Source organism: Streptomyces zaehneri (genome assembly GCF_032248645.1).
GTDB lineage: Bacteria > Actinomycetota > Actinomycetes > Streptomycetales > Streptomycetaceae > Streptomyces > Streptomyces coriariae.
This window is the reverse complement of record NZ_JASTTJ010000028.1, coordinates 1-56,690: the sequence shown is the minus strand read 5'-3', so window position 1 is coordinate 56,690 and position 56,690 is coordinate 1. Positions and strand designations below refer to the sequence as shown.

Below are 56,690 nucleotides of genomic sequence, written 5' to 3'. Positions count from 1 at the left end.
GCCTCCGTGTCGATCATCAGCGACGCGGGCCCCCGTGACCTGCTCAAGCTGGTCGGCCGGGACGGCGAGGTGCTGGAGGCGCTCCAGGAACTCACGCGCCTGGCCGTCCACCGGGAGACCGGCGACCGCAGCCGGCTGATGCTGGACATCGCGGGCTACCGCGCCCAGAAGCGTGCCGAGCTCTCCGAGCTGGGTGCCAAGGCCGCGGCCGACGCGAAGAACAGCGGTGAGCCGGTCAAGCTGAAGCCGATGACGCCCTTCGAGCGCAAGGTCGTCCACGACGCGGTCAAGGTCGCCGGCCTGCGCAGCGAGTCCGAGGGCGAGGAGCCGCAGCGCTTCGTCGTCGTCCTGCCCAACTGATTCGGTACGTACGTGTCTCCGGCCCCGTCTGTTGCGCAGACGGGGCCGAACTTTGTCAGCCCGGTAGTTCTGGTGGTCGGCGCTCGCAGCGCTGATGCGGTACGGAAGGACGGTCCCCGTGACGGAGGCAGCGGAGCTTCCCCCTGCGCCTGAGGTGGCACGAGAGGTGTTCGGCGATCGCTTCGGTGATGCGGTCCGATACGCCGAGCTGCTGGCCGAGGCAGGCGTGCAGCGTGGGCTCATCGGCCCACGAGAGGTACCCCGCCTCTGGGAGAGGCATATCTTGAACTGCGCGGTGCTGTCCGAGGTCGTGCCCGAGGGCGTGACCGTCTGCGACGTCGGTTCGGGTGCCGGACTGCCCGGCATTCCCCTGGCGCTGGTGCGGGAGGATCTGAAGATCACCCTGCTCGAGCCGCTTCTGCGACGGACCAACTTCCTCACCGAAGTCGTCGAGCTTCTCGGCCTCGATCATGTGACGGTCGCGCGAGGTCGTGCCGAGGAGGTCATGGGCACGATGCCGCCGGTGCATGTGGTGACCGCCCGTGCGGTGGCGCCGCTGGACCGCCTGGCCACCTGGGGCATCCCGCTGCTGCGCCCCTACGGCGAGATGCTCGCCCTCAAGGGCGACACCGCCGAGGAGGAGCTGAAGAGCGCGTCCACCGCGCTGAGCAAGCTCGGAGCCGTGGGCACCTCGATCCTGCATGTCGGTGAGGGCGTGGTGGATCCGCTGTCCACGGTGGTGCGGGTCGAGGTCGGGGAGAGTCCGGGTGGTGTGAGGTTCGCCGCCAAGCGGGCCAAGGCGGCCCGTACCAGTCGCACGCGCCGACGCCGCTGAGACGTAACCCACGTAAAGCCGCCAAACCTACGCATCACGGAGTGTCGCGAGGGACCGGGCTGCCGAGGCTGTGCATCGTGTTTCACGTGAAACGTCGCTCTCTGCTCCACGGCATCATCAGCCGCGGCCGCGCCGCAGCCGAACCCCGCGACCGTAATAAGCCTCTCGGTTCACTCGATGAGGGACGGAGGTTGTCCACAGAGGTGGATTTCTCCACAGAACACCAGGCCTCACTGGTTCACGACCCCGAAGCCATGGGAGGCTCTGTTCATTGCGAGCCAGAAGTCGAGGAGAGTGAATCCTTGCGGTCCGACGCCAACATCGCGGGACCGATGACCGATCCGGTCCCCGGTCCCCGTACCGAGTCTTTTGGGGAGGATGTTTCACGTGAAACACCGCCCCCGATGGACGACACCCCGATCGGTCGTGCTGCCCAACTCGCGGTGGAGGCTCTGGGCCGCGCCGGCGAGGGCCTGCCACGTCCTGAGCAGACCCGTGTGATTGTCGTCGCCAACCAGAAGGGCGGGGTGGGTAAGACGACGACGACCGTCAACCTTGCCGCCTCCCTGGCCCTGCACGGTGGCCGGGTCCTGGTGGTCGACCTCGACCCCCAGGGCAATGCGTCCACCGCCCTGGGAATCGACCACCACGCCGAGGTTCCGTCCATCTATGACGTGCTGGTCGACAGTCGCCCGCTCGCGGAAGTCGTCCAGCCCGTTCCTGATGTAGAAGGCCTCTTCTGTGCTCCCGCCACGATCGATCTCGCCGGCGCGGAGATCGAGTTGGTGTCCCTGGTGGCACGCGAGAGCCGCCTCCAGCGAGCGATCCAGGCTTACGAGCAGCCGCTGGACTACATTCTCATCGACTGCCCGCCGTCGCTCGGCCTGCTGACGGTCAACGCGATGGTGGCAGGCGCCGAGGTCCTCATCCCGATCCAGTGCGAGTACTACGCGTTGGAAGGTCTGGGGCAGTTGCTGCGCAACGTCGACCTGGTGCGGGGACATCTCAATCCCACCCTGCATGTGTCGACCATTCTGCTCACCATGTACGACGGCCGGACGCGCCTCGCGTCGCAGGTTGCGGAGGAGGTGCGCACCCACTTCGTGGAGGAGGTGCTGCGTACGAGCATTCCCCGCTCGGTCCGCATCTCCGAGGCGCCGAGCTATGGACAGACGGTGCTGACCTACGATCCGGGATCGAGCGGTGCTCTCTCCTACCTCGAGGCAGCACGAGAGTTGGCGCTGAGGGGTGTCGGGGTCAGCTACGACGCGACACACGCCCATATCGGCGCCCAGGACAACGCGAACATGGTGGAGGGCATTCAGTGAGTGAGCGACGGAGGGGGCTGGGCCGCGGTCTTGGTGCACTGATCCCTGCTGCCCCGACGGAGAAGACACCGGCGCAGGCCGCGGTGGGAGGCGGAGGATCAATGGCTCCCGCAGCCCTGCCGGTTCTGACGAACGACCGCGGGGTGGCAGCGGCGAAGGTGGCCGCGCTGCTGCCTGTTTCACGTGAAACACAGGAGCTGTCGGCGAACGGCTCCGTGGAGATGCCCGCGCCGCCCGTCGGCGCGCACTTCGCCGAGATTCCGCTCGACCACATTGCGCCGAACCCGCGTCAGCCCCGTGAGGTCTTCGACGAGGACGCGCTGCACGAGCTCATCACCTCCATCAAGGAGGTCGGTCTGCTCCAGCCCGTCGTCGTTCGCCAGCTGGGCCCCGCGCGCTATGAGCTGATCATGGGTGAGCGGCGTTTCCGGGCCTGCCGTGAGGCCGGCCTGGAGGCGATCCCGGCGATCGTGCGGGCCACGGATGACGAGAAGCTCCTCCTGGACGCACTTCTGGAGAACCTTCACCGGGCCCAGCTGAACCCGCTGGAAGAGGCAGCCGCCTACGACCAGTTGCTGAAGGACTTCAACTGCACGCACGACCAGCTGGCGGACCGCATCGGTCGATCCCGCCCGCAGGTCTCCAACACGCTGCGTCTGCTGAAGCTCTCGCCGGCGGTTCAGCGTCGGGTCGCGGCCGGAGTGCTCTCTGCCGGTCACGCCCGGGCCCTTCTCTCGGTCGATGACTCGGAGGAGCAGGACCGGCTGGCCCACCGCATCGTGGCCGAGGGTCTTTCGGTTCGGGCCGTCGAGGAGATCGTGACCCTCATGGGTTCGCGTCCGCAGACGGCCCAGCGTGCCAAGGGGCCGAGGGCCGGCGGCCGGGTCTCTCCGGCACTGACCGACCTCGCGACCCGGCTATCGGACCGCTTCGAAACCCGGGTGAAGGTCGACCTGGGGCAGAAGAAGGGCAAGATCACCGTCGAGTTCGCCTCCATGGAGGACCTGGAGCGCATCCTCGACTCGCTCGCGCCCGGCGAAGGTCCGGTCCTGCAGAAGGGCCTCGTGGACGGCGACGCCGAGGAGTCGGAAGACTGAGCCGCGGCTCGTCCGCGCGCGTGTCGGCCGTGGGACCTGTGAGCGGGCCGTGTCCGGTGTGTACCGGAACACGGCTCGCTCTTTGCTTTCAGGCGGTATCGATGGAATCGCATCGTGGATACGATGCGATGGGGTTGTGGCGCATCCACCTGGCAGTACCTCGGAGCGGGAGGCGGGGGCCATGCGAACGATGAGCCGGACCGGACTGGTGAGCGCCGGGCTGGGCCTGGGCGCGGTCGGCGGCTTCGTCGGCAGCCTGCTCAGGGAACGGAGCGCTCTGACAGCCGCTCGCGACGCTGCGAGCGAAGGAAGCGAGGAACAGCCTTCATGGGGCGTCGGCTCGTACCGCTCACGCTGGACAACCTTCAAGACCTACCCAAGCGCTGCCGGGCGTGTGTCTTCTGGGAGCTGGACCCCGTCACGAGTGCGGCCGCGGTAAGAGCGGGCACGCCCGCTCTGGAGAAGGAGTCCTGGATCTCCGCTGTCTTGCTGGACTGGGGGTCGTGCGGCCGGGTCGTCTATGTGGACGACGTCCCCGTGGGGTTTGTGCTCTACGCGCCGCCCGCCTATGTTCCCCGCTCGACGGCGTTCCCCACGAGCCCTGTGTCGCCGGACGCCGTGCAGCTGATGACCGCGTTCATCATGCCGGGGTACCAGGGGCAGGGGCTTGGCCGTGTGATGGTCCAGACGGTCGCCAAGGATCTGCTGCGACGTGGCTTCAAAGCGATCGAGGCGTTCGGCGACGCACGCTGGAAGGAGCCGGCCTGTGTCCTCCCGGCCGACCATCTGCTGGCGGTGGGCTTCAAGACGGTGCGTTCTCATCCGGCTCATCCTCGGATGAGGCTGGAGCTGCGGACCACGCTCTCCTGGAAGGAAGACGTGGAGATGGCGCTCGACCGGTTGCTGGGCGCGGTCCAGAAGGAGCCGGCGTTGCGCCCGCTCTAAGGAGTTCGGTAACGCAATGGGCCAGCCCCTCAAGGCTGGCCCATTCGTGTTTCACGTGAAACATCAGCCGTCTGCGGGACGGCTCAGCGTGTCACTCGGAGATGAAGCTCTCCAGGTCGCGGACGAGCGCGGCCTTCGGCTTGGCACCGACGATGGTCTTGGCGACCTCGCCGTCCTGGTACACGTTCAGCGTCGGGATCGACATGACGCCGTACTTGGCGGCGGTACCCGGGTTCTCGTCGATGTTGAGCTTGACGATCTCGATCTTGTCGCCGTGCTCGGCGGCGATGGCCTCGAGCGAGGGGGCGATCTGGCGGCACGGGCCGCACCACGCGGCCCAGAAGTCCACCAGGACGGGCTTGTCGCTCTTGAGGACGACCTCGTCGAAGTCGGCGTCGGTCACATTCTTCAGGGTGCCGGCCACAGGGGGCTCCTTAATTCTCTGTGCAGGGGGGAGAGGGTCAGACTGCGGTCTTCTCGGGCTCGGCCTGCTCCTCGTCCGCGAGGGCGGCGAGGTAGCGCTCGGCGTCGAGAGCGGAGGAGCAGCCGGTGCCGGCCGCGGTGATCGCCTGGCGGTAGGTGTGGTCGACCACGTCGCCGGCGGCGAAGACACCAGTCAGGTTCGTCCGGGTGAAGGGCGCGGCGACCTTCAGGTAGCCCTCGTCGTCCAGGTCGAGCTGACCCTTGAAGAGCTCGGTGCGCGGGTCGTGGCCGATCGCGATGAAGAGGCCGGTCACCGGGAGGTCCGAGAGCTCACCCGTCTTGAGGTTGCGCAGCTTCAGCCCGGCCAGCTTCGGGTCGCCCTGGATCTCGGCGACTTCGCTGTCCCAGACGAACTTGATCTTCGGGTCGGCGAAGGCGCGTTCCTGCATCGCCTTGGAGGCGCGCAGGGTCTCCCGGCGATGGACGATCGTCACGGACCTGGCGAAGCGGGAGAGGAAGGTGGCCTCCTCCATCGCGGTGTCGCCGCCGCCGATCACGGCGATGTCCTGGTCCTTGAAGAAGAAGCCGTCACAGGTGGCACACCAGGAGACGCCGCGGCCGGAGAGGGCGTCCTCGTTCGGCAGGCCGAGCTTGCGGTGCTGGGAGCCGGTGGTCACGATGACGGCCTTGGCCCGGTGGATCGTGCCCGCGGTGTCCGTGACGGTCTTGATCTCACCCGTGAGGTCGACGGAGACGATGTCGTCGGGGATCAGCTCGGCACCGAAGCGCTCGGCCTGGGCGCGCATGTTGTCCATGAGCTCAGGGCCCATGATGCCGTCCTGGAAGCCGGGGAAGTTCTCCACCTCGGTGGTGTTCATCAGAGCGCCGCCCGCGGTGACGGCGCCTTCGAACACGAGCGGCTTCAGCGACGCGCGCGCGGTGTACAGCGCCGCGGTGTAGCCGGCGGGCCCGGAGCCGATGATGATCACGTTACGGACGTCGCTCACGGCTTGTTTCCTCGTCTCTGGACTGCATCGGTTGAGCGGTGGGAGTTACTTGGACTCTCACCCCACCCAACGGATCCTAAGGGGCGTGCATTCCCGGTGTGTCCGGGCACACGGAGGGACCGCACCACGGGGGATGACGGGGGGACACGGCGCAGCGGAGAGACGGGGCGTCGGTCGTCAGCGACGCGTGTAGGAGTTCGTCAGCAGAACCTTCGCCGGACTCGACGCCGGATGCTCCACACAGGTCTTGTCCATGATGTAGGCGTCGATCCGCGTGCTGTCGGAGGTGTCCGGCAGCACGACGAGGAGGGCGTCCTTCCCCTGGTACGTGCCTTCCTCGACGGCGAGTGCCGTGTCGCTGCGGCCGATGCCCTGTTGAACGCAGGCAGGCACCACGGGCTGCCGGAGGATCTTGGTCGACTGGTCACCGGGTGATGCGGCGTCGGATTCTCCTGCGATGCCCAGGCTGTGCGCGCCACGGGAGTCCGCGGCCTCGGCGAGGAGATCGGTGACCTGGCCCTCCAGCCCGCTCGCGGAGAAGGTGTCCGGTCCGCTCGACTGATGAGTCGAAGTGCCGGCCCCTCCGCCGTCCGTGAGTGACGACACCAGGACGGAACCGAGTCCCAGCGCCGCGACGGTGAGGACCGTCCCGAGGACAGCGATCCTGCGGCGGCCGCCCCGCTTGCGGTCCTTGCGGCCCGGGCCGGTGGCGGCGTGCGCGCGCCCGGCAGGTCGGTCCGCTGCCGTTGCTGTTTCACGTGAAACATGGAGCGCGTCGGTGTCGGTCGTGACCGCATCGGCCGACGGCGAGGTGTCCGCGTTCTCCGGCGCCGTGGAGTTCAGCAGCGCCTCGGCGGCGAGTGCGGCATCGATGCGGTGGGCGACATCGTCCGGCATGCGCGGTGGGCCGGGGAGGGTGCCCAGTAGGCCACGGATCTCCTCGAGGGACGCGTGGACGTCCGCGCAGAGCTCGCAGGTGTCCAGATGCCGCCGCACGTCGGCGCTCCGGGAGGGAGCGAGCAGGCCCTCGGTGAGGTCGGAGATCTCCGCGACGTCCGGGTGCCCGGTCGTGTCCTTCGTCGAGGTCACGCTCGCCCACCTCCGCCCTTCACAGCAGCTGAATCGCCTGTCCCGGCGTTGCCCGGCCCCTCGTCCCGAGGTTCCGCTGCCGGTGGGACGGATGTCCCCTGCGCCCGGTTCCGTCCTGTGCCGTTTTCTCTCTCGCCTCCGGTGCCGGCCGGCCGCAGATGAGTGAGGAGCGGCAGGAGTCTGGCTCTGCCCCGGGCGCAGCGGCTTTTCACCGTCCCGGTCGGGACGTCGAGCACGCGGGCGGCCTCGGCGACCGGGTAGCCCTGCATGTCCACGAGGACGAGGGCGGCTCGCTGGTCGGGAGGGAGGGTGCCGAGCGCTTCGAGGAGCTGGCGGTGCAGGTCGTTGCGCTCGGCGGGCGCGGACGCCGACTCGTGCGGTTCGAGCAGCTGCTCCAGTCGCTCGGTGTCGTCGACCGGTGAGGTCTTGCGGGAGGCTGCCTTGCGGGCGCGGTCCAGACAGGCGTTCACCGTGATGCGGTGCAGCCAGGTCGTGACGGCGGACTGGCCGCGGAAGGTGTGGGCGGCCCGGTAGGCGGACACGAGGGCGTCCTGGACGGCGTCAGCGGCCTCCTCGCGGTCTCCCAGCGTCCGCAGGGCCACCGCCCAGAGCCGGTCGCGGTGACGCCGTACGAGCTCACCGAAGGCGTCGGGGTCGCCCTCTACGTGGCGGGTGAGGAGGTCCTGGTCGCTCGCTCCGTCATATCCGGCGCCTTCCGCCATCGGACCCCCTCCCCTCGTTTCAGCTGGTCACTTTGATGTCCGTCACGCGGCCACGATAGGTGCCGTCGTCGGTCAGCGGCAGCTTGGTCAGCCAGACCAGGAGGTAGCGGGTCTTGACGGACTTGGTCGGCTGGAGCGTCACGCTCGTACCGGAGTCCTCGGCAACCTTGGTGTAGGCGTCCAGGGACGTGGGTTCGGAGCCCGCCTCGCTGGAGGCGGCGCGGAGTTCGACGGAGGTATTACCCACGAAGGTAACGGTCGCCTTCCCGACCTGCTGCACTTTGCCGAGATCAAGGATGATGCCGAGGCCTGGCTTCAGGTTTCCGAAGTCGGCACCCTTGTAGAAGTCCGTCTGCCAGTACGTCGAGGCGCTGTTGTCGTATGCCTTGCCTATGTCGGCGGGCTTCTCGGACCCGTCTCCGTCGGGGTCGAAGTCCCGGCCGCCGGTGATGGTGATCGGAAGGCTGGCGGGCTTCGTCGGTGCCTTGTCGCCGTCGTTCGTCGTCTGCGTCTGGTTGGGGTCCTCGGACTGCCCCTGGTCCATCAGGGCGTCCGCCAGCTGCCAGCTGCCCAGGCCGAGGGCGGCGATGAGGAGGGCGGAGACCGCCCACTTCAGTGCCTTGCCGGTGCGGCTCTGGAGCGGGGGTGGCGGGGTCGCCACCTGCTGGGTGACGCCTGGATGCGGCGAGGGGCGGCCGTAGGTGCCCTGCTGGTACGTCGTGCGCTGGTACTCGGGCGGGGCGGTGAAGGCGGGCTCCGGCGGGCGGATGCGGGGCATCTCACCGATCGCCTTCACCAGCTCCTCCGGCGTCGTGCAGGCGGCCTCGTGCCGGGAGGCGGTCGCGCCGTCGTTGACGAGGGCGCGCATCGACAGCTCCGACAGGCCCCGGTGGACGCCGGCGCGCACCTGGTCGGGGGCGATCAGGCCGATGTCCTTGGGCAGCCCCGAGAGCCCGTAGGCGTCGTTCTCGTAGGGCCAGCGCTGGGTCAGCGCCGCGTACAGCAGGGCGCCGATCGCCTCGGTGTCGGTGCGCTGAGGGGTGTCGGTGGTGACGCCGCGCAGGGCGGCGTTCACCGCGAGGCCGCGGATGCGCCACTGGCCCGAGGAGGTGCGCAGTACGGCGTTGGGGTTCAGACGCAGATGCGCCAGGCCTTCGCGGTGGGCGGCGGCCATGGCCGAGGCGATCTGACTCACCATCTGGTAGGCGTCGTGCGGTTCCAGGGGGCCGGCCGCGAGCAACGCGGTCAGCTCGGTGGCGTCGGGCAGCCACTCATGGACCACGTAGACGAGGTCGTTCTCCTCGACGGCGTCCAGTACTTGGACGAACCGGGGATCTCCGAGCAGGGCGGATGAGCGGGCCGCTGCCAGCACCGAACGGGCCCGGGTGTGCTCCGCGGGCAGGATGTGGACGCCCACGGCACGACGGAGTTTCTCGTCGACCGCACGCCAACTGCTGAAACCGTCCAGACGGGTGACGCACTCTTCGAGGCGATAGCGCCTGGCGAGCTTGTGACCACTGTGCAGTTCCGGCGGTGAGGCCTTCCCGGGACGCTCCGCCCCGCCGCTCCCCTGTGCCTCGTCGCTGTCCGTGTCCTGCTCCCGGTTCTTGACCACCCCGTCGGCCGTGGCCTGGTCCGCTTGTGCGGTCAGCGGCTTGTCACCGCTGTTGTCTGCCACGTCGACGGCAGCTGTGCTCCGTTCCGCCACCGTCGTTCCTGCCTCCCCATTCAGTGCGCGCCGTCCGGCCTCGTGCGCGCCGTGCGACGCCGAACCCAATTGTGCCCACAGTCCGCCGCTATGCACGACACGCGGCGGCGGACGATGGTTGTGCGCCTACCCCCTGACTCAGCGGCCCAGGCGTCCGCGAACCATGCCGACGAGCGAATTGAGCTCCTCGATGCGCATGCGGCGGGCGGCGACGAAGAAGATGCCGAGCAACAGGACCCCGCCGGCCAGCAGCGCGGCGAAGGAACCCAGGACACCCTGGCCCAGGCTGTGGCCGATGCCGTAGCAGGCCGCGCCGCTGATCAGGGCGGCCGGAACGGAGGCGATGCACAGCCGGGCGTAGGTCCGCAGGACATGCGAGCCGTCGAGGTCGCCGCCGAGCCGCTTGCGCAGCCGGTTCCAGGCGACGCCGACGCCGATCGCGTACGCCAGGCCGTACGAGGCCGCCATGCCGACCACGGCCCAGCGGGCGGGCAGGACGAAGTAACAGAGTGCCGAGGCGCTCGCGTTGACCGCGGCCACGATGACCGTGTTGTAGAAGGGGGTCCGGGTGTCCTCGTAGGCGTAGAAGGCGCGCAGGACGACGTACTGCACGGAGTAGGGGATCAGGCCGAGGCCGAAGGCCATCAGCATGAAGCCCATGTTCGTGGCCTCGCTGGTGCCGGAGGAACCGAAGATCAGTGTGCACATCGGGATGCCGAGTGCGAGGAAGCCGAAGGCGATCGGGACGATCGCGACGGCCGTGGTGCGCAGGCCCTGGGAGATGTCGTCGCGGACCGCGCCGGCGTCGCCCTCGGCCGCCGAGCGGGAGATCCGGGGCAGCAGGGCGGCCATCAGGGAGACGGTGATGATGGCCTGCGGCAGTCCCCAGATCAGCTGGGCGTTGGCGTAGGCGGCAAAGCCGGTGCCGTCGACCGGTGAGCCCTTGCCCGCCGACGTGGACAGCTGGGTGACGACGAGCGCGCCGGCCTGGTTGGCCAGGACGAACAGCACGGTCCACTTGGCGAGGGTCGCCGCCTTGCCGAGACCGTGGCCCTTCCAGTCGAAGCGCAGCCGAAGGCGGAAACCGGTCTCGCGCAGGTACGGGATCATGGCGAGGGCCTGTACGACGAGGCCGAGCAGGATCCCGATGCCGAGGAGTCGCTCCCCCTCCGGCGGGATGGTCGTGACCTTCATGCCGGAGTCGGCGGAGGTGCCGTAGACCCAGATGAACATGCCCAGGGTCACGATGATGACGATGTTGTTCAGGACCGGCGTCCACATCATCGCGCCGAACTTGCCGCGTGCGTTGAGGATCTGTCCCATCACCACGTGGACGCCCATGAAGAAGATCGAGGGCAGGAAGTAACGGACGAACGTGACGCCGACCTCGTTGGCCGCCGGGTTGCTGGCGACCGAGTCGGACAGCAGCCGGATCAGGACGGGCGCCGCGGCGATCGCGGCGACCGTGAGCAGGCCGAGCGCCACCATGACCAGCGTGAGCAGGCGGTTGGCGTACGCCTCGCCGCCGTCCTCGTCCTCCTTCATGGCCCGCACGAGCTGCGGCACGAAGACCGAGTTGAGGCCGCCGCCGACGGTCAGGATGTAGATCATCGTGGGCAGCTGGTAGGCGACCTGGAAGGTGTCACCGAGCAGACCGACGCCCAGTGCAGAGACGATCAGCGCGGAGCGGACGAAGCCGGTGAGGCGGGACACCATCGTGCCCGCCGCCATGACGGCGCTGGACTTCAGCAGGCCACCGGCGCGTCCGCCCTTCTTGGCGGCGGCGGGAGCGGGAGCGGTGGGGGGCGCGGGCGGCGTGGCGGTGAGATTCATGGTCTGGTCCGCCGCGGACGACGCCGTCACCGGAGCCTGGTACGCCGGTACCGCTGCCTGGCCGCCCGGAGCGTGCGCCGGGGCGGGTACCGACGGGGACTCCGTGGAGCGGGCGCCGCCCTGCTGCTGGTCCCGGAAGAGGTGGGCGAAGGCGTCGGGCTGGTGCTGCTCCTCGCTGGAGTGCGTGACCAGGTCGTCCACGCCCACGAACTGCGTCGTCCGCGGGTCGTCGCCGTACGGCAGGTACTGGGTGGGGCCCTCCGGCTCGGGTGCCGGGGTCTGGGCCCACATCCGCGGATCGGGGGCGTACGGGGACTGCGGGGGCCGCCCGTACAGCGGCTGCTGCGGCTGCTGCATGCCCGGTGGCGGCGGGGGGTGCGCGGCACTGTCGTAGAGCGCCTCGGCGACCGGGTCCTGCGCGGTGAGGTCCTGGGCCCGGTAGGGGTCCTGGTCGTAGGCGTCCTGGAGGTACATGTCCGCCGGGTGCTGCGGCGGCACCTGGCCGTGCTCGGGCGGCGGGCCCTCGGGGTTGCCCGAGCCGCCCGCGGCCTGGCCGCGGTCACCGTCGTACGGCGCGTTCATGGTTACCCCACCTCATCGTCCCGGGCCCACCGGCCACGACTTCCTCAACGGTCCACTCTCTCACCCGTGCCGGACGGGTCGGCGCTTTCCACTGCGGTGTCCGGTGTCTCGTCACTCGGCTGCTCCGGGTCGGCTGCCCCTGCTCGGCCGCCGGACTCCTTCTCGTTCTCGGGACGATTCTCACGGTCCCCGGCGTTCTCCGGGCCGTCGGCGGGTTCGCCCGCCTCGCCGGCACCGTTCTCGCCGTCCTCTTCGGTCGCGTCGGTCTCTTCCGCTTCCCGGGCCGCGGCGCGCTTGCGCTGGGTGTACATCCGGAAGCCGGCCAGCACGAGCAGCAGGACTCCGCCGCCGATGACCAGCATCACCGTGGCCGTGATCTCGGTGACCCGCACGTCGAAGGCGACCTCTTCGCCGTACTTCTGGCCGTCCTCGGTGTACAGCTGGGCGACCACCGTCGTCTGGCCGTTGACCTTGGCGGACGTGGTGAACTTCACCGTCGTGGTATGCCCGCCGGAGACCGTCACCCGCTGCTCGGTGTACGCCTCGTCGGAGATTTCGAGGCGGGTCGGGTTCTTGGAGGTGAGCCGCAGGACCAGGTGGTCGACGCCTTGCACCAGGTTGTTCTGCACGGTCACCGGGATCGTGGCGCTTCGTCCGGAGAGCTTGGTCTCGGACTTGTCGATCAGCTTGACCTGGCCGGTGAGGGTGTCGAGATAGGCCTGCACGCCCTGACGGAACGAGCTCGCGGCGGTGCTCCGGCCCCGCCAGGACGTGGACATCTCGCGGTTCATGGCCCGCCCGAAGGGGGTCACCACCCGGGCCTCGTTGGCGAGGATCACCTTGAAGTTGTCGAGTCTGTCCTGCGTGTACGCGATCTGCTCGAAAGCCGACCGGGGCAGCTCCTGCTTGCGCAGCGAGGAGGGGTACGCCGACCTCGGCTGAACCTTCGTGGTGGCGCCCGGGTCGGGCTTGGCCTTGGCGGCCGCCGCGAGCTGCTGGGACTGCGACCAGGTACCGCCCTGGAGGGTGCTGACGGCCTCCGCCAGCGACCGGGCCTGGCTCGTGGTCGGCATGCGCTGCGGGGCGACGACGGCGCTGCGCTGCTTGCCCGTCTGCAGGTTCAGGGCCAGGCTCTGCGCGAGGAACTCCTGCACGGCGAGCGTGGAGGTGGAGGCCTTGGACAGATCGCCCTTGAACGCCGTCGACAGCCGCGCGTCCGCGACCACCGCCGTGGTGCCGCCGCCGATGGGCCGGGCCGCGGAGGGGGTGTAGGTGAGATCGCCGTTCTCCGTCAGGCTGTCGCTGCGCGCGATGACCTTGTCGGCGCCCGCCGAGGTGGCGACCTTGACGATCGACGGGTCGACGGCGCCGTCCACGGGCCAGGCGAAGTCGGTGTCCGGGGTCACATGGAGCACGGTCTCCACGGTGGTGGCGGCGACGTCGGTGGCCGCCTTGAGCTGGCTCAGGGAGCCTGCGACGCCGGTGCCGTTGTGGGCGAGCGAGGCCAGGTCGGGATCGGCGAAGGGCAGCGCCACGACCTCCTTGCCGAGCACCGCCTCCTGGAGATCGCCGAGCCACTGCTTGGCGACCGCCTGGTGGGTGCCGGCCGTGGTGGTGTCCCCGTCGCCCCGGACCCGGTAGTTGCCGGTCATGGCGTCGACGGACGCCAGCAGGTCCGGGTCGATCACCCAGGTGACGTCGAGCTCCTTGCCCAGGCTCAGCAGCTGCTCCAGGCGACCGCCGGGCGAGAGCTCCTTGGCCAGGTCGTCGTTGAGGAAGACCGGCGTCTGCTGCGCGTTGGAACCGGTCTCCGCCGACATGTGGACGGTGGAGACCAGTGGCCACAGCACCGTCGTCCTGGTCGGGGTGTCCGCCTCGTCGGGTTGCCACGGCAGGAAGGTCCGCTGGACGCCCAGCACCTGTTCCCACGGCTGCGCGGACGTCTCGCCCGCGAGGGTGACACCGAGCGGGTAGACACCGTCGTCGTCCAGGTCGAGCTTGTCGACCGGGACGGAGATGCTGAAGTGCTCGGAAACGCCCGGTGTGAGCTTGGCGAACTCGGCTACGTACTTGCCGCCCACCTCGGAGCCGTCATTGCCTGAGAGGGCGTCCGCGCGCTTGGCTGCACTGTCGATCGCCGAGCGGGTGGTGAGCGCGGAACCCAGTCGCAGACCCACGTGAGCGTCGGTGACCGCCTGCTTGCCGTTGTTGGTGACCGTGCCGGAGACCGTCAGGGTGTCCCCGTCGGTGGGAGCGGCGGGGCTGAGCGAGTCGACGGCGACAGCCACCGTGCCCGCGTCGGAGGCCTCCTTGGCGGAGGTCCGGCCGACGGCCTGCGCGGGGGCGGCGGGCAGCTGGAGAAGACCGGCCAGCAGAGGCGCCCCGGCGAGCAGTGCGCCGGTGCGCCGCAGCCACCGGCGGGCAGGTGAGGGAGTCATCCCCGGAAAGTCTGCCGCCTCGGCCACGCGTTCGCCCGTCCCTCGTCGTCGTCAGTGGTCGTCGGATTGTGCGTCCACGCATGGTAACGATGCGCGCTGAGGGGAAGTGCCGCGGACTGCTTCACAAGATCGCGGAAGTCGGTCGGATCGTCCGCTATCTATTGGTATGAGATGGAGTGGGCATGTAGACGTCAAGAGGCCGCCTTGCCCGTCTATCGCGAGTGATGTCCGCTCACTCAAATCCGGGCGCCCCGGGTGGGCCGGGCCACGTACCCTCTTCTGTTGTGCCGAACGCCAACGAAGACAATCTCAGCGTCCTGAGCCAGGTGCAGCACCGCGCGGTCAGTGAACTGCTGCGGGTCGCCCCTGTCGCCGACGACCTCGCCCGCCGCTTCCAGGAGGCCGGGTTCTCTCTCGCCCTGGTCGGCGGCTCGGTCCGGGACGCGCTGCTCGGCCGGCTCGGCAATGACCTGGACTTCACGACGGACGCCCGACCCGAGGACGTACTGAAGATCGTCCGGCCGTGGGCGGACGCCGTGTGGGAGGTCGGGATCGCATTCGGCACCGTCGGGGTCCAGAAGGACGCCCGCGTCGGAGACGTCGATCGATGCTTCCAGATCGAGGTCACCACCTACCGCTCGGAAGCCTACGACCGCACCTCGCGCAAGCCCGAGGTCTCGTACGGCGACTCCATCGAGCAGGACCTCGTCCGGCGTGACTTCACCGTGAACGCGATGGCCGTGGCGCTTCCCGAGAAGGAGTTCATCGACCCGCACGGTGGCCTCGAGGACCTCGCGGCGCGTGTGCTGCGCACCCCGGGCACGCCGGAGGAGTCCTTCTCGGACGACCCGCTGCGCATGATGCGCGCCGCCCGCTTCGCCGCCCAGCTCGACTTCGAGGTCGACGCCGAGGTCGTCTCGGCGATGAAGGGGATGGCCGGCCGCATCGAGATCGTCTCCGCCGAGCGGGTACGGGATGAGCTGAACAAGCTGGTTCTTTCCGCGAACCCGCGCAAGGGGCTGTCGCTGCTCGTCGACACCGGCATCGCCGACCATGTGCTGCCCGAGCTGCCCGCTCTGCGGCTGGAGAGCGACGAACACCACCGGCACAAGGACGTCTACGAACACACCTTGATCGTCCTCGAGCAGGCGATCGCCCTGGAGGAGAACGGCCCCGACCTGACTCTGCGGCTGGCCGCGCTGCTGCATGACATCGGCAAGCCGCGCACCCGCCGCTTCGAGAACGACGGCCGCGTCTCGTTCCACCACCATGAGGTGGTCGGAATGAAGATGACGAAGAAGCGCATGACGGCTCTGAAGTACTCCAATGAGCTGGTGAAGGACGTTTCCCGACTGGTCGAACTCCACCTGCGTTTCCACGGGTACGGCACCGGTGAGTGGACGGACTCCGCGGTGCGTCGCTATGTGCGGGACGCGGGACCGCTCCTCGACCGCCTGCACAAGCTGACCCGATCGGACTGCACGACGCGGAACAAGCGCAGGGCGGCCGCGCTCTCGCGGGCGTACGACGGGCTGGAGGAGCGCATCTCCCAGCTGAAGGAGCGGGAGGAGCTGGACGCGATCCGCCCCGACCTCGACGGCAACCAGATCATGGAGATCCTGGGCGTAGGCCCCGGACCTGCCATCGGCAAGGCGTACAAGTACCTGCTGGAACTGCGCCTGGAGAACGGGCCGATGGAGCACGACGCAGCGGTGGCGGCACTCAAGGAGTGGTGGGCCGAGCAGGGCTGAGTCCGTGAAACGGGGTCGTGTTTCACGTGAAACATGACCTTGGCGCGGCAGGCGCACATGCGAAGGGGCGGTGTTTCACGTGAAACACCGCCCCTCTCAGCAACTGCCTTACTTCGAGTAGTCCTTCAGGCAGAGCAGGAAGTTACTGCCGTCACCGGTCTCGGTGTACGAGTACTGGAAGTCCTTGGCCTTCTCCTCGCACTTGCTGTCGGCCGTGAGCGCGGTGTACGTGCCCTCGACCTTCGCCAGCACGATGTACTGCGCCTTCGAGGAGTCGCACTTGACGACCTCGAGGTCGGGGTTGTCGTCGCTGCTGCTGCCTCGGTGCATGCAGTCGCCGACCGCCGCGGTGTTGGCGTCGTCCCGGCTGGATATGTAGGCGCCGATACCCACGCCGATGACAGCGAGAACGATGACGACGTTCTTGATCAGCTTGAAGCTGACCTTGCGGCGGGGCTGCTCCGGCGGGACCGCACCGTAGGGAGCGGCGCCCGGCTGCGGGTAGCCGGGCTGCGGCGGGTACGGCACCTGGCCCTGGGGCTGGCCCTGCGGCTGGCCGTAGGGCTGCTGGCCCTGCTGCGCGAACGGGTTCTGGCCGTGGGGCGGCGGAGTCGACACTTGGAGGTCCCCCTAGAAAACTTTAGACGTGTGGCGCGAAATCACTCGCGAAGTAAGACTCACGTAAGTTACCGGCCCCCACTGACAACCCTGTAGCCGGAGCTGGAGTCTGTGTCATTGATGTGACACTTTCCGGCGCTCAAAGCGGGCCATAGCGGCAGCAACTGTTCCGTAGATAACGGCGACCGTGACCACCAATGCGGTGGAACGTCCGTCAGGCGGCAGCATCAGGGCGGCGACGGCCGCGGCGCCGACGAAAGCGACGTTGAACAGGACGTCGTAGAGAGAGAAGATCCGGCCGCGGAAGCCGTCCTGCACGGACGACTGGACGACGGTGTCGGTGGCGATCTTCGCGCCCTGGGTGACCAGCCCCAGCACGAAGGCCGCGGCGAACGTGGTGACCTGGGTGAACGGCGGCATGAGGGCGAGCACCAGGACGGCGGCGGCCGCAGAGCAGACGATGATCCAGCGGGCCGGGCCCAGTCGTCCCGCAGCCGACGGGGTGACCACCGCGGCGACGAAGAAGCCCACGCCGGAGACTCCTACCGCCAGTCCCAACAGGGCCAGCCCGTCGTCCGGGTCGGACGACCAGGCGTACCGGCACAGCATCAGGACCATGACGGTCAGGGCGCCGTAGGAGAACCGCATCAGGGAGATCGAGCCGAGTGCCCAGGCAGCCTCCCTGCGCTTCGGCTCGGCGAGGTGGCGCAAGCCCGCCGAAAGGCCGCGGGCGGTGCCTCTGAGCGCGCTCGTCAGCCGGGGCTGGACCAGATCACGGTCGGGTCCGAGCAGATCCGCGGCCATGGCCAGGGAGGCGAGCGCGGCGGACAGGTACAGCGCGCAGCCCAGCAGCACCACGGCGGCGTCGGAGTCCGCCACCACCAGCCGGACGACGAAGGCGAGACCGCCTCCCGCGACCGCGGCAAGCGTTCCGGCGGTCGGGGAGAGGGAGTTGGCCATCACCAGGCGCTCGCCGTCGACGACACGAGGCAGGGCCGCCGAGAGGCCGGCGAGGACGAAGCGGTTGACCGCGGTGACGCACAGCGCGGAGACGTAGAAGAGCCAGTCGGGGACATGGCCGATCATCAGGACGGCCGTCACGGAGGCCAGCAGGGCGCGCAGCAGGTTGCCGTAGAGGAAGACCTGTCGGCGGCGCCAGCGGTCCAGCAGGACACCGGCGAAGGGGCCGACGAGGGAGTACGGCAGCAGCAGGACCGCCATGGCGGAGGCGATCGCGCCGGCGGAGGTCTGTTTCTCCGGGGAGAAGACGACATAGGTGGCGAGCGCGACCTGGTAGACGCCGTCCGCGCACTGGGAGAGCAACCGCACCGTGAGCAACCGCCGGAAGTTCCCGAAGCGCAGCAGGACGCGCAGATCACGGACGACGGCCATGGGGCCCAGCCTCACATACGGGGAGGGTCCCCGGGTCATGCGACCCGGGGACCCTTCTCAGCCCTGGCAGGAGCGAATTTTCCGTGCGGGTCGAGTTAGCGCTCGACCTCGCCGCGGATGAACTTCTCGACGTTCGCGTAGGCCTCGTCGTCGAAGTACTGGACCGGCGGGGACTTCATGAAGTACGAGGACGCCGACAGGATCGGGCCGCCGATGCCACGGTCCTTGGCGATCTTCGCGGCGCGCAGGGCGTCGATGATGACACCCGCGGAGTTCGGGGAGTCCCAGACCTCGAGCTTGTACTCCAGGTTCAGCGGGACGTCACCGAACGCACGGCCCTCGAGGCGGACGTACGCCCACTTGCGGTCGTCCAGCCAGGCCACGTAGTCCGAGGGACCGATGTGGACGTTCTTCTCGCCCAGGTCGCGGTCGGGGATCTGCGAGGTGACGGCCTGCGTCTTCGAGATCTTCTTGGACTCGAGGCGGTCGCGCTCCAGCATGTTCTTGAAGTCCATGTTGCCGCCGACGTTGAGCTGCATGGTGCGCTCGAGCCGGACACCGCGGTCCTCGAACAGCTTCGCCATCACACGGTGCGTGATGGTGGCGCCGACCTGGGACTTGATGTCGTCACCGACGATCGGGACGCCCGCCTCGGTGAACTTGTCCGCCCACTCCTTGGTGCCGGCGATGAAGACCGGAAGGGCGTTGACGAACGCGACCTTGGCGTCGATGGCGGCCTGGGCGTAGAACTTCGCCGCGTTCTCGGAACCGACGGGCAGGTAGCAGACGAGGACGTCGACCTGGCGGTCCTTGAGGATCTGGACGATGTCGACCGGCGCCTCGGCGGACTCCTCGATGGTCTCGCGGTAGTACTTACCGAGACCGTCCAGGGTGTGGCCGCGCTGGACCGTGACGCCCTTGTTCGGGACGTCGCAGATCTTGATGGTGTTGTTCTCGCTGGCACCGATGGCGTCCGAGAGGTCGAGACCGACCTTCTTCGCGTCGACGTCGAAGGCGGCGACGAACTCGACGTCACCGACGTGGTAGTCGCCGAACTGCACGTGCATCAGACCCGGGACCTTGGACGCCGGGTCGGCGTCCTTGTAGTACTCGACGCCCTGAACCAGCGAGGCGGCGCAGTTGCCTACGCCGACGATGGCTACGCGAACCGAACCCATTCCGGTTGCTCCCTGTGTGTACGAGTGAGGCCCTGAATGGGCGCTCACGTGGCGGTTTCGTCGGGCAGATCCGCCCCGGGGGTGTCCCCGGGGCGGGGCAGGCCGCCCGTCGATCCAGATGTGGTGTTCTGTTGAGCGGACCCCCCGGAAGCGGGACCTGTCAGGTCCCGTCCGGCCCGCTCGCTCTCGATGAGCTCGTTCAGCCAGCGCACTTCGCGCTCCACGGACTCCATACCGTGGCGCTGCAGCTCAAGTGTGTAGTCGTCGAGGCGCTCCCGGGTGCGCGCCAGGGAGGCGCGCATCTTCTCGAGGCGCTCCTCCAGCCGGCTGCGGCGGCCCTCGAGTACGCGCATGCGAACATCGCGCGACGTCTGTCCGAAGAAGGCGAAACGAGCGGCGAAGTGTTCGTCCTCGTACGCGTCGGGACCTGTCTGCGAGAGCAGATCCTCGAAGTGCTCCTTACCCTCCGCCGTCAACCGGTAGACGATCTTGGCGCGACGCCCTGCGAGTGGAGCGGCGAGGGCGTCTTCGTGGGTGTTTCCCGGTTCCTCGATCAACCAGCCGTTGGTGACCAGCGTCTTGAGGCAGGGGTAGAGCGTGCCGTAGCTGAACGCACGGAACACACCCAGTGACGTATTGAGCCGTTTGCGCAGCTCATAGCCGTGCATCGGAGACTCGCGGAGAAGGCCGAGGACGGCGAACTCGAGGATCCCGGCACGCCGGCTCATCGTCGCCCCCTCTCGCCTTATGTCGCGCTGATGTATCGACTCGATACATCACGACGATAGAACGGCGTTCCGGATGCGACAAGAGGGGAGAAGGTGAACGGGATCACATCGCCGATTCATTGAGGGCAAGTTGCCTGGTTTGGGATGAACTTCGGGCCTAGGCAGGTTTTGGCGGTGCGTAGTCTGTGCGCCATGCACACCACCGGGACCCATGAGACGCCGGGGGGCGTCGAGGTCCTCGGTGCAGTACGGGTGAATGCGCGACCGACCGCATCCGTACTTCGGGGGGACAGGAAACCAGCCGCCCTTTCCAGGCGCGCACGGATGCGCCTGCCCGAGGAGTAATCGTTCGATGAGCGAGCACCGTCGCAAACCGCCGCAGCCGCAGGGAGGCGGACGTGCCGCGGCCCGACGCGGCCAGTCCGGTCCGTCCTCCGGCCGCCGCGCGGCACCGCGAGGCGCCACCGGATCTCCTGCCGACTACGGGCTGGGTCACGGGGCCGGAGGCGAGGAGCAGTCGCACGGCAGCCGTGCCGACGCCCGGCGCGGGTCCCAGAGAGACTCGGGCGCACGGCGCAGAGCGGCCGAGCCCACAGCGGGCCGCCGCGGAGCCCCGACCGGCCCCGGACGGGGCCGAGGGCGACCGGCGCCCGACAGCAAGCGTCTGATCGACTACCCGCGCGCCGGCAAGTACGGCTGGCAGCGCTGGATGCCGTCCTGGAAGCTCGTCGCGGGCCTGTTCGTCGGCTTCGTGGGCAGCCTGGTGGCCGTTGCGGGCATCGGGTACGCCATGGTGGGCATCCCGGACGTCGCCAAGACGGCGACGGCGCAGAACAACGTCTACTACTGGAAGGACGGCAGCCAGATGGTTGCCACCGGTGGTGAGACGAACCGGCAGAACATCGACCTCTCGCAGATCCCGGAGGAGATGCGCTGGGCGGTGATCTCGCAGGAGAACAAGACCTTCTACGACGACAGCGGCATCGACCCCAAGGGCATCGCCCGTGCCGTGTTCAACATGGCGAGGGGCGGCCAGACGCAGGGTGGATCGACGATCACCCAGCAGTACGTCAAGAACGCCATGCTGAACGACCAGTCGCAGACGATCTCCCGGAAGTTCAAGGAGATCTTCGTGTCCATCAAGGTAGGTGCCGAGGTCGACAAGGACCAGATCATGGCCGGCTACCTGAACTCCGCGTACTACGGGCGCAACGCCTACGGGATCCAGGCCGCCTCCCGCGCGTACTTCAACAAGGACGCGATCAAGCTCAACCCCGGCGAGTGCGCGTTCCTTGCCGCCATGTTGAAGGGCGCCACGTACTACGACCCCGCCGGCGCGACCTCGGTCGACCCGGTCGGCGCCACGCCCGCCGCCAACAGCAAGCGGGCGCGGCTCCAGATGCAGGACACCCTCGACAAGATGGTCGAGTACGGACATCTGAAAGCCTCGGTGCGGGCCGAGTACACCGCCCTCCCCGACGTGCAGAACCCTCGCTCGAACACCGACCTGAAGGGCCAGATCGGCTACCTCGTCGACCTTGCCAACGGTTACCTGGTCACCAACAGCAAGACGACCGGGATCACCCAGGACCTGCTCCAGCAGGGCGGCTACTCGATCTACACGACCTTCGACAAGAAGAAGGTCAAGGAGCTCGAGGCGGCGGTCACGAAGGTCCAGAAGGCCAACATCAAGCCCAAGGAACGACCGGAGACGGACACGCACGTCCAGTTCGGCGGGGCGTCCGTGGAACCGGACACCGGTGCCATCCGGGCCATCTACGGCGGTGAGGACGCCACCAAGCACTTCACCGACAACGCCGACCAGACCGGTGCCCAGGTCGGTTCGACGTTCAAGCCGTTCGTGCTGGCCGCCGCGATGACGTGGGGCGTGCGGGATCCGGATCTGGGGTCGTCGCAGGCGCAGGACGAACGCACCATCGTGTCGCCGAAGAGCCTGTTCAGCGGCAAGAACAAGCTCAAGATCGAGAACTACGACGGTTCGGTCTGGAAGAACGAGAAGGGCGAGGAGTGGCTTCAGACCAATGACGGCAACGTCTCCCTGGGGTCTCCGCCCAAGTACAAGATCGACCTTCGGGAGGCGATGCGCGAGTCGGTGAACTCCGCTTTCGTGCAGCTCGGCATGGACGTCGGTCTGGACAAGGTGAAGGATTCCGCCGTCAGCGCTGGCCTGAAGGAGTCCAGCCTGACCAACAGCGGCTTCCCGTCGTTCTCGATCGGCATCTCCGACCCGAGCGCGATCCGGATGGCGGGTGCGTACGGCACCTTCGCCGCCAGCGGCAAGCAGCGTGATCCCTACTCCGTGGAGAAGGTCACGAGCGAGAAGGGCCAGATCTTCACCCACGAGACCAAGACGGAGCAGGCGTTCACCGCGAAGGTCGCCGACAACGTCACGGACGTTCTGAAGACCGTGGTCGAGAAGGGCACCGGTACCAACGCCCAGCTGCCCGGCCGCGAGGTGGCCGGCAAGACCGGCACCACCGACGGCAACAAGTCGGCCTGGTTCGTGGGCTACACCCCGCAGCTGTCGACCGCGGTCACCATGTTCCGCTACGACGACGATGAGTCGAACAAGAACCGCACGTTCCTGGAGATGTTCGGAACAGGTGGCCAGGAGAAGATCCACGGTGCCTCATTCCCGGCGCAGATCTGGCACGACTACATGGCCGAGGCGCTGAAGGGCACGAAGGCGGAGGACTTCCCCGAGCCCCAGCCGATCGGCGAGGTCGTGAACGCGGAACCGTCCCCGACTCCGACGCCTTCGGTCACCGAGACCGAAGAGGAGTCGCCGTCGCCGTCCCCGTCTCCCAGCGAGACGGAGGCTGAGCCCTCGCCTTCGGCATCCGAGACCTGCTCGAACTTCTTCGACTGCCAGGACACGAGTGCGGGGACGACCGATGGAAACGGCAACGGCGGAACAGGGGAGGCCACACCGACACCGACGGCCACGGAGACGGACGGCAACAGCAGAGGCAACGGAAACGGTGGCTTCTTCGGAGGCCCGGGCGGCTAGCCGCTCAGTCGTCCAGCTTGGGTGTTTCACGTGAAACATGCGCATGTTTCACGTGAAACGAGGGCCGCTCCACCGAACGAGGTGGGGCGGCCCTCGGCGTTTTCCTAGGTCCGTACGGCAGGATGTCGCTCATGCCCAGTGCAGAATCGACGCCGACGCGCGCGCACGAGCCGGATCCGGTGAAGCCGACCAGCGACGACCCGGTGGCCACGGCCGGCAGTGAGCTGATCGGCGGTCCTATCGGCCGCCGGGCTCTGCTCGGGACGTCCTGGTGGACCCCCGTGCGGATCATCGCGCTGGTGGCGATCGGGATGTTCGCCCTCGGACTGATCCAGAAGGCGCCTTGCTACAACGGCGGCTGGTTCTTCGGTGCCAGCACCCAGTACACGCACGCCTGCTACTCGGACATCCCGCACCTCTACCAGGGGCGCGGTTTCGCCGACGGACTCGTGCCGTACTTCGACAAGCTCCCCGGCGACATGGACTACCTCGAGTACCCGGTGCTGACCGGTGTGTTCATGGAGGTGGCCAACTGGCTGACGCCAGGCAGCGGCAGCATCCAGGACCAGGAACAGTGGTACTGGATGGTCAACGCCGGGATGCTGATGGCGTGCGCGGCGGTCATCGCCGTCTGTGTGGCCCGGACCCACGCCCGGCGCCCCTGGGACGGTCTGCTGGTCGCCCTGGCGCCCGCCTTCGCGTTGACCGCCACCATCAACTGGGACCTGCTGGCGGTCGCTCTGACGGCCGCGGCGATGCTCATGTGGTCGCGGGGCCGGTCCCTCGCCTTCGGCGTCCTCCTGGGGCTCGCCACGGCCGCCAAGCTCTATCCCGTCTTCCTGCTCGGGCCCCTGTTCGTGCTGTGCTGGCGGGCGGGGAAGTGGCGGGACTTCGGAAAGGCCCTGGGCGGTACGGTCGTCGCCTGGCTGGTGGTGAACCTGCCGGTCATGCTCTTCGCCTTCGAGGGGTGGTCGAAGTTCTACCGGTTCAGCCAGGAGCGGGGCGTCGACTTCGGCTCCTTCTGGCTGATCATGGCGCAGAACTCCAGTGATCCCCTCACCACCGACAGCGTCAACACCCTCGCCACGCTTCTCGTCGTGGTGTGCGCCGCAGGCATCGCCGTGCTGGCGCTGACGGCGCCTCGCCGGCCCCGCTTCGCCCAGCTGGCCTTCCTGATCGTGGCCGCCTTCATCCTCACCAACAAGGTCTACTCGCCGCAGTACGTCCTGTGGCTGGTGCCGCTGGCGGTGCTGGCCCGGCCGAAGTGGCGGGACTTCCTGATCTGGCAGGCGTGCGAGGTCGCCTACTTCCTGGGTATCTGGATGTACCTCGCGTACACGACGAGCGGAGAAGCCCACAAGGGCCTGCCGGTCGACGGCTACCACTGGGCCATCGGCGTGCACCTGCTGGGAACGCTCTACCTGTGCGGTGTGATCGTGCGCGACATCCTGATGCCGGAGCGGGACGTGGTGCGGCGGGCGGGCGACGACGACCCCTCGGGCGGAGTGCTCGACGGGGCGGAGGACGTCTTCGTGCTCGGCGCCGCGGCGCATCCGCCCCGGCACGCCTCCCACTTCGACGGGCCGCAGGTGGACTGGGGCAAGCAGGACGCCCCCGACAGTTCGCTCTGAGCGAACAGAGTGCCGCTTCAGGCATCAGGGCCCGGCAGCGGGCCGACGGGAAAGGCCGTACACGGAGTCTGCGTGTACGGCCTTCTTCGGTGCTGCGTTCTTCGGCGCTTGCGCCTCAGCGGTCCACGATCCGGTCGAACTGCGTGGTGGTGTGCCGCAGATGGGCCACGAGTTCGTCGCCGACGTGCGGCTCCGGTGCGTCCGAGGGCACGAACAGGATGGAGACCTGCATGTGCGGCGGCTCGGCGAACCAGCGCTGCTTGCCGCCCCAGACGAACGGGGAGAGGTTCCGGTTCACCGTGGCCAGGCCGGCCCGGGCGACGCCCTTGGCGCGCGGCATGACGCCGTGCAGGGCCTTGGGGGCCTCCAGACCCACCCCGTGCGACGTACCGCCCGCCACGACCACCAGGAAGCCGTCGGAGGCCGCCTTCTGCTGCCGGTAGCCGAAGCGGTCGCCCTTGGCGACCCGCGTGACGTCGAGGACGGCGCCGCGGTACTCGGTGGCCTCGTGGTCCCCCAGCCACAGCCGCGTGCCGATACGGGCGCGGAAGCGGGTCTGCGGGAACTGCTGCCGCAGCCGGGCGAGTTCGTCGGCCTTGAGGTGGCTGACGAACATCGTGTGCAGCGGCAGCCGGGCCGCGCGCAGCCGGTCCATCCAGCCGATGACCTCCTCGACGGCGTCGGAGCCGTCGGTGCGGTCCAGCGGGAGGTGGATGGCGAAACCCTCGAGCCTGACGTTCTCGATGGCGGCGTGCAGCTGCGGCAGGTCCTGCTCGCTGATGCCGTGCCGCTTCATCGACGACATCACCTCGATGACCACCCGAGCGCCCACGAGGCCGTACACGCCGTCGATCGACGACACCGAGCGCACGACCCGGTCGGGCAGCGGTACGGGCTCCTCACCGCGCCGGTAGGGCGTCAGCACCAGCAGGTCGCCGCCGAAGAAGTCCTTGATGCGCGCGGCCTCGTACGTCGTGCCGACGGCGAGGACGTCCGAGCCCAGCCGGGTGGCCTCCTCGGCCAGCCGGTCGTGCCCGAAGCCGTAGCCGTTGCCCTTGCAGACCGGGACGAGTCCCGGGAACTGCTCCTGCACGTGCTTGTGATGCGCCCGCCAGCGCGCGGTGTCGACGTAGAGGGTGAGCGCCATGGCCGGACCTGGGACCTTTCTCGTGGCTGCGGTGTGGGGAAACGCGTCAGAGGTGTCGGAGGTGTCAGAGGTATGGAATCACTGAACGTGACGTCAGCGGCGCGACATGTAGATGTCGAGGGCCTTGTGGAGCAGCTTGTTCAGCGGGAAGTCCCACTCGCCGAGGTACTCCGCGGCCTGTCCGCCCGTGCCGACCTTGAACTGGATGAGTCCGAAGAGGTGGTCGGTCTCGTCCAGTGAGTCGGAGATGCCTCGCAGGTCGTAGACGGTCGCGCCGAGCGCGTAGGCGTCGCGCAGCATCCGCCACTGCATCGCGTTCGAGGGCCGGAACTCACGGCCGATGTTGTCGGACGCGCCGTAGGAGTACCAGACGTGGCCGCCGACGATCAGCATCGTCGCCGCCGCCAGGTTCACGCCGTTGTGGCGGGCGAAGTACAGCCGCATGCGGTTGGGGTCCTCGGTGTTGAGGGCCGACCACATGCGCTGGAAGTAGGAGAGCGGACGCGGCCGGAAGTGGTCCCGCACGGCCGTGATCTCGTACAGCCGCTGCCATTCCTCGAGGTCGTGGTAGCCGCCCTGGACGACCTCGACGCCGGCCTTCTCGGCCTTCTTGATGTTGCGGCGCCACAGTTGGTTGAAGTTCTTGTGGACCTCTTCAAGGGAACGGTTCGCCAGGGGCACCTGGTAGACGTAACGCGGCTGGACGTCGCCGAAGCCGGCGCCGCCGTCCTCGCCCTGCTGCCAGCCCATGCGGCGCAGCTTGTCGGCCACCTCGAAGGCGCGCGGCTCGATGAAGTCGGCCTCGATGTCGCGCAGTCTCTTCACGTCCGGGCTCTGGATGCCGGCCTTGATGGAGGTGGCCTCCCAGCGACGGATGATCACCGGCGGGCCCATCTTCACCGAGAACGCGCCCTGCTGCTTGAGGTGCGCCAGCATCGGTTCCAGCCAGTCGGTCAGATTCGGCGCGTACCAGTTGATGACCGGGCCTTCGGGAAGGTAGGCCAGGTAGCGCTTGATCTTGGGCAGCTGGCGGTAGAGGACGAGGCCCACGCCGACCAGTTCACCGGTGCGCTCGTCGAACCAGCCGAGGCTCTCCGAACGCCACTCGGCCTTGACATCGGCCCAGGCCGGAACCTGCATGTGGCTCGCCGACGGCAGGCTCTGGATGTATGCCAGATGCTGCTCGCGGCTGATCGTCCTCAGGGTCAGGCTCATTCGGGGCGCTCCTCGGGCTGGTGTGTCCCCATGGGTACAGGGGCTCCGGCTCTCGCGCCGAAGCCTACTGCGCCTTGCGAGCTGCCTGACTGGGCGTACGGCACCCGCGCCCCGGCCCGCGCGCGGCCGGGGCGTTCCGTCCGGATTCGTAGGTGTCCTACGCGTCTTCCGGCGCTGACGGTGCCCGTGGTGCGGGCACCGTCACCGTCGGTCGGTCACCAGATTCCGCCGAAGAGGCCCCCGTGGGCCATTCCGATGAAGAAGCCGAAGCCCGCGGCACCGAGACCCAGGATCAGACCGAAGCGTTCACGGGTGGTCTCGGAGATCCACTGTCCGTACGCGCCGGTCAGGATTCCCACCAGGCCGGCCCAGGAGCTGAGCAGGTGCAGGCTGTGGAAGAACGACGTGATGAAGGCCGTCACACCGAGCACCAGCGTCACTGCCAGCAGGGTGTCCTGGATTGGATGGGCTTTGCCGTCGGTGGCGAAGAGAGAACCGGCGGTATTGGGTCGCAATGCCTGTGCCATGGGGCACCTCCTGCGAAAGCGGCGCATCGTAGCGCCATACACACCCGACGTGTACAGACTGACGGTCATCCACGCCGGATTTCAACCGGAAGCGTGTGTGCAGGTAGTCTGTACCCTCTGCACCGGTGTCTGCCCAGGCTTGCCTGGGTGTCCGTCCAGCTGAGAGCGGGGAAGTCGCAAGCCGACCCCCGATTGTCAGTGGCGGCCGATACCGTTGCGTACGCATCACAACCCTCCTGCCACGGATCGACCGTGGCCGCTGAGTCCAAAGGAGGTGGGTTCCACATGCGTCACTACGAAGTGATGGTCATCCTCGACCCCGATCTCGAGGAGCGCGCTGTCTCCCCGCTGATCGAGAACTTCCTCTCCGTTGTCCGTGAGGGCAACGGAAAGGTGGAGAAGGTCGACACCTGGGGCCGTCGTCGTCTCTCGTACGAGATCAAGAAGAAGCCCGAGGGCATCTACTCGGTCATCGACCTGCAGGCCGAGCCTGCGGTCGTCAAGGAGCTCGACCGCCAGATGAACCTGAACGAGTCGGTCCTCCGGACCAAGGTCCTCCGTCCCGAGACCCACTGAGCTCTCCAGCTCAGCTGATCTCGGGATTCTGAGTAGCAGCACTAGCAGCCAGCAGCAAACCCGCCGAGAGGTTCCCCCATGGCAGGCGAGACCGTCATCACGGTCGTCGGCAATCTTGTCGACGACCCCGAGCTGCGCTTCACCCCCTCCGGTGCGGCGGTCGCGAAGTTCCGTGTCGCGTCCACTCCCCGCACCTTCGACCGCCAGACGAACGAGTGGAAGGACGGCGAGAGCCTGTTCCTGACCTGCTCGGTCTGGCGTCAGGCGGCGGAGAACGTCGCGGAGTCGCTCCAGCGAGGCATGCGCGTCATCGTGCAGGGCCGGCTGAAGCAGCGGTCCTACGAGGACCGTGAGGGCGTCAAGCGCACGGTCTACGAACTGGACGTCGAGGAAGTCGGCGCCAGCCTGCGCAGTGCCACGGCCAAGGTCACCAAGGCTTCCGGCCGCAGTGGCCAGGGCGGCCAGGGTGGTTACGGCGGCGGTGGCGGTGGCGGCCAGCAGGGCGGCGGCTGGGGTGGAAACTCCGGCGGCGGCCAGCAGGGCGGCGCCGCTCCCGCCGAAGACCCGTGGGCAACCGGCGCTCCCGCCGGTGGCAACCAGGGTTCCGGTGGCGGCGGCTGGGGTGGGAACTCCGGCGGCAGCAGCGGTGGTGCCGGTGGCGGCTACTCGGACGAACCCCCCTTCTAGGCCGTTCGGGCCCGGTTCTCCGGGCGCGTCCGGGTCGAGGGTGGGTCGTATCCCAACTTCTTGATCACACAGGAGAAACACCATGGCGAAGCCGCCTGTGCGCAAGCCTAAGAAGAAGGTCTGCGCTTTCTGCAAGGACAAGGTCACGTACGTGGACTACAAGGACACGAACATGCTGCGGAAGTTCATTTCCGACCGCGGCAAGATCCGTGCCCGCCGCGTGACCGGCAACTGCACGCAGCACCAGCGTGACGTCGCCACGGCCGTCAAGAACAGCCGTGAGATGGCGCTGCTGCCGTACACCGCTCAGGCGCGATAAGGGAAGGGTGACCGACAAATGAAGATCATCCTCACCCACGAGGTCTCTGGCCTCGGTGCCGCCGGCGATGTCGTCGACGTCAAGGACGGTTACGCTCGCAACTACCTGATCCCGCGGAATTTCGCTATCCGCTGGACCAAGGGTGGCGAGAAGGACGTCGAGCAGATCCGTCGCGCTCGCAAGATTCACGAGATCCAGACCATCGAGCAGGCCAACTCTGTGAAGGCCCAGCTCGAGGGCGTGAAGGTCCGTCTGGCCGTCCGCTCCGGCGACGCCGGTCGTCTCTTCGGTTCCGTCACCCCGGCCGACATCGCTTCCGCGATCAAGGCTGCTGGTGGTCCCGAGGTCGACAAGCGCCGCATCGAGCTCGGCTCGGCGATCAAGACCCTGGGCGCCCACGAGACGTCCGTGCGTCTGCACCCCGAGGTGGCCGCCAAGGTCAACATCGAGGTCGTCGCGGCCTGATCGCTGCGTTTGGCTCGAAGAGCTGAGAAGGGGCCGCACCCTGTGGGGGTGCGGCCCCTTCCGTTTGTTTGTTTCACGTGAAACGCCGGTCCTGTGCGAAAAGGCTGCTTCACTCGGCCGCCGGTTTCACGTGAAACAGTCAGCGGGTGGCGCCGGTGACGATCCAGCGGCCGGATCGGGCACGCAGCCAGAGGGTCAGCATGCGGACCGCCATCATCAGCATCATCGCTCCCCACACCGCGGTGAGGCCGCCGCCGAGAACCGGCACCAACAGGGCCACGGGAGTGAAGACTGCCAGGGTGAGCACCATCGCCCAGGCGAGGTAGGGACCGTCTCCGGCACCCATCAGCACACCGTCCAGTACGAAGACGATGCCGCAGATCGGCTGGGAGAGCGCCACCACGAGAAGAGCCGGCAGCGCGGCCTCCTTCACCGCGGGGTCGCTGGTGAAGAGCGGCAGGAACACGGGGCGGGCGATCACCACCAGCAGACCGAGCAGTACACCCACGGCGATGCCCCACTGGACCATGCGGCGGCAGACGTCACGGGCGCCTTGGGCGTCGTCGGCACCGAGATACCGCCCGACGATGGCCTGTCCGGCTATGGCGATGGCGTCGAGGGCGAAGGCCAGCAGGCTCCACAGGCCCAGAGCGATCTGATGGGCCGCGATGTCGTCGTCCCCGAGGCGCGCGGCCACGGCTGTGGCGATCATCAGAATGGCCCGCAGCGAGAGCGTGCGGACCAGCAGGGGAACCCCGGCCTGGGCGGAGGCCCTGATGCCGGCGACGTCGGGGCGCAGAGACGCGCCATGGCGCCGGGCTCCACGCACCACTACGGCGAGGTAGACCACGGCCATGGCCCACTGGGCGATCACGGTGCCCCAGGCGGATCCGGCGATACCGAGGCCCACGCCGTAGACGAGGCCGACGTTCAGCGCGGCGTTGGCGACGAAGCCTGCGACAGCGACATAGAGCGGTGTCCTGGTGTCCTGGAGTCCACGTAGGACACCGGTCGCGGCCAGGACGACGAGCATGGCCGGGATACCGAGTGCCGAGATGCGCAGATAGGTGGTCGCGTACGGAGCGGCGGTGTCCGAGGCGCCGAAGAGTTCCACGAGTGCCGGGGCGGCGGGCAGGGTGGCCGCGATCACGCCGGCGCCGAGCAGCAGCGCCAGCCAGATGCCGTCCATGCCCTGGCGGATGGCTGCCGGCAGGTCACCGGCGCCCACGCGGCGCGCTACGGCGGCGGTGGTGGCGTAGGCGAGGAAGACGAAGACACTGACGGCTGTCATGAGAAGCGCGGAGGCGATGCCGAGTCCGGCCAGTTGGGCGGTGCCCAGATGGCCGACGATCGCGCTGTCGGCCATGACGAAGAGCGGCTCGGCGACGAGCGCGCCGAAGGCCGGGACGGCCAGTGCGACGATCTCTCGATCGTGCTGCCGTCTGACGGTCTCGGGGGACGCGGGAGCCTGTGTCATGAGCACCAATCTAATCGTCCACAGGTAAGAGATCCAGTCGCCTTGTGACCCTTACCTATCCTTACGCCGTGTAGTGTCTTGCGCGCCGTTCGAAGAGATCTTGGTCCGACCGGGCAACTTTTTCTTCTGCACAGCCGGTGGATGGCGAAATTGCAGGTCAGGGGCGCTTCGCAAGAAAAGACGAGGGCTTGTTCACAGGGCTGTCCACCGGGTCGTGCACAGGTTTTGCGGAGTTCTCCACAGCATCGGGGTCGTCGTCCACATGGCCTGTGGATAACCAGATTGGCTGACGGTGCCGACGGGCCTACCGTGGTCCGGCGCCCGCTCCGTCCGTCGGCCGAGGAAACCCTCATAAAACCGACGCGCCACAACCGGAGTTGGCGCTCTCGATTTGTCAGTGCCGTGCCGTAGAAAGAAGGCACGGCGAGGTCCGCTCGGCGGACGGGAGGAGGTTGCTCGGTGAGCATTTCCGAGCCCTTGGACGACCCGTGGGCCGACAGCGGGCCCAGTGATCGTCTGCCTCCTGCCCGGCGGCGCGGCGAAGGGGGGCGCGGCCGTGACGAACAGCACGATCGCGGCCGGGAAAGCGGCGAGTGGGAAGGCGGTGGCACCGCCTTCGAGCGGGTACCGCCGCAGGACCTCGACGCCGAGCAGTCCGTCCTCGGCGGCATGCTGCTGTCCAAGGACGCCATCGCCGACGTGGTCGAGGTCCTCAAGGGCCACGACTTCTACAAGCCCGCGCACGAGACGATCTACCAGGCGATCCTGGACATCTATGCCAAGGGCGAGCCGGCCGACCCCATCACGATCGCAGCCGAACTCACCAAGCGCGGCGAGATCAACAAGGTCGGCGGCGCGTCCTATCTGCACACCCTCGTCCAGACGGTGCCGACCGCCGCCAACGCCGAGTACTACGCGGAGATCGTCCACGAACGCGCCGTGCTGCGCCGCCTGGTCGAGGCCGGCACCCGCATCACACAGATGGGATACGCGGGCGACGACGACGTCGACGAGATCGTCAACCGCGCCCAGGCCGAGATCTACGCGGTCACCGAGCAGCGCACCAGCGAGGACTACCTCCCGCTCGGCGACATCATGGAGGGCGCCCTCGACGAGATCGAGGCGATCGGCTCGCGCAGCGGCGAGATGACGGGTGTGCCCACCGGGTTCACGGACCTCGACTCGCTCACCAACGGTCTGCACCCGGGCCAGATGATCGTCATCGCGGCGCGTCCCGCCATGGGCAAGTCGACGCTCGCGCTGGACTTCGCGCGCGCGGCGTCGATCAAGCACAACCTGCCCAGCGTCATCTTCTCGCTGGAAATGGGGCGCAACGAGATCGCGATGCGTCTGCTGTCCGCCGAGGCCCGCGTCGCCCTGCACCACATGCGTTCCGGCACCATGACGGACGAGGACTGGACCCGTCTGGCGCGCCGGATGCCCGAGGTCTCCTCCGCACCGCTGTATATCGACGACTCCCCGAACCTGTCGATGATGGAGATCCGGGCCAAGTGCCGTCGGCTGAAGCAGCGCAACGACATCAAGCTCGTGATCATCGACTATCTCCAGCTGATGCAGGCCGGTGGCTCCAAGCGCTCCGAAAGCCGTCAGCAGGAGGTCTCGGACATGTCCCGTAACCTCAAGCTGCTGGCCAAGGAGCTGGAGGTCCCGGTGATCGCGCTCTCGCAGCTCAACCGTGGTCCCGAACAGCGCACGGACAAGAAGCCGATGGTGTCCGACCTGCGTGAGTCCGGCTCCATCGAGCAGGACGCCGACATGGTGATCCTGCTGCACCGTGAGGACGCCTACGAGAAGGAGTCTCCGCGCGCGGGCGAGGCGGACATCATCGTGGGCAAGCACCGTAACGGCCCGACGGCCACGATCACCGTCGCCTTCCAGGGCCACTACTCCCGCTTCGTGGACATGGCGCAGACCTGATCCGGTGCCGCCCTGGGCGGAATGAACTCGACGTCGGCCGTGCGGGCGGGTGGACTGGGCCCATGACAACACCTCAGGAAGAGCTGCTTCCCGGCACCCGGCGGGCGCTGCTGCACCGGATCGCCGTGGCCCAGACCGAGGGACGGGCCCCGTCGCTGGTCGCCGCGGTCGTACGGGACGGGCGGGCCGTGTGGCACGGGGCGCGGACCTCGGTCGACGGGCACGCGCCGGACGAGAACGTCCAGTACCGGATCGGCTCGATCACCAAGACCTTCACCGCCGTGCTCGTTCTGCGACTGCGTGACGAAGGAGTGCTCGACCTCGAGGACCCGTTCGAGAAGCACCTGCCCGGAACCGGCGTGGGGGAGGCCACGGTGGCCGAACTGCTCGCCCACACGGGTGGGTTGGCAGCGGAGTCGCCCGGCCCCTGGTGGGAGCGGACCCCGGGTTCGCTGCGGCCCGAGTTCGCCGACGTCCTCGGCGACCGGGCCGCCCCGTTTCCGGCCGGCCGACGTCACCACTACTCGAACCCCGGCTACTCACTCCTGGGGGCTCTGGTGGAAGAACTCCGTGGGGTGCCCTGGGAAGAGGTGCTGCGACAGGAAGTACTCGAACCTCTGGGGCTCGACCGTACGACCGTCCGGTCGCAGGCCCCGGCCGCGGGAGGCTGGGCGGTCCATCCCTGGGCCGACGTCTTGCTGCCCGAGCCCGCCGAGGACTTCGGGCGGATGGCCGCGGCCGGCCAGCTCTGGTCCACGGCCGGCGACCTTGCGCGATTCGCCGCGTTCCTGGCCCGGGGTGACGACCGGGTCCTGAGCGCGGAGACCCTGCGCGAGATGTGGACGCCCGCCGCCCCGGCTGGGCTGCCGGACGTGGCGGACGGATCCACCTATGGACTGGGGCTGCAGATCCAGCACCGGGACGGCCGGTTGCTCGTGGGCCACTCCGGCTCGGTGCCGGGCTTCCTGGCCACCCTCACCATCGGTGTGGCCGACGACGTGGCCGCGGTGGTGCTCGCCAACTGCACGTCCGGCGTTCTGACGTCCCAAGTGGCCGCCGATCTCGTCCGGATCGTCGCCGAGGCCGAGCCGCGGATTCCCGAGCCGTGGCGTCCGCTGCGGGAAGTCGACCCCGCCGTCCTGGACTTGGCGGGTCAGTGGCACTGGGGGACCAGCCCCTTCGCCCTTCGGGTGACGGCCGACGGGCTGGTCTCCCTGGGGCCGTTGTCCGGCGCCGGGCGGCGCTCCCGGTTCAGGCCGAACGGGGACGGTACCTGGACCGGCCTGGACGGCTACTACGCCGGAGAGCTCCTGCGGGCCGTACGGCGGCCGGACGGGAGCGTGGACCACCTGGACCTCGCGTCGTTCGTGTTCACGCGTCAGCCGTACGACGAGCGGGCCGCTGTGCCCGGTGGCGTCGACCCGAAGGGCTGGCGCGGCATCGGCTAGCCCCGTACGACAGGGAAGCGCCCTGTTTCACGTGAAACAAGGCGCTTCTGTTCGGGCCCGGCGCCCTCAGAGCTGGAGCTTGAAGCCCACGTGCGAGGCGACGAAGCCCAGGCGCTCATAGAAGCGGTGGGCGTCGGTGCGCGTGCTGTCGGAGGTGAGTTGCACCAACTGGCAGTTCTCGCGCCGGGACTCCTGGATCGCCCACTCGATGAACCGCGTGCCCAGGCCACTGCCGCGCTCGTCGGCGTGCACCCGCACGCCTTCGATGATCGACCTGGTCGAGCCGCGCCGGGACAGGCCCGGAACGATCGTCAGCTGGAGCGTCCCGACGACCTGTCCTTCGCGGACGGCGACGACCAGACGCTGGTTCGGGTCGGCGGTGAGCCGTTCCAGGGCGGTCAGATAGGGGCTGAGATCGTCCGGCGACTCGCGCTGTGCGCCCAGGGGGTCGTCCGCGAGCATGCCGACGATCGCGGGGATGTCCTCGGCGACGGCGGCCCGTATTTCAAGATCTCCCATGCCCGCACCCTATGTGCCCAGCGTGGCGACGGGCGCGTTCAGTGACTCCACCACCCGTACCAGCGGGGCCAGTTCCGCGTTCCTGGCGGCCTCGTCGAGCGCCTCGCGCAGGGCGGCGTCGTTGGTCGGACGGGCTTCGGCCAGCAGCTTCAGACCGTCTTCGGTGACGTTGGTGTAGATGCCGCGGCGATCGGTGGGGCACAGGTAGCGCTCGAGCAGCCCGCGGTCCTCGAGCCGGGTCACCAGTCGGGTGGTCGCGCTCTGGCTGAGGACGACCGCGTCGGCCACCTGCTTCATCTGGAGATGTCCCCCGTCGCCGTCGTGCTGCCGGCTGAGTACGTCGAGCAGGGAGTACTCGCGCACGCTCAGGTCGTGCCGACTCTGCAGCGCGCGCTCGATGTGGGCCTCGATCCTCCCGTGCAGCAGGGAGAGGGCGCACCAGCCCTGGGCGAGAGCGGTGAGCGCGGGGTCCGTGGCAGTCATGGGGTTCTCCTCCGTCCCGGAGCGGCTGAGACCAGGATAGAGCAATCCCGCAATATACGGCGGTTGCATATAGCCCGCGTATGCAACTATTGTGGAGGCACGTAAAGCGCATCTGCAATCATCTCGGAAGGTGTTACCTCCTATGCCTCTCGCGCTTCTGGCCCTCGCGATCGGGGCCTTCGGGATCGGGACGACCGAGTTCGTGATCATGGGTTTGCTGCCCGAGGTCGCGGGCGACTTCGGGGTCTCCATCCCCACGGCCGGCCTTCTCGTGACCGGCTACGCGCTCGGTGTCATGTTCGGTGCCCCGCTCATGACGGTCCTCGGCACCAAGATCTCCCGCAAGCGGATGCTGATGCTGCTGATGGGCCTGTTCATCGTCGGCAACCTGCTGTCCGCCGTCGCCCCCTCGTTCGCCGTGATGCTGATCGGCCGCGTGGTCGCCTCACTCGCCCATGGCGCCTTCTTCGGCATCGGCTCGGTCGTCGCCGCCGACCTGGTCGCCCCGGACAAGAAGGCCGGGGCCATCGCGATGATGTTCACCGGGCTCACCGTCGCCAACGTCGTGGGCGTTCCGCTGGGCACTCTCGTCGGGCAGAGCGTCGGCTGGCGCGTCACTTTCGCGATCGTCGCCGTACTCGGCGTCGTGGGCCTGGCCGGCATCGCCAAGCTCGTGCCCGAGATGCCGCGGGCCGAGGGAGTGCACCTGCGGCACGAACTGGCCGCCTTCAAGAACGCACAGGTGCTGCTCGCCATGGCGATGACCGTCCTCGGTTTCGGTGGAGTCTTCGCGGCCATCACCTACATCGCGCCGATGATGACGCACGTAGCCGGCTTCGCCGACGGATCCGTCACCTGGCTGCTGGTCCTCTTCGGGCTCGGCATGGTCGGTGGCAACCTCGTCGGCGGCAGGTACGCCGACCGCGCGCTGATGCCGATGCTGTACGTCTCTCTGGGCGCCCTGGCGGTCGTCCTGGCGCTCTTCACGCTCACCGCCCACAACAAGGTCCTGGCGGCCGTCACGATCGTCCTGATCGGCGCCCTGGGCTTCGCCACCGTCCCGCCGCTCCAGAAGCGCGTCCTGGACCAGGCACACGGCGCGCCGACGCTGGCGTCGGCGGTGAACATCGGTGCCTTCAACCTCGGCAACGCGCTGTCCGCCTGGCTCGGCGGCCTCGTCATCGCCGCGGGCCTGGGCTACACCGCCCCGAACTGGGTCGGCGCCGCCCTTGCCGCGGGCGCCCTGCTGCTCGCCGTCGTCTCGGCCGCGCTGGAGCGCCGTGACAACGCCCCTGGCCGTGCCGGCGCAGTCGTCGCCGGTGGAGCGCCCGCCGAGCGGCGGACGGCCGTCCAGCGGTGAAACCCGCGGGTCACCTCGCTGGCCCAGGACCGTCCCGGCGAGCCGACGCCCATCCCTTACTGCCGCGGACCTCGACCGCGCTGGACCTCGGCAGCACGCGGACCCCGGGCACGCCCAGAGTCGCGAAACCTTTACACGCCCCGACACCATCGCAAGGAGAAGTTCCTCTCATGAGCACCACCACCTTCGCGCCCCTGACCACTCACGACGCCGAAGCCCTCGTCACGGCCGCCCGCCGTGCCGCTGAGGCAGCCGGGGTCACGGTCAGCGTCACCGTCCTGGACGCCGGCGGCCATCTGCTGGCCTTCCGTCGCGATGACCGGGCCGTTCTGATCTCCGGGGAGACGAGCACGCGCAAGGCGTACACGGCGCTTCAGCTCAACGCCCCCACCGCCGACCTCGTCGACGCCGTGCAGCCGGGCGGCCTCTTCCACACCCTGCCCACCGCGCTCGACCGGCCGTTGCTGTTCATCGCGGGTGGAGTGCCGGTGCACCGCGACGGCCGTCTGATCGGCGCGGTCGGGGTCGGCGGCGGCGCCCCGGAGCAGGACCACGGCTTTGCCACGGCCGCCGTGGAGACGCTCGTCTGACCTGTCACGTCCAGAACGCCGGTTTCCGACCATCACGGGAACCGGCGTTCCGTCGTGTCCCCCGGCTCAGCCGGCCGCCACCGTCAGCGGAGCGAACCGGCGGCGCCAGTCGCCCGGCAGCTCCGTGATCCCGTGAGTCATCACGGCGTTGAAGGCAACGGACTCCAGGCCCCGCGCCTTCACCCACTCCAGCAGTTCCTCGTGCCGTACGTCGATGTCGGTGCGCAGTGGCCGGTCCGTGCGGGCGGCGAGGGAGGCCACCAGAGCCTTCGCGGTCTTCGTGTCCCTGGCGATCAGCGGGCCCACGACCTGTGTGTCCATGTTGGGCCATGCGGCCGCGTAGCCGATGATCCGGCCGTCGTCCTCGGCGACCCGCAACTGGTCGGCGAAGGCGGGCAGACGAGCGATCACATGCGTCCGATCGGTGCCGAAGACCTCCTCGTCGAGCCGGAGGATCGCGGTGAGGTCCTCGGCCGTGGCCACGCGGGTGACGACGTCCGACGCCGTGTCGCCCGGCGTGAGGCGCCCGCGCACCATTTCCGCCCGGCCCGTGGTCTTGAAGCCCAGCTCCTCATAGAGCGGACGGCCGTTCGGTGTGGCGTGCAGGGTCAGCGGGGTGGCGCCCTGCAGGGAGACGACGTGCCGCATCAGCCGTCGACCGATGCCCTGCCGGGCGTACCGCTCGGCGACCAGCACCATGCCGATGGCGCCGAGGGTGGGCTGGCCGGGCGGGCCGTACTCGGTGACGACGCAGGCACTGACGAGCCCGCCGTCGGGGTCGTCGATGCCGTATCCCCTTCCGGCCGAGAGGAGCAGGCTCCACTTGTGCTCCTCGCGCGGCCACCCCCTGTCCTCGGACAAGTCGGCGCAGGCGGTGAGGTCGCGGTGCGTCAGACGACGGATGGGCAGAGCGGTGAGGGAAGGAGTCGGCACGCAGATCAGGCTGTCCGACCCGTACCGTCGGCGTCCACCTGTTTCCCCTGGGACGCACGTGCTTTTGGCCATATGACGGTTCGCCGTCCAGTCTCACGGCCCACCGTCCACCTAGAGCACAGCGCGGAGTGTTTCACGTGAAACAGGGGCGAACGGCAGCTGGGGAGAGGCACCGTCAGGGAGATCTCAGGCCTGCCCGTTAGCCTCGGGCCATGGCGAGACTTCACCTCTTCGACCTTGACGGCACGCTGCTGCACGGGACGTCCGCTCCCTTGGAGATCTCGCGTCAACTCGGCCTGGAGGCGGAGACGATGCTGCTGGAGCAGTCGATCTCGGCGGGGGCGATCGGCCCGCCGGAGTACGCGGCGCAGGTGTACGAACTCTGGACGCGGCTCACCGAGGAGCATGTGACGGCGGCGTTCGAGGGAGCGCCGTGGCTGGCACGTATCCGCGATGTCTGGGCCGAGATAGGGCGCAAGGGGGAGTACTGCGCGGTCGTGTCGCTCTCGCCTTCCTTCTTCGTGGAAAGACTCGCCGGGTGGGGCGCCCACGCGACTTACGGGTCCCGATTCCCGGCGGTCCCCTTCGCCGAGCCCATGGACCCGGCGGGAGTGCTGAGCGCGGCGGCGAAGGTGCTGATCGCCGACCGGCTCTGCGCGGAGTTCGGGGTGACGCGGGAGGACTGTGTCGCTTACGGCGATTCGCTCTCCGACAAGGATCTGTTCGGGGCCGTGCCGGTCTCCGTGGCGGTCAACTCGGACCGCCATCTGTCGGGCCTCGCGACCCACTCCTACGTCGGGAAGGATCTGTGGGATGCCTATGAATTGGTGTGTCATGAGGGCTGATTGACCCGTCATCGGCTCCGGATTGCAGAAAACCCGCGGTTCGCGTGCCGAGCCTGTTCCGGGGACGGAAGGGGGGGACTTGTGCGGCGGACGGCGGCCGGTATGGTCGACTCCGGTTCGCTTCCGGGACGAAGTGCGCGCGACGCGATGCATCCATTCCGCGCGAGCCGAGAACAGGGCAATGCAGCCTAACGGGACGGAGAGATCGAAGAACCGCATTTCCGGTGATGTGACCGAGGCGCCCGGACAGGATGGGATGCTGCGGTGAGAGTGCCGCCCCACCTCGACCACTCGCCCTACGTGTGGGTGCGGAGGGGAAATACGGGTGGACCGTGGCGGTCCTGGCCGTGGAACCGAACGGAAAAACAAGCCGTCTGCGGGGGAAACAGGCACCTTCCGATCCAGGAAGTGCGCAGACCGACCGAAAGATGTTCGAGGCGAGGCACACCATGGACGCTCCGACCAGCAGGTCGGCCGACAACGGCACGTCCGGCGGCGGGGACGGATGGTTCACACCGCGCAAGCAGCCGGAGCCGGCTCCGCAGGGCGAGCAAGGGGCTTCCGAGGGCCGTCGCCTGGCCGCACTGCGCCCGGTGGGCAGGAACGCGGTCGACTCCCGAGGCGAGGCGCCCCAGGGCGGCACCACGGACGTCGAGCGCCGAATACACCCGGACCCGCCGCCCCCCGACGACGCGACGACCGCCCCCGCGAGCGCACAGCCCCCGGCGCCGCCCCGGCAGGAATCCCCCGTCGAGGTCCACCACCCCGCCGAGGCGCCACTCTTCGTGCAGTCTCGGCCACCGGCTCCGCCCGAGGCTCCGGCCCCGCGCGGGACGCCCCACGCCTCGCAAGGCCACGCGGAACCTGGGGCACCTGTCCAGCAGGCGTCTATGCCGTCGCCGTCGCCGTCGCCGTCGCTGCTGCCGCCGACGCAGCAGCCGCAGCCGCCCGTGTCCGCGGAAGTGCCTGGGCCCCCGCAGCGGGCCGTGCCCGCCGAGTCCCGTTCGGCCGTGCAACAGGTCACCGTCTCGCCCGTCGACTCCCTGGTGTCCGCTCAACGGCCGTCGCCTGTCGGCAACGCGTCTCCGGACGCCGTCCTCATCCGGCGCACGATGGCCGAGGTGGCCCCGGTGGCCGACAAGGTCACGTCGTACTTCTACGCGCTGTTGTTCGTCCGCCACCCCGACCTGCGCTCGCTGTTCCCGCCCGCGATGGACGCCCAACGGGACCGGCTGCTCAAGGCACTGCTCACCGCCGCCGAGCACGTGGACAACAAAGCGGTCCTCGTCGAATACCTTCAGAACCTCGGCCGTGGTCACCGCAAGTACGGCACCAGGGCCGAGCACTATCCGGCCGTCGGCGAGTGCCTCATCGGCGCGCTGAGCAAGTACGCGGACGCCGTGTGGAACGCCGAGACGGAGGCGGCCTGGGTCCGGACCTACACCACGATCTCCCAGGTCATGATTGACGCGGCGGCCGTGGACGAACTGCGCGCCCCGCCCTGGTGGTACGCGGAGGTCGTCACGCACGACCTCAGAACGCCGGATGTGGCTGTCCTCACCGTCCGCCCCAACCAGCCCTACCCCTTCCTCGCCGGGCAGTACGCGAGCCTGGAGACGCCGTGGTGGCCGCGGATCTGGCGGCACTACTCCTTCGCCTCGGCACCACGCTCCGACGGCCTGCTGGCGTTCCATGTGAAGGCCGTCCCCGCGGGCTGGGTCTCCAGCGCCCTGGTGCACCGCGCCCGGCCCGGCGACGTCATCCGGCTCGGCCCCCCGGCCGGTTCGATGACCGTCGACCACACCAGGAACAGCGGGCTGCTCTGCGTGGGCGGTGGCACCGGCATAGCCCCCATCAAGGCGCTGGTCGAGGATGTCGCCGAGCACGGCGCCCGGCGCCCGGTCGAGGTGTTCTACGGCGCGCGCAGCGACCACGACCTGTACGACATCGACACGATGCTCCGGCTCCAGCAGTCCCACCCCTGGCTGGAGGTCCGCCCGGTGGTCGACCGGCACGGTCTGCTCCAGTTGCCCGACGCGATACGCACCTTCGGGCCCTGGGCCGAGTACGACGCCTACGTCGCCGGTCCGCCCGGCATGATCCGCAGCGGGGTGGACGCGCTGCGGGGCGTCGGCATCCCCTCGGAGCGCATACGGCACGACTCGGTCGAGGAACTCGTCGCGACCGGAAGCTGACCCGCCGCCCAGCGGGCCGCTCCGGGCCGGGCTCAGCCCCTCAGCCGAGGTCGGGCGCGTGCATGGCGCGGACGCCCTCGATGTTGCCGTCGAGGTAGTGCCGCAGCGACAGCGGGACGAGGTGGACGGAGGCGATCCCGACCCGGGTGAACGGCACACGGACGATCTCGTACTCGCCGGTGGGTTCCTCGATCTCTGGGCCGTGCCGCAGGGCCGGGTCCATGGACTCCAGACGGCAGACGAAGAAGTGCTGCACCTTCACGCCGGTCGCACCCCCGTCGTCACCGATGTGCTCGACGGTGTCGACGAAGCAGGGCACCACGTCGGTGATCTTGGCGCCGAGTTCTTCGTGCACCTCGCGGTGCAAGGCGTCCACCACGGTCGCGTCATCCGGTTCGACCCCGCCACCGGGCGTGACCCAGTAGGGATCGACACCGGGCTTGGTGCGCTTGATCAGGATCAGGTTGTCGCCGTCCAGCAGAACGGCTCGTGCGGTGCGCTTGACCACGGGTCGGACGGTCATGGGAGGAATGTGGCCCGGCTGGTTCCACGTGAAACATCGCGAGAGGGCATCGGAGGAGATCATTCCCTGCCACCGGGCGGAAACCGGGTCAGTACCAGGCGGTGGCCGCGCGCAGCAGCCATTCGTGGGCCCGGGCGATATGCGGCGTCGCCAGCGTTCCTGTGCGCGCCACGAGAACGTACGTCCGTAGCGGCGGCACCGCCGGCTCGTGCAGCGCGACGATGTCACCGCGGTCCAGGGCGGCCGCACACAGATAGCGGGGCAGGACCGCCAGACCCGCGCCCGCGAGAGCACACGCGAGGACCGCGCGTAGGTCGGGCACGATGACGGTGCCCGAAGCGGCGGGGCGCGAGTCGAAGACTGAGGCCCAGTAGCGGGAGACGAGGGGCAGGGACTCGTGGACCTCTACGACCGGGAGGTTCTCCAACGCGGTCGCGCCCTTGCGGCACAGCTTCCCGGCATCGATCCGCTCGTCCCACTGCGGGGCGGCGACCAGGACGTGCTCCTCGTCGCACAGAGGAGTGGTCGTGAGCAGCGCCCCGCGCGGTCGCGCCGTGCTGATGACCAGGTCGTGGTGGCCGGCAGCGAGGCCCTCCAGGACCTCCTCGGCGTTGCCGAAGGAGGCGCGCAGGGCGAACCCCTGGCCGTCGTCGCCGGACAGCCCGGTGAGCGCGGGAAGGGCCCGCTCGGCGGTGAATTCGGGGGGCCCTGCGAGGTGCAGCGTCCGCCCGGCGGACTCGTCGTCGGGGCCGGTTCCGGCGATCTCCACCAGGGCGTCGAGATGCGGAGCGGCCTTGTGGGCGAGTTCGTCGCCGATACTCGTCGGCGTCACGCCGCGGGCCTGCCGCAGGAAGAGGGGGCGGCCGAGTTGCCGCTCCAGGGTGCGGATCTGCGAGGTGACGGCCGGCTGGGACAGTCCCAGCAGAGCGGCGGCGCGAGTGAAGGAGCCGGCCCGGTGCACGGTCACGAAGGTGCGCAGCAAAGCCAGATCCACGGAGCGTCCTCCCTTTCCCTGCCCTTCCTCCAGCTCTGGGGCGGGGCCCAGCTATAAATAAGTCGATAGGTCTCTGTCGCTACTGTGATTGGACACTGACACAGAGTCAACTAGCCTTGTTCGCGCGGTTCTTCGCGCGCAGAACCGAGGACGGTCCGAGCCACGAGGGGGGAGGCTCGGACCGTCCGTTGTGCGTAGCGGAGCCCCGACGGGTGGTCCGTAAGGCAATCACCGCGCCGACTCCTCCAGCGCACGCAGCACATCTGCCACCAGGTCCTCGGGGTCCTCGGCACCGACGGACAGCCGGATGAAGCCCTCCGGCACCGCGTCCCCACCCCAGCGCCCGCGCCGCTCCGCGGTGGACCGCACCCCGCCGAAGCTCGTCGCGTCGTCCACGAGCCGCAGGGCCTCGAGAAAACGCTCGGCATGCGCGCGCGTGGACAGCGTGAAGGAGATCACGCATCCGTAGCGACGCATCTGCTGCGAGGCCACCTTGTGCGACGGGTCGTCCGGCAGCCCCGGGTACCGCAGCCCGCTCACCTCGGGCCTCCCCCGCAGTGCCTCGGCCACGGCCATGGCGGTGGTGTTCTGCCGCTCCACGCGCAACTGGAGGGTGGCGATCGACCGGTGCGCGAGCCAGGCCTCCATGGGCCCGGGAATCGCCCCGACGATCTTGCGCCAGCGCCGTACGGCTGTCATCGGCGTACCGGCCCGCCCGGTGACGTAGCCGAGGAGGACGTCGCCGTGACCCGTGAGCTGCTTGGTGCCACTGGCCACCGAGAAGTCGGCGCCGAGTTCCAGCGGGCGCTGCCCGAGCGGGGTGGCGAGCGTGTTGTCCACAGCCACCAGAGCGCCACGCGCGTGTGCCGCGTCGACGAGCCGCCGGATGTCGCACACGTCGAGCCCGGGGTTCGAGGGGGACTCGATCCACAGCAGCTTCGCGCCGTCCAGGACGTTCAGCTGGGCGTCGTCGCCGGTCGGCGCGGTGCGTACCTCGATGCCGTACGCCTCCAACTGTGCGCGCACCAGGGGCAGTACCTGGTAGCCGTCGTCGGGCAGCACGACGGTGTCCCCGGCCTTCAGCTGGGAGAACAGCACCGACGAGATCGCGGCCATGCCGGAGGCGAAGGCGAGCGTCTCGACGTCGTCCTGGCCCGGCGCCTCCAGCTCGCCGATGGCGTGCTCCAGGTGGGTCCAGGTCGGGTTCTCGTCACGGCCGTAGGTGTAAGGGCCGGTGGGCTCGCCCGGCAGGTGGAAGTGCGCTGCGAACACCGGCCCGGGAAGGGTCGGCTCGTACTTCACCGGCTCGGGCAGCCCCGCCCGCACCGCGCGCGTGCCCTCCCCGGGGCCTCCGGAAAGCTCTCCGTCGGTAGCGGATCCGCTCATGCCATTCGTCCTTCCACGTCGTCTCGTACGGCAGCGAGCAGACCGGCGCTCGCCTCCTCCACCATCTCAAGGCATTCCTCGAAGCCGCTCAGGCCCCCGTAGTAGGGGTCAGGGACGTCGAGGTCGGCGGCTGCCGCGGGGGTGTAGGACCGAAGCAGCCGTACCTTCGCCGCGTCCTCCTCGGTGGGTGCGAGGAGGCGCAGGGCCTTGAGGTGGCCGGCGTCGAGGGCTATGACGAGGTCGAGGCGGGCGAACCATGACGGCTCGAAGCGCCGGGCCGTGTGGTCGAGGGCGTATCCGTGCTCCTCCAGGACGGAGAGGGCGCGCGGATCGGCGTCCTCGCCCTCGTGCCAGTCGCCCGTGCCGGCGCTCTCGATCTCGACCAGTCCCTCGAGACCGGCGTCTTCCACGCGCGCGCGGAAGACCGACTCGGCCATCGGCGAGCGACAGATGTTGCCGGTGCAGACGAAACAGACGCGGCAGGTCATCGCGGCCTCAGTCGCCGTCGGGCATGACGACGTTGAGGGCCCAGGAGACGACGGAAATGATCAGGCCGCCCAGGACCGCGGTCCAGAAGCCCTCCACATGGAAGCTCAGGTCGAGTTTGTCGGCCAACCATGAGGTCAGCAGCAGCATCAGGGCGTTGACCACCAGGGTGATCAGGCCGAGGGTGAGGATGAACAGAGGGAAGGTCAGCACCTTCACGACCGGCTTGACCAGGAAGTTCACCAGGCCGAAAAGCAGTGCGACGACGACCAGGGTGCCTATCTTCTTGCCCGTGCTGTCACCGGTCAGGGTGATCTTGTCGAGCAGCCAGACGGCGACCGCCAGGGCGCCCGCGTTGGCGATCGTCTTGACTACGAAATTCTTCATGTGTCTGATCGTGGCAGAGAGATCGAGAACGAGCACCGGACGAGGGCGGACCAGGTCGATGAAAGCATTCCGGTTGGATGAACTGGAGGCGGAGCGAGCCGCCAACGACGGTGCCTACCTACAGTTTCTGCGTGAACGGAACATGTCGGTCGGGCTGTACGCGCTCGACGCCGGCGCGCATGATCCACAGAATCCGCACAACCAGGACGAGGTGTACTTCGTCGTGAGCGGGCGTGCCTCGATCACTGTCGGTCTGGAGACGACCCAGGTGGCGCGGGGCAGTGTGGTGTACGTCCCGGCCGGGGTCGCCCACAAGTTCCATCACATCAGCGAGGACCTTCGGGTTCTGGTCGTCTTCTCTCCGGCCGAGGGCTGAGCTCCACAGCCCGGAGCCCGTACGGAGTCCGTCATGAGCTCGTCCGGAGTCCGTCATGAGCAGGGCCGTACGGTGCCCGGCCAGCGTCCGACCTGAGCGTGTCCGTCCGCTGGTCGACCAGCGGCCTCGGGGTTCCCTAAGGGTTCGGTCAGGGGAGGACAAGGGATGCGAGGCCCCCGTCGGCACCCTCTTCGGACCTAGCATCGGCGGTAGGACATCGAAACGCGCCGGCCCGGCAGGGGTGCCGGACATCGAACGAAGAGGATGAGGACAAGGGCCATGCGAGAGATCTTCGCGGGAATGCCGTGGTGGGTGAAGTGGGTCGCGGTGCCGGTCATCGCCCTGGTCGTGTTCGGTGGCCTCATAGCCAGCGTCGTCGGGTTCGTGATCGGCCTGCTCTTCAAGCTGCTGGTCTTCGTGGCGCTGGTCGGCGGACTGATCTACGTCGTAAGGAAGTTCACTTCGAGTTCCTCCTCGCGCAGCGACTGGTGAGCGGTAACAGGAATCGCCTGTTCCCTCGGCCGGGGGAAGTTTCCCTGACAGCCCGTCTGTACGCGGTGGCAGACGGTTAAAGTCCGGAACTCGTCGCGGGTACGAACCCCCGCGAGTGGCGCACACCCCCTCCCGTGTTCCCCGCACGGACCTCCCCCTCGCGCTTCGGAAGTGACCCATGGTCATGGTTGACACCGCATCGGCAGAACCGTTCGCACCTCCCGCCCGGCCGCGATCTGCCGCACCCCCACTGCAACGCCCCCCGAACACGACCACCCCCGAGCATCCGCACCCCGCGGCCACCCTGATCGGCTCCGTCCAGCGCGCCATGCGGCTGCTGGAATCCGTCGCGGAGCACGAGTACGGGGCTCCGGCCAAACAGCTCGCCCGCGAGACCGGACTCGCGCTGCCCACGGCCTACCACCTGCTGCGCACTCTCGTGCACGAGGGCTATCTGCGACGGGACAGAGGGCTCTTCTTCCTCGGTGAGGCGGCTGAGCGGCTCGGCAGGAGCGGAGCCGCGCAGAAACGTCGCAGCACGGTTGCCGACACCCTCGCCCAGTGGCGCGATTCGATCGGTGTGCCGGTGTACTACGCCAGGTACCGCGACGGCGAGATCGAGATCATGTGCGTTTCGGACACTCCGGGTAATCCGGCGGTCGAGGAGTGGGCCGACTTTGGCGAGACCGCACACGCGCACGCCATCGGCCAGTGCCTGCTCTCCCAGTTGGACGAGGACGCCCGCCGCGACCACCTGGCCCGCTACCCGGCCGAGTCGATCACTCCGTACACCGTGCGTGACAACCACGCCCTGCTGCGGCGCCTGGAGCGGATGCGGCGTATGGAACCGGTCGTCGAACGGCAGGAGTACGCGCTGGGCACGGTGTGCGCCGCGGTCCCGATCACCGTGGGGACCACGGCGTCCACCATGGCGATCTCTCTGCCCGCCCATCACGCCGACCGGTTGCTGCCGGCCGCCCGGCAACTCCAGAGCGAGATCGGGCGGCTGCTGGGATCGCTGGCGATCTCTATCAGTATCTGAAAACTCACTCCTTGTGATCTGTTGTGTACTTTCAGCAAGATGCGTGCAGTGTCAGAAGGTCCATTCCCGGCCAGTCGGCGGCAAATGACGAGGTAAGGCGATGCGCGAGTCCGTACAGGCAGTACAGGCAGAGGTCATGATGAGCTTCCTCGTCTCCGAGGAGCTCTCGTTCCGCATTCCGGTGGAGTTGGGTTACGAGTCGTGCGATCCCTATGCCGTGCGACTCACCTTCCATCTGCCCGGTGATGCCCCGGTGACCTGGGCTTTCGGGCGTGAACTGCTCATCGACGGGGTGGGCAGGCCGTGCGGCGAAGGGGACGTCCGTGTCTCGCCGGTGGATCCCGATGTGCTGGGTGAGGTCCTGATCCGGCTTCAGGTCGGCGGTGACCAGGCGTTGTTCCGCTCATCGGCGGCCCCGCTCGTGGCCTTCCTCGACCGCACCGACAAGCTGGTGCCGCTGGGCCAGGAGGGTGCTCTCGCCGATTTCGACGCGCATTTGGACGAGGCGTTGGACCGGATCCTGGCGGAGGAGCAGAGCGCCGGCTGACGTGATGGCGATGAGAGTGGTGGCGAAGCGAGTGCGGCGAAGGCTTCGCTGTGGTTGGTGTTGTGCAGGAACGCTTCTTCATGAGGTGGCGCAGGCGCCGAACGGCTCTGTCGAGCGGGGCGAGGCGTGCGCCCGAGTCGGCCGGTGTGGCCGGCACCCGGGCGCCCTCCCGCCTCAGCGCTTGCGCCGCCTGCCCCGGCCGCCCCGGGGCTGGGCGCTGCTCGCGGCCACCGCACCCGCCGGAGCCGCTTCCGGAGTCGTCACGGGTGCCTTCCCGGGGCCTGCCCGGTCGGCGGAGACCACCAGGGCCGCCAGGACCGTGGTGACGGGCACGGAGGCGACCAGGCCGATCGAGCCCACCAGGGTGCGCACGATCTCCTCGGCGACCAGTTCGCTGTTGGCGACGGCGCCCACGCTGCTCTGCGCGATCGAGAAGAGCAGCAACAGCGGCAGCGCGGCACCGGCGTAGGCCAGGACGAGCGTGTTGACCACGGACGCGATGTGGTCGCGGCCGATGCGGATACCGGCCCGGTACAGGCCGCGCCAGCCCATCGCGGGGTTGGCCTCGTGCAGTTCCCAGACCGCCGAGGTCTGAGTGACCGTCACGTCGTCGAGGACGCCGAGCGAGCCGATGATGATGCCGGCCAGCAACAGACCGCTCATGTCGATCGACGGGTACAGGCCGTGGATCAGGCCGGTGTTGTCGTCCGTGTTCCCGGTCAGCGCGGCCCAGTCGATGAACAGCGAGCCGAGGATGCCGATCAGCAGCAGTGAGATCAGGGTGCCGAGCACCGCGACGGAGGTGCGGGCGGAGAGCCCGTGGCAGAGATACAGCGCGATCAGCATGATGGCGCTCGAACCAACCACCGCCACGACCAGGGGGTTCGACCCCTGGAGGATCGCGGGCAGCACGAAGAAGTTCAGCACCATGAAGCTGATGGCCAGCGCGACCAGCGCCATGACGCCCCGTAGCCGCCCGACGACCACGACGGCGACCGCGAAGATGATCGCCAGCACCGCCATGGGGATGCGGCGGTTCACATCGGTGACCGAGTACTGGAGGTCCTTCGGCGCGGAGGGCTCGTAGGCGACCACGACCTTCTCGCCCTGCTCCAACTGCCTTGACTGGTCGGGCTGGACGATCTCGGTGAAGGTACGACCCTTGTCGTCGCCGGTGTCCACCCGGATCGTGGCCCGCTTGCAGGTGCCGCCCGCCTGCTGCTGGGCGGAGGAGCCCTCGGCCGTGGAGGTGTCGCCGGTAGGGGTGTCGCCCGAGGCATTCACCGACGCGCAACTCAAGCTCACGACCTTGGTGACCGTGGCCTGCTGGGTCTGCCGGTCGAAGCCGACTCCGGTGCGCTCGTGTGCCGGGGCGCCGCCGGGCCACAGCACCACGAGCCCCACCAGTACAGCGGCGCCGAAAGGGATGAGGATGGCCGCGATGACCTTGCGCAGGTGGTGGGAGACGGGGGCTGCCGGTCCGTGACTGTGGCTGTGCGAATGCCCGTGCCCGCCGCCGGAACCGGGCCCGTGCCCGTCGCCCGGGCCATGGCCGTGTCCGTCGCCGTGGCCCTCGCCGGGACCGTTCCCGGGGCCGCCGCCATGGCCACCGTCGTGACTGGGCCCATGACCGTGTTCACGGTCGAAGCCATAACCGTCACCAGGGCCGGGGCCAGAGCCAGGATCAGAACCAGAGCTGGGACCACGTTCAGGACGAGGGCCCGGGCCAGGACGAGGGCCGGAACCATGGTCGGGGCCGTACTCCTGCCCGGGCACGGACCCATCCCCGTACCCGTCGTACCCGGCGTACCTGCGGCTGTCCCCGTATCCCAGGTCGTTCTCGGGCCCTTGCCCGCCCCGGTATTCCTGTCCGCTCCGGTATCCCCGGCTGGTTCCGGGCCCTGGAGCGTTTCCGTAGCCCCGGCCACTCCCCGACCCCGCCCCCGACTGCGTCCGCGGCTCCGACTGCGTCCCCGACCCTGCCCCGCCGCCCTCGACCAAGCCGGGGGCTTGACCGCCAGGGGTTCCTGCGCGTCTCAGCCCGCCGAGTCCGCCTGCGTATCCCGGCCCGTGGTCGGGACGACGCGGGTGATCGTGACCGTTGCTGAAGTCGCGGTCGCCTCTGGGGCTGGGGCCGCTGCCAGAACCGCTTCCGGAGCCATTGTCGGAGCCATTGCCGGGACCGCCGGCGGCGCCCGGTCGGCGGGGCGGCTCGGGCGGCGGATACGGGGGCTGGTGTGTCGTGGTCACCGACCGATCATCGCAAGAACGGCACGGGCCCTCTGTTCACCGCGCCAGAATTGACGCTAGCGTGGAGGCAACCTTTGCACACGCGGGAGCTCGGAGCACCGGGCTGAGAGGGCGCTGACCTCCGTCTTCGCGATGTTTCACGGGGAACGTCTCTCGAATCGAGTGATGTTTCACATGAAACATCGGCAGGCGGTAGCCGCTGCGTCGACCGCCGAACCTGTTACCGGGTAATGCCGGCGTAGGGAGTAGGTCTCATGACCAACAAGGACGCACGCACGCCTGCCTTCACGCAGACAGCGACCAGCGAAAGCACGGTCGACGTGAATGCCTCGGAGGCCGGGAAGTCCATCGGCTGGCACAAGGGGTACGTCGAGGGCACCCGCCCCGATCTACAGGTGCCGGTTCGTCAGGTGCACCTCACCAACGGGCAGTCGGTCAGCCTGTACGACACCTCCGGCCCGTACACCGATCCACTCGTCGAGACGGACGTCCGCAGGGGCCTGTCGCCGTTGCGCGAGAACTGGATCATCGCCCGGGGCGACACCGAGGAGTACGCGGGCCGGCCGGTCCGCCCCGAGGACGACGGCCTCAAGCACACCTCACCGCGCGGCGGCCTGCGCAACCTCGACGCGGTCTTCCCGGGCCGGCCGCGCCTGCCGCGCCGCGGACGGGACGGCCAGGCGGTCACCCAGCTCGCGTATGCGCGCCGGGGGGAGATCACACCCGAGATGGAGTTCGTGGCCATCCGCGAGAACGTCTCCCCCGAGGTGGTGCGCGACGAGATCGCGGCGGGCCGCGCGGTGCTGCCGGCCAACGTCAATCACCCGGAGATCGAGCCGATGATCATCGGCAAGCGGTTCCTGGTGAAGGTCAACGCCAACATCGGCAACTCGGCGGTGACGTCCTCCATCGAGGAGGAGGTCGAGAAGATGACCTGGGCGACCCGTTGGGGCGCCGACACGGTCATGGACCTGTCGACCGGCCGCAACATCCACACCACCCGCGAGTGGGTGCTGCGCAACTCCCCCGTCCCCATCGGCACGGTGCCGCTGTACCAGGCGCTGGAGAAGGTCGACGGCCGCGCCGAGGAACTGACCTGGGAGATCTACAAGGACACCGTCATCGAGCAGGCCGAGCAGGGCGTGGACTACATGACGGTCCACGCCGGTGTCCGCCTTTCGTACGTCCCGCTCACCGCAAACCGCAAGACCGGCATCGTGTCCCGTGGCGGCTCGATCATGGCGGCCTGGTGCCTCGCGCACCACAAGGAGTCGTTCCTCTACGAGAACTTCGAGGAACTCTGCGAGATCCTCGCCGCCTACGACGTCACGTACTCGCTGGGCGACGGCCTGCGGCCGGGTTCCATCGCGGACGCCAACGACGCGGCGCAGTTCGCGGAGTTGAGGACACTCGGGGAACTCAACCGGATCGCGAAGCGTTTCCATGTTCAGACGATGATCGAAGGCCCGGGCCATGTCCCGATGCACAAGATCAAGGAGAACATCGACCTTCAGCAGGAGATCTGTGATGAAGCTCCGTTCTATACGCTCGGCCCGCTGACGACGGACGTCGCGCCGGCGTACGACCACATCAGCTCCGGCATCGGTGCCGCGATGATCGCCTGGTGGGGCACGGCCATGCTCTGCTACGTCACGCCCAAGGAACATCTGGGCCTGCCCAACCGTGACGACGTCAAGACCGGCGTCATCACCTACAAGATCGCCGCCCACGCAGCCGACCTCGCCAAGGGGCACCCCGGTGCGCAGGAATGGGACGACGCGCTGTCCGACGCCCGCTTCGAGTTCCGCTGGGAGGACCAGTTCAACCTCGCCCTCGATCCGGACACGGCCAGGGAGTTCCATGACGAGACACTCCCCGCGGAGCCGGCGAAGACGGCGCACTTCTGCTCGATGTGCGGGCCGAAGTTCTGCTCGATGAAGATCAGCCAGAGCATCAACGAGCGGTTCGGCGCCGGGGCGGCCGACGGGGCCTCGGCGGAGGAGATCGCCGAGGGCATGCTGGAGAAGTCGAAGGAGTTCGCGGCGAGCGGGAACCGGGTGTACCTGCCGCTGGCTGACTGACGTACTGGGATCGGCGCTGTCCTTTGCGGCCCGCGGCCCGCGGCCCGCGGCCTGGGGACAGCGCCATCAGCGACCGTCATGGAGGGAGAGACACGACGACGTTGTCGCGAGTGGGGGGAGAGGGATCTTGGAGTGGGTGAAGTCGACGGCGCCGGTCCGGTCATTGGCCTGGTAGGGCGATGAGCTGGTCGATGCAGTGGGTGGCCGGGCGTGGAGCATGCCTCGCTCGGACGCCGTCGGATCGGAGTGTGGTCGCTGTCCCAGCGCGTGGGGCTGCACCGGAACTCCGTCGATCTCGAGGCCGGCACGCTGCTCGCGGGTGGTGGTCGCGTCGTCTCCTGCACGGGCGCCCTCGGCTGATCGACGTCATGACCGGTGGAGTGCAGGCGGAGTGGCCCGGGGTGAAGGCGTCGCGCCGTGTGGGTGCCTTCGGGTCACCCACATACCGACACCGGTCGTGGCGCTGCGTCCCGACGGCACGCTCACGGCGGTCGCCCAGGAGGAAAGGATGGCGCTCGTTCGGTTGCCCTGGGGCGTCGGCTCGGCAGACTTGCCTCCATGACAGCGCGATCCCTGAGCAAGGGTGCCAATCTGCCGGTCGACGTGCCGGACGTACGGGTCGAACTCAGCTGGGCCGAAGGGGCCGGTGGGCCGGACATCGATGCCTCGGCGTTGCTGCTGGCGCAGGACGGACGGGTGCGTGACGACAGGGACTTCATCTTCTACAACCAGCCGCTGCACGCGTCCGGCGCCGTGCGGCACGCCGGCAAGCGGAGCGAAGCCGGTGTCATGACCGACACCGTCCAGGTGGACCTCCGCTCGCTGGAAGGCGGCATCACGCGTGTGGTGCTGTGCGCGTCGGCCGACGGGGGCACGTTCGGCCAGGTGACCGGCCTGACGTTGAGACTCCTCGATGGGGACGGGCGCTCCGAAGTGGCCCGCTTCGAGATGCAGGCCGACACGGAGACGGCGTTCATCGCCGGTGAGCTGTACCTGCGCGAGGGGCGCTGGAAGTTCCGGGCGGTCGGGCAGGGGTACGCCTCCGGGCTCGCGGGGGTGGCCAGGGACTTCGGGATCACGGTCGACGACGAGCCGGAGCAGGCGGCCACCCCAACGAACCGCCCGGCGGCCACCCCGCCTGCCGACGCCTCACCGGCGGTCACCCCACGGACCATCCCCCCGACCCCGCTCACCCCACCGACGACCACCCCACCGACGACCACCCCACCGTCAGGCCCCCGTCTGACCAAGGGGGAGGAGCGGCTTCCCGTCGACATGCGTAAGCGGCTGTCGCTGCGCAAGGAGCAGGTCGCCGTCAGTCTGAGCAAGCGGGGGGCGGTGGGGATCAGCGCGCGGGTCGTGCTAGTCCTCGATGCCTCCGGGTCCATGGCGTTCCTCTACTCACGCGGTGTGGTGGCGGACGTCGTGGAGCGTATGGCTGCGGTGGCGGCAGAACTCGACGACGACGGCGAGATGCAGGCCTGGACCTTCGCCAGCGATGCCGCCCGCCTTCCCGACCTGCGGTTGGGTGAGCTCCCCGAGTGGCTGCGGCTGCATGTGCGGGTGGGCGAGATCAGTCTGTTCCGGCGGAGCAAGAAGCCGCGCAAGGGGATGGAGCCGGGGCAGGTCGACATGCGCTCGGTCGGCATCCAGAACGAGGAACAGAAGGCGATTTCCCAGGTCAGGTCGTATGTCCGGGAGAATCCGGCGGCCGCCCCGACCTTGGTGCTGTTCTTCTCCGACGGGGGGGTCTACCGCGACGCGGCGATCGAGCGGGAGCTGCGGGCTGCGGTCGATGAGCCGATCTTCTGGCAGTTCGTGGGGCTCGGCCGGTCCAACTACGGCGTCCTGGAGCGGTTCGACACACTGCCCGGACGTCGCGTCGACAACGTGGGCTTCTTCTCCGTGGACGACATCAGCACCCTCCCGGACCAGGAGCTCTACGACCGGCTGCTGTCCGAGTTCCCCAGCTGGGTCACCGCGGCCGGCCGGGCGGGCATTCTCTGATCGGATGCCCGGATGCCCGGATGCCCGGATGCCCGGATGCCCGGATGCCCGGGATGCCCGGATGCCCGGATGCCCCGACGTGCGACTCCGGGCTGCCACCCCTGTGACTCCCAACGACACAGGGCAGCGTTGAGCACCGCAGGGCAGCATCGATCCGTCAGGCGGCTCTCCGCCGGAGCCGCCCGGCATCGGGCGCCCGGCGTACGGCTTGCGCTCCCCTCGGCGGGGTCGGCGGGGGCGCAAGCCGAGTGCCTATTCCGGCTGGTGCTCCGGGCCGCCGAAGTCCGGGCTGCTGTAGTCCGGGCTGCTGAAGCTCGGGCGCGGGCCGGTCGAGCGGCCGTCGTCCGGGCTGCTGAAGCCCGGGCGGTCATAGCCGATCTTCGGGAGGCGGTTGGTGGGGGCCGGTGGCGCCGGGTCGGTGTGCAGGGCGGCCGCCGTGCCGGGATCGGCGAGGGCCTCCCGGAGGAACGGCAGGATGCCGCGTTCCAGCAGGGCATCTCGCCAGGCTTCCCTGGCCTGGTCGACCTCCTCGCTCAGTTCGCCGTACGGTCCGGCCTCCAGAGAGGGCCGGTTGCGCAGGGCGGTGAGCAGCAGCGCGACGGTGGCGACGAGGATCGCGGCCACGGCCACGGCCCCGAACGTCCAGCCGGCGGTGACCATGGTCCGGGCGAACGCCTGCTCGGGGTCCAGCATCCTGAGGAGATAGCCGACGAGCAGGAAGATCACCGCGGCGGTCCCGGCGAGGACGGGGGTGAGGACGGCGGCGACGGCGCCCGCCCCGGCGGCTTCGGCGGCCTGGGCCGCCTCCCCCATGGTGGTGGCGAGCCCGATCGCGGCCGCGCCCGGCTCCGCGGAGCCGGTCTCGGACGGGGACGACGGGGTGGACGGCGCGGGGTGGCGCAGTTCCTCGCGGACCTTCACGTAGTGCTGGTACTCGGCTGCCGCGGCCACCGTGATGAGTGCGGAGGCGTTGAGCGCCATGGTGCGCAGTTGTTCGGGGTTGAGCCGCTGTCCGACTGCGGCCAGTTCCGGGTGGTGTGGGGCGGAGCGCAGCGCCTCGTCGAGGATCCGCTCGTACTCCTGGCGGTCCTCGCTGTTCAGGTGCTGCGGAACGCTGTTCATCTGCATCCCCCGATGCTCCGTAGGGCTTGGGGCTCGCATGCCAACGAGCCGTCGGGCAGAAACGGAGGGGAGCCTGCTACGGATAACCCGATGGTAGAGCGGTGACGGCATGAGGTGACAGGGGGTTTGCCGAAATTGGCCCCTGGCCTGCGATGTCGCCGACGGGTCCACAGTGGGGTACTTCTGCCCCGGGAACTGCCCCGGGAATGCTCAGATTTCCAGGGGCAGTTGCTGGACCAGCAGTTTTCCGGCCATCGTCACGCCGCCGTCCATCGCGATGGCCAGCCCGTCCGCGTAGAGGTGCGGTCCCTCGACGTGCGGACCGCCGTCGTCCTCGCCGTCCTCGGAGCCGACTTCGCCCAGCAGGTAGGGAATCGGGCTGTGGCCGTGAACGATGCGGGTGCCGCCGTACGTATCGAGCAGGGAGCGTACGGCGTCGGCGCCGCCCTCGTCGCGGAAGGAGAAGCGCTTGGTGAACTTGCGGAACAGATCCCACACCTCGTCCGCGTCGTTGCGCGTGATCGTCTCGCGGACGGTGTCGTTGACCGCCTCGATCGAGTCGCCGTAGTCGAGGTAGGCGGTGGTGTCGGAGTGCACGAGCAGGTGGCCGTCGACCTCCTCGACCGCGTCGAGGCGGGCCATCCACTGGAGGTGGTGGTCCTGGAGACGGTCCATGTCGTACTTCTGGCCGCCGTTGAGCAGCCAGGCCGCCTGGAAGGTGGCGGTGCCCGCGCCGGAGTTGACGGGCGTGTCGCCGAAGCGCTTGGCGCCGAGCAGCAGCAGTTCGTGGTTGCCCATGAGGGCCTTGCAGTACCCGCCGGCCGCGGCGGCCTCGGCGGACAGCCGCATGACGAGGTCGATGACGCCGATGCCGTCCGGGCCGCGGTCGGTGAAGTCGCCGAGGAACCACAGCCGGGCGGTGCCCGCGCACCAGTTGCCCGCGGAGTCGACCAGGCCCTTCTCCTGAAGCGCGGCCACCAGTTCGTCGAGGTAGCCGTGGACGTCGCCGACGACGAACAGCGGTCCCGGGCCGGTCGCGGCCGGCGGGGCCTGGACGGCTGCCGGGTCCACGGTCACCTGGAGGGTGTCGCCGCGCCGGTTGATGACGGGCAGGTCGCGCTGGGTGGGCGTGTAGCCGTCCGGGTGCTCCAGCGGTTCTTCGAGAGGCGGCGCGGCATTGCCCGGTTCCGTGCCGGGGTCGTACGGACCGGTCTCGTGGACGTACGCGGGCACCCGGAAGTCGCGCAACGTCGCCGTCCGCTCCACTTCGGGTCCCTGACCGGCCCCCTGAGTCATCAGACCCCTCCACCATCGCGCCGCATCTGCACCCTTCGGGCTGCCTGGTCGCAGCAGCCCGCGGTGCCGTGCGTCCATCATAGGAATGCGGATCGTGCCGTGTGATGACCCAGGGGTGGTGAATCGGAGCAAGGCTCCAGTTCAACGCGGCTTTCGCCCCGATTGGGCCGGGCTTCTGCAGTCCGCACTCACCCGGCGCGCGCCTTGCCCGCACCCGCCCCCCACCCGCCCCCCACCCTCGCGGGCTGCTCCGTCGGACGGAGCGGGGGACGGCATCGGCC

The 56,690-nt window shown here is 68.8% G+C and carries 51 protein-coding genes (1 of these 51 running past the window's edge); 25 read left to right on the top strand and 26 right to left on the bottom strand.

All coding sequences use genetic code 11. The features are described from left to right. The 5 genes from QQM72_RS34770 to QQM72_RS34750 all read left to right on the top strand — a co-directional run. Positions 1-360: the 3' portion of a Jag family protein gene (locus QQM72_RS34770; RefSeq protein ID WP_314224788.1), read on the top strand. It extends 153 nt beyond the left edge of the window; the window shows 360 of its 513 coding nt (coding positions 154-513); its start codon lies off the left edge, out of view; its stop codon occupies positions 358-360. Positions 361-478: 118 nt separating this feature from the next. Continuing rightward, positions 479-1,195, top strand: coding sequence for a 16S rRNA (guanine(527)-N(7))-methyltransferase RsmG (gene rsmG, locus QQM72_RS34765; protein WP_314224787.1), 717 nt, complete (start codon positions 479-481; stop codon positions 1,193-1,195). Between the two features lie 254 nt (positions 1,196-1,449). Further along, positions 1,450-2,523, top strand: a complete 1,074-nt coding sequence (locus QQM72_RS34760) for an AAA family ATPase (RefSeq protein ID WP_314224823.1) — start codon at positions 1,450-1,452, stop codon at positions 2,521-2,523. Beyond that, entirely contained in the window at positions 2,520-3,620 is a 1,101-nt protein-coding gene (locus tag QQM72_RS34755) for a ParB/RepB/Spo0J family partition protein (protein ID WP_314224786.1), read from the top strand. Before QQM72_RS34760 ends, QQM72_RS34755 begins: the two co-directional genes overlap by 4 nt. A 327-nt stretch (positions 3,621-3,947) precedes the next feature. Further along, the gene (locus tag QQM72_RS34750) at positions 3,948-4,565 is read left to right on the top strand and encodes a GNAT family N-acetyltransferase (protein WP_314224785.1); all 618 of its coding nucleotides are present in this window, start codon (positions 3,948-3,950) and stop codon (positions 4,563-4,565) included. A 91-nt stretch (positions 4,566-4,656) separates the two neighbouring features. On the opposite strand, the gene trxA is transcribed toward QQM72_RS34750, so the two are convergent. The 7 genes from trxA to QQM72_RS34715 form a co-directional block, all read right to left on the bottom strand. After that, positions 4,657-4,989 (bottom strand): thioredoxin, encoded by a 333-nt coding sequence (gene trxA, locus QQM72_RS34745; protein WP_020130654.1) that lies wholly within the window; start codon positions 4,987-4,989, stop codon positions 4,657-4,659. Positions 4,990-5,026: 37 nt separating this feature from the next. Continuing rightward, complete coding sequence (gene trxB, locus QQM72_RS34740) at positions 5,027-5,995, bottom strand: thioredoxin-disulfide reductase (protein ID WP_314224784.1); 969 nt, start codon at positions 5,993-5,995, stop codon at positions 5,027-5,029. 177 nt (positions 5,996-6,172) lie between these two features. After that, positions 6,173-7,084, bottom strand: coding sequence for an anti-sigma factor family protein (locus QQM72_RS34735; RefSeq protein ID WP_314224783.1), 912 nt, complete (start codon positions 7,082-7,084; stop codon positions 6,173-6,175). Then, positions 7,081-7,806 carry an RNA polymerase sigma factor SigM gene (gene sigM / locus QQM72_RS34730; protein WP_314224782.1) on the bottom strand — a complete coding sequence of 242 codons (726 nt, stop codon included), beginning with the start codon at positions 7,804-7,806 and terminating at the stop codon, positions 7,081-7,083. Before sigM ends, QQM72_RS34735 begins: the two co-directional genes overlap by 4 nt. Before the next feature lie 19 nt (positions 7,807-7,825). Next, positions 7,826-9,514, bottom strand: a complete 1,689-nt coding sequence (locus QQM72_RS34725) for a protein kinase family protein (RefSeq protein WP_314224781.1) — start codon at positions 9,512-9,514, stop codon at positions 7,826-7,828. A 138-nt stretch (positions 9,515-9,652) separates the two neighbouring features. Beyond that, the gene (gene murJ, locus QQM72_RS34720) at positions 9,653-11,929 is read right to left on the bottom strand and encodes a murein biosynthesis integral membrane protein MurJ (RefSeq protein WP_314224780.1); all 2,277 of its coding nucleotides are present in this window, start codon (positions 11,927-11,929) and stop codon (positions 9,653-9,655) included. A gap of 44 nt (positions 11,930-11,973) precedes the next feature. Beyond that, a complete protein-coding gene (locus QQM72_RS34715) occupies positions 11,974-14,394 on the bottom strand; it encodes a DUF6049 family protein (RefSeq protein WP_314224779.1) in 2,421 nt (806 codons plus the stop codon). A 257-nt stretch (positions 14,395-14,651) separates the two neighbouring features. On the opposite strand from QQM72_RS34715, the gene QQM72_RS34710 reads away from it, so the two are divergent. Continuing rightward, entirely contained in the window at positions 14,652-16,118 is a 1,467-nt protein-coding gene (locus QQM72_RS34710) for a CCA tRNA nucleotidyltransferase (RefSeq protein WP_314224778.1), read from the top strand. Between the two features lie 108 nt (positions 16,119-16,226). Here the strand turns inward: QQM72_RS34710 and QQM72_RS34705 are convergent, their stop codons facing one another. The 4 genes from QQM72_RS34705 to QQM72_RS34690 form a co-directional block, all read right to left on the bottom strand. Further along, positions 16,227-16,736 (bottom strand): LppU/SCO3897 family protein, encoded by a 510-nt coding sequence (locus tag QQM72_RS34705; protein ID WP_314224777.1) that lies wholly within the window; start codon positions 16,734-16,736, stop codon positions 16,227-16,229. Between the two features lie 114 nt (positions 16,737-16,850). Further along, positions 16,851-18,128 (bottom strand): MFS transporter, encoded by a 1,278-nt coding sequence (locus QQM72_RS34700; RefSeq protein WP_314224776.1) that lies wholly within the window; start codon positions 18,126-18,128, stop codon positions 16,851-16,853. Positions 18,129-18,223: 95 nt separating this feature from the next. Continuing rightward, entirely contained in the window at positions 18,224-19,306 is a 1,083-nt protein-coding gene (locus QQM72_RS34695) for an inositol-3-phosphate synthase (RefSeq protein WP_057606318.1), read from the bottom strand. 44 nt (positions 19,307-19,350) lie between these two features. Beyond that, entirely contained in the window at positions 19,351-20,034 is a 684-nt protein-coding gene (locus QQM72_RS34690; protein WP_020130665.1) for a PadR family transcriptional regulator, read from the bottom strand. A gap of 352 nt (positions 20,035-20,386) precedes the next feature. On the opposite strand from QQM72_RS34690, the gene QQM72_RS34685 reads away from it, so the two are divergent. Together QQM72_RS34685 and QQM72_RS34680 are read left to right on the top strand one after the other, a co-directional pair. Further along, complete coding sequence (locus QQM72_RS34685; RefSeq protein WP_314224775.1) at positions 20,387-23,065, top strand: transglycosylase domain-containing protein; 2,679 nt, start codon at positions 20,387-20,389, stop codon at positions 23,063-23,065. 131 nt (positions 23,066-23,196) lie between these two features. Next, complete coding sequence (locus tag QQM72_RS34680; protein WP_314224774.1) at positions 23,197-24,696, top strand: glycosyltransferase family 87 protein; 1,500 nt, start codon at positions 23,197-23,199, stop codon at positions 24,694-24,696. Positions 24,697-24,811: 115 nt separating this feature from the next. Here QQM72_RS34680 and QQM72_RS34675 read toward each other — a convergent pair whose 3' ends face one another. The 3 genes from QQM72_RS34675 to QQM72_RS34665 form a co-directional block, all read right to left on the bottom strand. Next, positions 24,812-25,843 (bottom strand): alanine racemase, encoded by a 1,032-nt coding sequence (locus QQM72_RS34675; protein ID WP_020130668.1) that lies wholly within the window; start codon positions 25,841-25,843, stop codon positions 24,812-24,814. 93 nt (positions 25,844-25,936) lie between these two features. Next, a complete protein-coding gene (femX, locus tag QQM72_RS34670) occupies positions 25,937-27,058 on the bottom strand; it encodes a peptidoglycan bridge formation glycyltransferase FemX (RefSeq protein ID WP_314224773.1) in 1,122 nt (373 codons plus the stop codon). A gap of 215 nt (positions 27,059-27,273) precedes the next feature. Next, positions 27,274-27,585, bottom strand: coding sequence for a hypothetical protein (locus QQM72_RS34665; RefSeq protein WP_054242131.1), 312 nt, complete (start codon positions 27,583-27,585; stop codon positions 27,274-27,276). A gap of 285 nt (positions 27,586-27,870) precedes the next feature. On the opposite strand from QQM72_RS34665, the gene rpsF reads away from it, so the two are divergent. From rpsF to rplI, 4 genes are all read left to right on the top strand, one after another. Next, positions 27,871-28,161 carry a 30S ribosomal protein S6 gene (gene rpsF / locus QQM72_RS34660; RefSeq protein ID WP_006604399.1) on the top strand — a complete coding sequence of 97 codons (291 nt, stop codon included), beginning with the start codon at positions 27,871-27,873 and terminating at the stop codon, positions 28,159-28,161. Positions 28,162-28,239: 78 nt separating this feature from the next. Beyond that, positions 28,240-28,848, top strand: a complete 609-nt coding sequence (locus QQM72_RS34655) for a single-stranded DNA-binding protein (protein ID WP_314224772.1) — start codon at positions 28,240-28,242, stop codon at positions 28,846-28,848. 82 nt (positions 28,849-28,930) lie between these two features. Next, positions 28,931-29,167 carry a 30S ribosomal protein S18 gene (rpsR, locus tag QQM72_RS34650; protein WP_020130672.1) on the top strand — a complete coding sequence of 79 codons (237 nt, stop codon included), beginning with the start codon at positions 28,931-28,933 and terminating at the stop codon, positions 29,165-29,167. 18 nt (positions 29,168-29,185) lie between these two features. Further along, complete coding sequence (rplI, locus tag QQM72_RS34645) at positions 29,186-29,632, top strand: 50S ribosomal protein L9 (RefSeq protein ID WP_020130673.1); 447 nt, start codon at positions 29,186-29,188, stop codon at positions 29,630-29,632. A 139-nt stretch (positions 29,633-29,771) separates the two neighbouring features. Here rplI and QQM72_RS34640 read toward each other — a convergent pair whose 3' ends face one another. Then, positions 29,772-31,109, bottom strand: coding sequence for an MATE family efflux transporter (locus QQM72_RS34640; RefSeq protein ID WP_314224771.1), 1,338 nt, complete (start codon positions 31,107-31,109; stop codon positions 29,772-29,774). A 459-nt stretch (positions 31,110-31,568) separates the two neighbouring features. On the opposite strand from QQM72_RS34640, the gene dnaB reads away from it, so the two are divergent. Together dnaB and QQM72_RS34630 are read left to right on the top strand one after the other, a co-directional pair. Further along, complete coding sequence (gene dnaB / locus QQM72_RS34635) at positions 31,569-33,047, top strand: replicative DNA helicase (protein ID WP_057606326.1); 1,479 nt, start codon at positions 31,569-31,571, stop codon at positions 33,045-33,047. A gap of 62 nt (positions 33,048-33,109) precedes the next feature. Further along, positions 33,110-34,495 (top strand): serine hydrolase domain-containing protein, encoded by a 1,386-nt coding sequence (locus tag QQM72_RS34630; RefSeq protein WP_314224770.1) that lies wholly within the window; start codon positions 33,110-33,112, stop codon positions 34,493-34,495. A gap of 66 nt (positions 34,496-34,561) precedes the next feature. Here QQM72_RS34630 and QQM72_RS34625 read toward each other — a convergent pair whose 3' ends face one another. After that, positions 34,562-35,014 carry a GNAT family N-acetyltransferase gene (locus QQM72_RS34625; RefSeq protein WP_314224769.1) on the bottom strand — a complete coding sequence of 151 codons (453 nt, stop codon included), beginning with the start codon at positions 35,012-35,014 and terminating at the stop codon, positions 34,562-34,564. Between the two features lie 9 nt (positions 35,015-35,023). Beyond that, the gene (locus QQM72_RS34620) at positions 35,024-35,497 is read right to left on the bottom strand and encodes a MarR family winged helix-turn-helix transcriptional regulator (RefSeq protein ID WP_314224768.1); all 474 of its coding nucleotides are present in this window, start codon (positions 35,495-35,497) and stop codon (positions 35,024-35,026) included. 142 nt (positions 35,498-35,639) lie between these two features. On the opposite strand from QQM72_RS34620, the gene QQM72_RS34615 reads away from it, so the two are divergent. Continuing rightward, a complete protein-coding gene (locus QQM72_RS34615) occupies positions 35,640-36,857 on the top strand; it encodes an MFS transporter (protein ID WP_314224767.1) in 1,218 nt (405 codons plus the stop codon). Positions 36,858-37,027: 170 nt separating this feature from the next. After that, entirely contained in the window at positions 37,028-37,447 is a 420-nt protein-coding gene (locus QQM72_RS34610; protein ID WP_314224766.1) for a GlcG/HbpS family heme-binding protein, read from the top strand. A 66-nt stretch (positions 37,448-37,513) separates the two neighbouring features. Here the strand turns inward: QQM72_RS34610 and QQM72_RS34605 are convergent, their stop codons facing one another. Beyond that, the gene (locus QQM72_RS34605) at positions 37,514-38,380 is read right to left on the bottom strand and encodes a GNAT family N-acetyltransferase (protein WP_314224765.1); all 867 of its coding nucleotides are present in this window, start codon (positions 38,378-38,380) and stop codon (positions 37,514-37,516) included. 212 nt (positions 38,381-38,592) lie between these two features. On the opposite strand from QQM72_RS34605, the gene QQM72_RS34600 reads away from it, so the two are divergent. Together QQM72_RS34600 and QQM72_RS34595 are read left to right on the top strand one after the other, a co-directional pair. Further along, the gene (locus QQM72_RS34600) at positions 38,593-39,225 is read left to right on the top strand and encodes an HAD family hydrolase (RefSeq protein WP_314224764.1); all 633 of its coding nucleotides are present in this window, start codon (positions 38,593-38,595) and stop codon (positions 39,223-39,225) included. 428 nt (positions 39,226-39,653) lie between these two features. Next, positions 39,654-41,420, top strand: coding sequence for a globin domain-containing protein (locus tag QQM72_RS34595; protein WP_399079773.1), 1,767 nt, complete (start codon positions 39,654-39,656; stop codon positions 41,418-41,420). 40 nt (positions 41,421-41,460) lie between these two features. Here the strand turns inward: QQM72_RS34595 and QQM72_RS34590 are convergent, their stop codons facing one another. The 5 genes from QQM72_RS34590 to QQM72_RS34570 all read right to left on the bottom strand — a co-directional run bounded on the left by QQM72_RS34590 (position 41,461) and on the right by QQM72_RS34570 (position 45,196). Next, the gene (locus tag QQM72_RS34590; RefSeq protein WP_314224761.1) at positions 41,461-41,943 is read right to left on the bottom strand and encodes an NUDIX hydrolase; all 483 of its coding nucleotides are present in this window, start codon (positions 41,941-41,943) and stop codon (positions 41,461-41,463) included. Between the two features lie 88 nt (positions 41,944-42,031). Next, complete coding sequence (locus QQM72_RS34585) at positions 42,032-42,937, bottom strand: LysR family transcriptional regulator (RefSeq protein ID WP_314224760.1); 906 nt, start codon at positions 42,935-42,937, stop codon at positions 42,032-42,034. A 228-nt stretch (positions 42,938-43,165) separates the two neighbouring features. Beyond that, positions 43,166-44,323: a cystathionine gamma-lyase gene (locus tag QQM72_RS34580; protein WP_314224759.1), complete on the bottom strand. Its 1,158-nt coding sequence runs from the start codon at positions 44,321-44,323 to the stop codon at positions 43,166-43,168. Next, positions 44,320-44,811, bottom strand: a complete 492-nt coding sequence (locus QQM72_RS34575; protein WP_314224758.1) for a low molecular weight protein-tyrosine-phosphatase — start codon at positions 44,809-44,811, stop codon at positions 44,320-44,322. The genes QQM72_RS34580 and QQM72_RS34575 overlap by 4 nt, the downstream gene beginning before the upstream one ends. A 7-nt stretch (positions 44,812-44,818) precedes the next feature. Next, the gene (locus tag QQM72_RS34570; protein WP_054242144.1) at positions 44,819-45,196 is read right to left on the bottom strand and encodes a phage holin family protein; all 378 of its coding nucleotides are present in this window, start codon (positions 45,194-45,196) and stop codon (positions 44,819-44,821) included. Positions 45,197-45,254: 58 nt separating this feature from the next. Here QQM72_RS34570 and QQM72_RS34565 point away from each other — a divergent pair, with 58 nt between their 5' ends. The 4 genes from QQM72_RS34565 (at position 45,255) to QQM72_RS34550 (ending at position 47,653) form a co-directional block, all read left to right on the top strand. Continuing rightward, positions 45,255-45,572, top strand: a complete 318-nt coding sequence (locus QQM72_RS34565; protein ID WP_020130690.1) for a cupin domain-containing protein — start codon at positions 45,255-45,257, stop codon at positions 45,570-45,572. A 279-nt stretch (positions 45,573-45,851) separates the two neighbouring features. After that, positions 45,852-46,064, top strand: coding sequence for a DUF5326 family protein (locus tag QQM72_RS34560; protein WP_020130691.1), 213 nt, complete (start codon positions 45,852-45,854; stop codon positions 46,062-46,064). 178 nt (positions 46,065-46,242) lie between these two features. After that, positions 46,243-47,106: an IclR family transcriptional regulator gene (locus QQM72_RS34555; protein WP_314224757.1), complete on the top strand. Its 864-nt coding sequence runs from the start codon at positions 46,243-46,245 to the stop codon at positions 47,104-47,106. Between the two features lie 100 nt (positions 47,107-47,206). After that, positions 47,207-47,653, top strand: coding sequence for an SsgA family sporulation/cell division regulator (locus tag QQM72_RS34550; protein ID WP_020130693.1), 447 nt, complete (start codon positions 47,207-47,209; stop codon positions 47,651-47,653). Positions 47,654-47,827: 174 nt separating this feature from the next. Here the strand turns inward: QQM72_RS34550 and QQM72_RS34545 are convergent, their stop codons facing one another. Next, the gene (locus QQM72_RS34545) at positions 47,828-49,429 is read right to left on the bottom strand and encodes a YibE/F family protein (protein WP_314224756.1); all 1,602 of its coding nucleotides are present in this window, start codon (positions 49,427-49,429) and stop codon (positions 47,828-47,830) included. 728 nt (positions 49,430-50,157) lie between these two features. Here QQM72_RS34545 and thiC point away from each other — a divergent pair. From thiC to QQM72_RS34530, 3 genes are all read left to right on the top strand, one after another. Further along, positions 50,158-51,984, top strand: coding sequence for a phosphomethylpyrimidine synthase ThiC (thiC, locus tag QQM72_RS34540; protein WP_314224755.1), 1,827 nt, complete (start codon positions 50,158-50,160; stop codon positions 51,982-51,984). Between the two features lie 210 nt (positions 51,985-52,194). Then, on the top strand, positions 52,195-52,344 hold the full coding sequence (locus QQM72_RS34535; RefSeq protein ID WP_314224754.1) for a hypothetical protein: 150 nt from the start codon (positions 52,195-52,197) through the stop codon (positions 52,342-52,344). A gap of 198 nt (positions 52,345-52,542) precedes the next feature. Next, the gene (locus QQM72_RS34530; RefSeq protein ID WP_314224753.1) at positions 52,543-53,991 is read left to right on the top strand and encodes a VWA domain-containing protein; all 1,449 of its coding nucleotides are present in this window, start codon (positions 52,543-52,545) and stop codon (positions 53,989-53,991) included. A gap of 252 nt (positions 53,992-54,243) precedes the next feature. Here QQM72_RS34530 and QQM72_RS34525 read toward each other — a convergent pair whose 3' ends face one another. Together QQM72_RS34525 and QQM72_RS34520 are read right to left on the bottom strand one after the other, a co-directional pair. After that, positions 54,244-55,119 (bottom strand): hypothetical protein, encoded by an 876-nt coding sequence (locus QQM72_RS34525; RefSeq protein WP_314224752.1) that lies wholly within the window; start codon positions 55,117-55,119, stop codon positions 54,244-54,246. Between the two features lie 204 nt (positions 55,120-55,323). After that, positions 55,324-56,409 (bottom strand): metallophosphoesterase, encoded by a 1,086-nt coding sequence (locus QQM72_RS34520; protein ID WP_314224751.1) that lies wholly within the window; start codon positions 56,407-56,409, stop codon positions 55,324-55,326. Positions 56,410-56,690: the final 281 nt, after the last annotated feature.

What these genes read in the sequence shown, in the direction of transcription:
- QQM72_RS34760 (WP_314224823.1), top strand. Translation starts at nt 1,450, where the DNA reads ATGGGAGGCTCTGTTCATTGCGAGCCAGAAGTCGAGGAGAGTGAATCC.
- QQM72_RS34750 (WP_314224785.1), top strand. Translation starts at nt 3,948, where the DNA reads ATGGGGCGTCGGCTCGTACCGCTCACGCTGGACAACCTTCAAGACCTA.
- sigM (WP_314224782.1), bottom strand. Translation starts at nt 7,806, where the DNA reads ATGGCGGAAGGCGCCGGATATGACGGAGCGAGCGACCAGGACCTCCTC.
- murJ (WP_314224780.1), bottom strand. Translation starts at nt 11,929, where the DNA reads ATGAACGCGCCGTACGACGGTGACCGCGGCCAGGCCGCGGGCGGCTCG.
- QQM72_RS34700 (WP_314224776.1), bottom strand. Translation starts at nt 18,128, where the DNA reads ATGGCCGTCGTCCGTGATCTGCGCGTCCTGCTGCGCTTCGGGAACTTC.
- QQM72_RS34695 (WP_057606318.1), bottom strand. Translation starts at nt 19,306, where the DNA reads ATGGGTTCGGTTCGCGTAGCCATCGTCGGCGTAGGCAACTGCGCCGCC.
- QQM72_RS34690 (WP_020130665.1), bottom strand. Translation starts at nt 20,034, where the DNA reads ATGAGCCGGCGTGCCGGGATCCTCGAGTTCGCCGTCCTCGGCCTTCTC.
- QQM72_RS34685 (WP_314224775.1), top strand. Translation starts at nt 20,387, where the DNA reads ATGAGCGAGCACCGTCGCAAACCGCCGCAGCCGCAGGGAGGCGGACGT.
- QQM72_RS34680 (WP_314224774.1), top strand. Translation starts at nt 23,197, where the DNA reads ATGCCCAGTGCAGAATCGACGCCGACGCGCGCGCACGAGCCGGATCCG.
- QQM72_RS34675 (WP_020130668.1), bottom strand. Translation starts at nt 25,843, where the DNA reads ATGGCGCTCACCCTCTACGTCGACACCGCGCGCTGGCGGGCGCATCAC.
- femX (WP_314224773.1), bottom strand. Translation starts at nt 27,058, where the DNA reads ATGAGCCTGACCCTGAGGACGATCAGCCGCGAGCAGCATCTGGCATAC.
- QQM72_RS34665 (WP_054242131.1), bottom strand. Translation starts at nt 27,585, where the DNA reads ATGGCACAGGCATTGCGACCCAATACCGCCGGTTCTCTCTTCGCCACC.
- rpsF (WP_006604399.1), top strand. Translation starts at nt 27,871, where the DNA reads ATGCGTCACTACGAAGTGATGGTCATCCTCGACCCCGATCTCGAGGAG.
- QQM72_RS34655 (WP_314224772.1), top strand. Translation starts at nt 28,240, where the DNA reads ATGGCAGGCGAGACCGTCATCACGGTCGTCGGCAATCTTGTCGACGAC.
- rpsR (WP_020130672.1), top strand. Translation starts at nt 28,931, where the DNA reads ATGGCGAAGCCGCCTGTGCGCAAGCCTAAGAAGAAGGTCTGCGCTTTC.
- rplI (WP_020130673.1), top strand. Translation starts at nt 29,186, where the DNA reads ATGAAGATCATCCTCACCCACGAGGTCTCTGGCCTCGGTGCCGCCGGC.
- QQM72_RS34640 (WP_314224771.1), bottom strand. Translation starts at nt 31,109, where the DNA reads ATGACACAGGCTCCCGCGTCCCCCGAGACCGTCAGACGGCAGCACGAT.
- QQM72_RS34630 (WP_314224770.1), top strand. Translation starts at nt 33,110, where the DNA reads ATGACAACACCTCAGGAAGAGCTGCTTCCCGGCACCCGGCGGGCGCTG.
- QQM72_RS34625 (WP_314224769.1), bottom strand. Translation starts at nt 35,014, where the DNA reads ATGGGAGATCTTGAAATACGGGCCGCCGTCGCCGAGGACATCCCCGCG.
- QQM72_RS34620 (WP_314224768.1), bottom strand. Translation starts at nt 35,497, where the DNA reads ATGACTGCCACGGACCCCGCGCTCACCGCTCTCGCCCAGGGCTGGTGC.
- QQM72_RS34615 (WP_314224767.1), top strand. Translation starts at nt 35,640, where the DNA reads ATGCCTCTCGCGCTTCTGGCCCTCGCGATCGGGGCCTTCGGGATCGGG.
- QQM72_RS34610 (WP_314224766.1), top strand. Translation starts at nt 37,028, where the DNA reads ATGAGCACCACCACCTTCGCGCCCCTGACCACTCACGACGCCGAAGCC.
- QQM72_RS34600 (WP_314224764.1), top strand. Translation starts at nt 38,593, where the DNA reads ATGGCGAGACTTCACCTCTTCGACCTTGACGGCACGCTGCTGCACGGG.
- QQM72_RS34595 (WP_399079773.1), top strand. Translation starts at nt 39,654, where the DNA reads ATGTTCGAGGCGAGGCACACCATGGACGCTCCGACCAGCAGGTCGGCC.
- QQM72_RS34590 (WP_314224761.1), bottom strand. Translation starts at nt 41,943, where the DNA reads ATGACCGTCCGACCCGTGGTCAAGCGCACCGCACGAGCCGTTCTGCTG.
- QQM72_RS34580 (WP_314224759.1), bottom strand. Translation starts at nt 44,323, where the DNA reads ATGAGCGGATCCGCTACCGACGGAGAGCTTTCCGGAGGCCCCGGGGAG.
- QQM72_RS34575 (WP_314224758.1), bottom strand. Translation starts at nt 44,811, where the DNA reads ATGACCTGCCGCGTCTGTTTCGTCTGCACCGGCAACATCTGTCGCTCG.
- QQM72_RS34570 (WP_054242144.1), bottom strand. Translation starts at nt 45,196, where the DNA reads ATGAAGAATTTCGTAGTCAAGACGATCGCCAACGCGGGCGCCCTGGCG.
- QQM72_RS34565 (WP_020130690.1), top strand. Translation starts at nt 45,255, where the DNA reads ATGAAAGCATTCCGGTTGGATGAACTGGAGGCGGAGCGAGCCGCCAAC.
- QQM72_RS34560 (WP_020130691.1), top strand. Translation starts at nt 45,852, where the DNA reads ATGCGAGAGATCTTCGCGGGAATGCCGTGGTGGGTGAAGTGGGTCGCG.
- QQM72_RS34555 (WP_314224757.1), top strand. Translation starts at nt 46,243, where the DNA reads ATGGTCATGGTTGACACCGCATCGGCAGAACCGTTCGCACCTCCCGCC.
- QQM72_RS34550 (WP_020130693.1), top strand. Translation starts at nt 47,207, where the DNA reads ATGCGCGAGTCCGTACAGGCAGTACAGGCAGAGGTCATGATGAGCTTC.
- thiC (WP_314224755.1), top strand. Translation starts at nt 50,158, where the DNA reads ATGACCAACAAGGACGCACGCACGCCTGCCTTCACGCAGACAGCGACC.
- QQM72_RS34530 (WP_314224753.1), top strand. Translation starts at nt 52,543, where the DNA reads ATGACAGCGCGATCCCTGAGCAAGGGTGCCAATCTGCCGGTCGACGTG.
- QQM72_RS34525 (WP_314224752.1), bottom strand. Translation starts at nt 55,119, where the DNA reads ATGCAGATGAACAGCGTTCCGCAGCACCTGAACAGCGAGGACCGCCAG.
- QQM72_RS34520 (WP_314224751.1), bottom strand. Translation starts at nt 56,409, where the DNA reads ATGACTCAGGGGGCCGGTCAGGGACCCGAAGTGGAGCGGACGGCGACG.